At 32.2% G+C, this 44,391-nt stretch carries 45 protein-coding genes (1 of these 45 running past the window's edge); 30 read left to right on the top strand and 15 right to left on the bottom strand.

Going from position 1 to position 44,391, the window contains the following annotated elements; genetic code table 11:
- Positions 1-201 precede the first annotated feature (201 nt).
- Both PHS07_00795 and murJ read left to right on the top strand, forming a co-directional pair.
- On the top strand, positions 202-552 hold the full coding sequence (locus PHS07_00795; GenBank protein MDD4606866.1) for a hypothetical protein: 351 nt from the start codon (positions 202-204) through the stop codon (positions 550-552).
- A gap of 102 nt (positions 553-654) precedes the next feature.
- Positions 655-2,241 carry a murein biosynthesis integral membrane protein MurJ gene (gene murJ, locus PHS07_00790; protein MDD4606865.1) on the top strand — a complete coding sequence of 529 codons (1,587 nt, stop codon included), beginning with the start codon at positions 655-657 and terminating at the stop codon, positions 2,239-2,241.
- Between the two features lie 152 nt (positions 2,242-2,393).
- Here murJ and PHS07_00785 read toward each other — a convergent pair whose 3' ends face one another.
- Complete coding sequence (locus PHS07_00785; GenBank protein ID MDD4606864.1) at positions 2,394-2,675, bottom strand: hypothetical protein; 282 nt, start codon at positions 2,673-2,675, stop codon at positions 2,394-2,396.
- Between the two features lie 282 nt (positions 2,676-2,957).
- Between PHS07_00785 and lepA the strand changes: the two genes are divergently transcribed.
- From lepA to PHS07_00760, 5 genes are all read left to right on the top strand, one after another.
- Positions 2,958-4,790, top strand: coding sequence for a translation elongation factor 4 (gene lepA, locus PHS07_00780; GenBank protein MDD4606863.1), 1,833 nt, complete (start codon positions 2,958-2,960; stop codon positions 4,788-4,790).
- 103 nt (positions 4,791-4,893) lie between these two features.
- A complete protein-coding gene (locus PHS07_00775) occupies positions 4,894-5,544 on the top strand; it encodes a PH domain-containing protein (protein MDD4606862.1) in 651 nt (216 codons plus the stop codon).
- Positions 5,531-5,935, top strand: coding sequence for a septum formation initiator family protein (locus PHS07_00770; GenBank protein MDD4606861.1), 405 nt, complete (start codon positions 5,531-5,533; stop codon positions 5,933-5,935). The genes PHS07_00775 and PHS07_00770 overlap by 14 nt, the downstream gene beginning before the upstream one ends.
- A gap of 38 nt (positions 5,936-5,973) precedes the next feature.
- Positions 5,974-6,939 carry an AAA family ATPase gene (locus PHS07_00765; protein MDD4606860.1) on the top strand — a complete coding sequence of 322 codons (966 nt, stop codon included), beginning with the start codon at positions 5,974-5,976 and terminating at the stop codon, positions 6,937-6,939.
- A 9-nt stretch (positions 6,940-6,948) separates the two neighbouring features.
- Complete coding sequence (locus tag PHS07_00760; protein MDD4606859.1) at positions 6,949-7,113, top strand: hypothetical protein; 165 nt, start codon at positions 6,949-6,951, stop codon at positions 7,111-7,113.
- A gap of 58 nt (positions 7,114-7,171) precedes the next feature.
- Here PHS07_00760 and rpmA read toward each other — a convergent pair whose 3' ends face one another.
- Positions 7,172-7,462 carry a 50S ribosomal protein L27 gene (gene rpmA / locus PHS07_00755; protein ID MDD4606858.1) on the bottom strand — a complete coding sequence of 97 codons (291 nt, stop codon included), beginning with the start codon at positions 7,460-7,462 and terminating at the stop codon, positions 7,172-7,174.
- A gap of 113 nt (positions 7,463-7,575) precedes the next feature.
- On the opposite strand from rpmA, the gene PHS07_00750 reads away from it, so the two are divergent.
- The 15 genes from PHS07_00750 to murC all read left to right on the top strand — a co-directional run bounded on the left by PHS07_00750 (position 7,576) and on the right by murC (position 19,955).
- Complete coding sequence (locus PHS07_00750) at positions 7,576-8,418, top strand: C39 family peptidase (GenBank protein ID MDD4606857.1); 843 nt, start codon at positions 7,576-7,578, stop codon at positions 8,416-8,418.
- Between the two features lie 25 nt (positions 8,419-8,443).
- Complete coding sequence (locus tag PHS07_00745; GenBank protein ID MDD4606856.1) at positions 8,444-8,824, top strand: hypothetical protein; 381 nt, start codon at positions 8,444-8,446, stop codon at positions 8,822-8,824.
- Positions 8,825-8,828: 4 nt separating this feature from the next.
- Positions 8,829-9,875 carry a phospho-N-acetylmuramoyl-pentapeptide-transferase gene (gene mraY, locus PHS07_00740; protein MDD4606855.1) on the top strand — a complete coding sequence of 349 codons (1,047 nt, stop codon included), beginning with the start codon at positions 8,829-8,831 and terminating at the stop codon, positions 9,873-9,875.
- A 51-nt stretch (positions 9,876-9,926) separates the two neighbouring features.
- Positions 9,927-10,961, top strand: a complete 1,035-nt coding sequence (locus PHS07_00735; GenBank protein MDD4606854.1) for a guanosine monophosphate reductase — start codon at positions 9,927-9,929, stop codon at positions 10,959-10,961.
- Positions 10,962-10,988: 27 nt separating this feature from the next.
- Positions 10,989-11,702, top strand: a complete 714-nt coding sequence (locus PHS07_00730; protein ID MDD4606853.1) for a ribonuclease H-like domain-containing protein — start codon at positions 10,989-10,991, stop codon at positions 11,700-11,702.
- Between the two features lie 17 nt (positions 11,703-11,719).
- Complete coding sequence (locus PHS07_00725) at positions 11,720-11,947, top strand: hypothetical protein (GenBank protein MDD4606852.1); 228 nt, start codon at positions 11,720-11,722, stop codon at positions 11,945-11,947.
- 4 nt (positions 11,948-11,951) lie between these two features.
- A complete protein-coding gene (locus tag PHS07_00720; GenBank protein ID MDD4606851.1) occupies positions 11,952-12,281 on the top strand; it encodes a nucleoside triphosphate pyrophosphohydrolase family protein in 330 nt (109 codons plus the stop codon).
- Positions 12,282-12,297: 16 nt separating this feature from the next.
- The gene (locus PHS07_00715; GenBank protein ID MDD4606850.1) at positions 12,298-12,771 is read left to right on the top strand and encodes a tryptophan-rich sensory protein; all 474 of its coding nucleotides are present in this window, start codon (positions 12,298-12,300) and stop codon (positions 12,769-12,771) included.
- A 1-nt stretch (position 12,772) separates the two neighbouring features.
- Complete coding sequence (locus PHS07_00710) at positions 12,773-13,123, top strand: pyrimidine dimer DNA glycosylase/endonuclease V (GenBank protein MDD4606849.1); 351 nt, start codon at positions 12,773-12,775, stop codon at positions 13,121-13,123.
- Entirely contained in the window at positions 13,107-13,793 is a 687-nt protein-coding gene (locus PHS07_00705) for a DNA alkylation repair protein (protein MDD4606848.1), read from the top strand. Before PHS07_00710 ends, PHS07_00705 begins: the two co-directional genes overlap by 17 nt.
- Positions 13,794-14,222: 429 nt before the next feature.
- Entirely contained in the window at positions 14,223-15,041 is an 819-nt protein-coding gene (locus PHS07_00700) for a hypothetical protein (protein MDD4606847.1), read from the top strand.
- Positions 15,042-15,122: 81 nt separating this feature from the next.
- Positions 15,123-16,436 carry a UDP-N-acetylmuramoyl-L-alanine--D-glutamate ligase gene (gene murD, locus PHS07_00695; GenBank protein ID MDD4606846.1) on the top strand — a complete coding sequence of 438 codons (1,314 nt, stop codon included), beginning with the start codon at positions 15,123-15,125 and terminating at the stop codon, positions 16,434-16,436.
- Positions 16,433-17,545: a putative lipid II flippase FtsW gene (ftsW, locus tag PHS07_00690; protein MDD4606845.1), complete on the top strand. Its 1,113-nt coding sequence runs from the start codon at positions 16,433-16,435 to the stop codon at positions 17,543-17,545. Before murD ends, ftsW begins: the two co-directional genes overlap by 4 nt.
- 2 nt (positions 17,546-17,547) lie before the next feature.
- Positions 17,548-18,603: an undecaprenyldiphospho-muramoylpentapeptide beta-N-acetylglucosaminyltransferase gene (gene murG, locus PHS07_00685; protein ID MDD4606844.1), complete on the top strand. Its 1,056-nt coding sequence runs from the start codon at positions 17,548-17,550 to the stop codon at positions 18,601-18,603.
- The gene (murC, locus tag PHS07_00680; GenBank protein MDD4606843.1) at positions 18,600-19,955 is read left to right on the top strand and encodes a UDP-N-acetylmuramate--L-alanine ligase; all 1,356 of its coding nucleotides are present in this window, start codon (positions 18,600-18,602) and stop codon (positions 19,953-19,955) included. Before murG ends, murC begins: the two co-directional genes overlap by 4 nt.
- Before the next feature lie 30 nt (positions 19,956-19,985).
- On the opposite strand, the gene PHS07_00675 is transcribed toward murC, so the two are convergent.
- Positions 19,986-20,249 carry a hypothetical protein gene (locus PHS07_00675; GenBank protein ID MDD4606842.1) on the bottom strand — a complete coding sequence of 88 codons (264 nt, stop codon included), beginning with the start codon at positions 20,247-20,249 and terminating at the stop codon, positions 19,986-19,988.
- Positions 20,250-20,356: 107 nt separating this feature from the next.
- Here PHS07_00675 and PHS07_00670 point away from each other — a divergent pair, with 107 nt between their 5' ends.
- On the top strand, positions 20,357-20,527 hold the full coding sequence (locus PHS07_00670; protein MDD4606841.1) for a hypothetical protein: 171 nt from the start codon (positions 20,357-20,359) through the stop codon (positions 20,525-20,527).
- Between the two features lie 173 nt (positions 20,528-20,700).
- Here the strand turns inward: PHS07_00670 and fmt are convergent, their stop codons facing one another.
- The 6 genes from fmt to PHS07_00640 form a co-directional block, all read right to left on the bottom strand.
- The gene (gene fmt / locus PHS07_00665; protein ID MDD4606840.1) at positions 20,701-21,636 is read right to left on the bottom strand and encodes a methionyl-tRNA formyltransferase; all 936 of its coding nucleotides are present in this window, start codon (positions 21,634-21,636) and stop codon (positions 20,701-20,703) included.
- Between the two features lie 7 nt (positions 21,637-21,643).
- Positions 21,644-22,093 carry a hypothetical protein gene (locus PHS07_00660; GenBank protein ID MDD4606839.1) on the bottom strand — a complete coding sequence of 150 codons (450 nt, stop codon included), beginning with the start codon at positions 22,091-22,093 and terminating at the stop codon, positions 21,644-21,646.
- A 4-nt stretch (positions 22,094-22,097) separates the two neighbouring features.
- Positions 22,098-23,162, bottom strand: coding sequence for a GGDEF domain-containing protein (locus PHS07_00655; GenBank protein MDD4606838.1), 1,065 nt, complete (start codon positions 23,160-23,162; stop codon positions 22,098-22,100).
- 4 nt (positions 23,163-23,166) lie between these two features.
- Entirely contained in the window at positions 23,167-23,394 is a 228-nt protein-coding gene (locus PHS07_00650; protein ID MDD4606837.1) for a hypothetical protein, read from the bottom strand.
- Between the two features lie 65 nt (positions 23,395-23,459).
- On the bottom strand, positions 23,460-24,260 hold the full coding sequence (locus tag PHS07_00645) for a class III extradiol dioxygenase subunit B-like domain-containing protein (protein ID MDD4606836.1): 801 nt from the start codon (positions 24,258-24,260) through the stop codon (positions 23,460-23,462).
- Between the two features lie 26 nt (positions 24,261-24,286).
- Positions 24,287-25,669, bottom strand: coding sequence for a hypothetical protein (locus tag PHS07_00640; protein MDD4606835.1), 1,383 nt, complete (start codon positions 25,667-25,669; stop codon positions 24,287-24,289).
- A 460-nt stretch (positions 25,670-26,129) separates the two neighbouring features.
- Between PHS07_00640 and PHS07_00635 the strand changes: the two genes are divergently transcribed.
- Positions 26,130-31,430, top strand: coding sequence for a carboxypeptidase regulatory-like domain-containing protein (locus PHS07_00635; GenBank protein MDD4606834.1), 5,301 nt, complete (start codon positions 26,130-26,132; stop codon positions 31,428-31,430).
- Positions 31,431-31,514: 84 nt separating this feature from the next.
- The gene (locus tag PHS07_00630) at positions 31,515-32,264 is read left to right on the top strand and encodes a PrsW family glutamic-type intramembrane protease (GenBank protein ID MDD4606833.1); all 750 of its coding nucleotides are present in this window, start codon (positions 31,515-31,517) and stop codon (positions 32,262-32,264) included.
- Between the two features lie 62 nt (positions 32,265-32,326).
- Here PHS07_00630 and clpB read toward each other — a convergent pair whose 3' ends face one another.
- Positions 32,327-34,954, bottom strand: coding sequence for an ATP-dependent chaperone ClpB (clpB, locus tag PHS07_00625; GenBank protein MDD4606832.1), 2,628 nt, complete (start codon positions 34,952-34,954; stop codon positions 32,327-32,329).
- Positions 34,955-35,147: 193 nt separating this feature from the next.
- Here clpB and PHS07_00620 point away from each other — a divergent pair, with 193 nt between their 5' ends.
- Genes PHS07_00620 through PHS07_00605 form a run of 4 tightly spaced genes read left to right on the top strand, consistent with a single transcriptional unit; the run spans position 35,148 to position 39,597 of the window.
- Positions 35,148-36,035, top strand: coding sequence for a glycosyltransferase (locus PHS07_00620; protein ID MDD4606831.1), 888 nt, complete (start codon positions 35,148-35,150; stop codon positions 36,033-36,035).
- 3 nt (positions 36,036-36,038) lie between these two features.
- Positions 36,039-36,812 carry a zinc-ribbon domain-containing protein gene (locus PHS07_00615; protein MDD4606830.1) on the top strand — a complete coding sequence of 258 codons (774 nt, stop codon included), beginning with the start codon at positions 36,039-36,041 and terminating at the stop codon, positions 36,810-36,812.
- A 29-nt stretch (positions 36,813-36,841) separates the two neighbouring features.
- Positions 36,842-38,338: a glutamate--tRNA ligase gene (gene gltX, locus PHS07_00610; GenBank protein MDD4606829.1), complete on the top strand. Its 1,497-nt coding sequence runs from the start codon at positions 36,842-36,844 to the stop codon at positions 38,336-38,338.
- Positions 38,339-38,361: 23 nt separating this feature from the next.
- Positions 38,362-39,597, top strand: coding sequence for a peptidoglycan DD-metalloendopeptidase family protein (locus PHS07_00605; GenBank protein ID MDD4606828.1), 1,236 nt, complete (start codon positions 38,362-38,364; stop codon positions 39,595-39,597).
- Between the two features lie 159 nt (positions 39,598-39,756).
- Here the strand turns inward: PHS07_00605 and PHS07_00600 are convergent, their stop codons facing one another.
- Genes PHS07_00600 through alr form a run of 3 tightly spaced genes read right to left on the bottom strand, consistent with a single transcriptional unit; the run spans position 39,757 to position 42,181 of the window.
- Positions 39,757-39,978 (bottom strand): DUF5652 family protein, encoded by a 222-nt coding sequence (locus PHS07_00600; protein ID MDD4606827.1) that lies wholly within the window; start codon positions 39,976-39,978, stop codon positions 39,757-39,759.
- Positions 39,979-40,005: 27 nt separating this feature from the next.
- Positions 40,006-41,046: a hypothetical protein gene (locus PHS07_00595; GenBank protein ID MDD4606826.1), complete on the bottom strand. Its 1,041-nt coding sequence runs from the start codon at positions 41,044-41,046 to the stop codon at positions 40,006-40,008.
- The gene (alr, locus tag PHS07_00590; protein MDD4606825.1) at positions 41,039-42,181 is read right to left on the bottom strand and encodes an alanine racemase; all 1,143 of its coding nucleotides are present in this window, start codon (positions 42,179-42,181) and stop codon (positions 41,039-41,041) included. The genes PHS07_00595 and alr overlap by 8 nt, the downstream gene beginning before the upstream one ends.
- A 262-nt stretch (positions 42,182-42,443) precedes the next feature.
- On the opposite strand from alr, the gene PHS07_00585 reads away from it, so the two are divergent.
- A complete protein-coding gene (locus PHS07_00585) occupies positions 42,444-42,635 on the top strand; it encodes a hypothetical protein (protein ID MDD4606824.1) in 192 nt (63 codons plus the stop codon).
- Between the two features lie 55 nt (positions 42,636-42,690).
- Here PHS07_00585 and serS read toward each other — a convergent pair whose 3' ends face one another.
- Positions 42,691-43,959, bottom strand: a complete 1,269-nt coding sequence (gene serS, locus PHS07_00580) for a serine--tRNA ligase (GenBank protein ID MDD4606823.1) — start codon at positions 43,957-43,959, stop codon at positions 42,691-42,693.
- Between the two features lie 29 nt (positions 43,960-43,988).
- Positions 43,989-44,391, bottom strand: the 3' portion of a protein-coding gene (locus PHS07_00575) for an HDIG domain-containing protein (GenBank protein ID MDD4606822.1). Its footprint extends 152 nt past the window's final position; 403 of the gene's 555 nt are visible here — the last part of the coding sequence; its start codon lies off the right edge, out of view; it ends in the stop codon at positions 43,989-43,991.

The raw sequence follows: 44,391 nt of genomic DNA, 5'->3' as shown, positions 1-44,391 counted from the left end.
TAAGGTAAAATGTTTGTAGGGCATATTGTTTATCAAGTTAATTATTGATTGCTCAATAATCATTTTACTTGAAAACGTGTGCCCCTTTAAGTTGTCTTGATGTTTCACTTCGGAGTAGAATGCACCCCTTTAATATTGACAAAAATTAAAAAATAGATTAAACTTAAACAAAAAAGTTCTTTTTATATAACAGGAGGGGAGATGCTTGAACTATTAAAATGGTATCCGGTGATTGATGGACCCAAGGAAATAGATTTTAGCCGAGTTAGAATTATTCAGCAGGAAGCCGTAGATATGCAACCAGAAAACGAGCAATATCCGTTTGTAGCTATGAAACACACGGATGTGGCTATAGTATTTAAGATTGAGGTTGATAATCAAAAACATAATTTAACCTTAGAAGAATATATAGTCCAGCTTGATTTTTCAACTCAACATAATCTTTTCGCCCATTGGGCTTTTTGGGGCAGGGTTAAGAATGAAACATATTATTTTATCAAGTATAATCTTGTCGAACAAAAAGGCAAAATTATTTTTTTTACCTTCAATTAACAAACCCCAGTTGGCAACAATCGGGGTTTTAACTTTTAGAATTGATTTTTAAAATAAAAAAGAGTAAAATATAATTATATAATTTAATTTTTTATAAAAGACATGAAGAAATTTTTTGAAGATAGAGTTGGTAAAACAGTCGCCGGCGGAGCGATGATTATTGCTGTTTTTTCTGTTATCAGTAAATTACTCGGTTTATTGCGTGATCGTTTGTTGGCGGTTAATTTTGGAGCTGGTGATGTCTTAGATACTTATTATGCTGCTTTCCGTTTGCCAGATTTAATTTTTAATACATTGGTTTTGGGTGCCTTAGCAGCTGCTTTTATTCCGGTTTTTATCGATTATTGGCAAAAAGATAAGGACGAAGCTTTTAAAATTGCCAATTCGATTATGAATTTAATTTTTGTTTTTTTAACAATTTTAGGAATAATTTTATTTATTTTAGCCCGACCATTAATTGGTTATTTGGTGGCGCCTGGTTTTTCGTCCGACAAGCAGTTGGCCACAGCCGAATTAACGCGTATTATGTTGCTAAGTATTGTTTTTTTTGGATTAAGTAATGTTGTTTCTAGTATTTTAAATTCTTTCAAAAAATTCTTAGCCTATTCCTTGGCTCCAGTGATGTATAATTTAGGTATTATTCTGGGTATTATTTTTTTAGTACCCAAATTTGGACCAATCGGTTTGGCTTGGGGTGTGGTTGTGGGTTCGTTGTTACATTTAATAATTCAATTACCAGCGGTGTTTAAAACTGGTTGGCATTGGCAACCTGTTTTGAATTGGCGTCACTCTGGTGTTAAAAAAATTGCCGTTTTAATGTTGCCACGGACTTTTGGTTTAGCTATTAATCAAGTTAACCAATTAATTATTACTATCATTGCTTCAACTTTAGCCGTGGGGAGTGTGGCGGTTTTCAATTTAGCTAATAACTTGCAACACATGCCAATTGGTATTTTAGCTATTCCTTTGGCTGTAGCCTGTTTTCCATATTTATCAGAAAATATCAGCCAAAATAAAGAGCAAGAATTTGTAATAAATTTTTCCGTAACTTTAAGACGTATTTTATTTTTAATTATTCCCGCTTCAATTTTTATTTTTTTATTACGCGCTCAAGTAGTTAGAATCGTTTTAGGGGCAGGTGAATTTGATTGGCAGGATACAGTTTTGACTTTAAAAACTTTAGGTTGGTTTAGTTTGTCTTTATTTGCTCAATCTTTAATTCCGTTATTGGCGCGCTCGTTTTATGCTTTAAAAGACACCAAAACACCGGTTTTGAGTAGTTTGATTTCAGTCGCCATTAATATTGGTTTAGGTTTATATTTGGGAAAAATTATGGGTGTGCCTGGTTTAGCTTTGGCTTTTTCAATTGGTAGTATTTTAAATATGACAATTTTATTTTTGATTTTAAGAACTAGATTTAAATGGCTAGATGAAAAGAAGATTTGCTGGTCGTTTTTGCGTATTATAGTTATTAGTTTAATTTCAGGTATTTTTTTACAATTAACTAAAAATATTTTAGGTGAGGTAGTTGATATGCAAAGATTTCACGGTGTATTTTTACAATTTTTGATTGCCGGTGGTGTGGGTTGTGGAGTATTTCTTTCTTTAGCTTTAGCTTTTAAAATGGAGGAAGTTGATGCGATTAAAAAGATTTTTAATAGTAGGTTAGGTAGATTTTTGAGGAGATAATTAAGGCTGAGAATTTTTTCTCCCCTCCTTAGTAAGAGCCTGTCCTGGATTTAGTTCAGGAAGGGGAAAGAGGGGTGGTTGGATTGATTCTTGGATTTTTGAAAAATAAAAAAGCTCCACCTGATTTTATGGCGAAGCTTTTGAAAAATTTTTTATTTTTCTGTTGTTTTACCCGTTAGGAAGTATTTGTCGTTGATGGCATCATAAAATCCCTGAAGAGCAAAAAGCCACATGACAATTTTTAATCCTAAGGGAGTACTTGGAATAAAGAAGGGTATGCTTAAACAAATAACACCTGAGTAAAAATCAATAACACCTTTTTTATTTTTTGCGGCATTCTTGGACGTTGAAATAAAATAAGAAATTAAAAAAATAAGATAGAATGTTATTTCAACGGCAACAATGACGATGTTAAAAAAACCAATGTTTTTCATTTTTCCTCCAGATATTAAGATTTTAAAAGAACGTTAAATTATATTTTATCTTAGCACACATTTTAATCCATGTTAAGACCTAGCGTCATTGCGAGGGAGTCAATCCGCCGATTCGGCGGATGACGACCGTGGCAATCCCCTAAATTGGCGCACGAGGTGTTGATTTGCGGGATTGCCACGCCCTTCCTTTGTCGGGGCTCGCAATGACACTCTAGAGACGAAGATTGCCACGTCCGCCGGCTGGCGGATTCGTTCCAGAATAATATTAAAAATTTTTAATCCATGTCAAATACAACTAACCACATTCGCAATTTCTGTATAATTGCGCATATCGATCATGGCAAGTCAACCTTAGCTGATTGTTTTTTGGAATTGACGCAAACTGTTTCACAAAGAGACATGAAAGAGCAGATTTTAGATCAAATGGATTTAGAAAGAGAAAAGGGGATTACCATTAAATTACAGCCAGTCAGGATGAAATATAAATTAGGCGATCAAGAATATGAATTAAATTTAATTGACACGCCCGGACATGTGGATTTTAATTATGAAGTTTCGCGTTCCTTGGCAGCGGTTGAAGGTGCGATTTTATTAGTCGATGCTGTCCAGGGTATTCAGGCTCAAACTTTGTCAAATTTATATTTAGCTTTAGAGCAGGATTTAACTATTATTCCAGTCATTAATAAAATTGATTTACCCAATGCTGACGTGGAAGGTACACAACAAGAAATTATGAACTTATTATCAATTAAAAAAGAAGACATTCTCTTGGTTTCAGCCAAGACTGGTCAGGGGGTAGAACAAATTTTAAAAGAAGTTATTAAGCAGGTTCCACCGCCTCAGGGTGAAATTAATAAGCCATTCAAGGCTTTGATTTTTGATTCACATTTTGACGAATATAAGGGGGTGATGGCTTATATTCGAGTTGTTGATGGACAAATAAAATCAGAAGATAAAATTTTAATGATGGCATCACAACAAGAGGCGGAAGTTTTAGAAACCGGTATTTTTAATCCTAAACTTAAAAAAGTTACAGAATTAAGTGTAGGCGAAATTGGTTATTTAGCAACCGGCTTAAAAATTAGTCAGCATTGTCGAGTTGGTGATACCGTTGTTAATCCTAAAATAAAAGTTGAAGCCTTGCCTGGATATAAAGAAGTCAAGCCGATGGTTTTTGCTGGGATTTATTTAAGTGAAGGAAGTAATTTTAATAAATTGCGTGAAAGTTTAGAAAAATTACAGCTCAATGATGCGGCCTTAACTTTTGAACCGGATTATTCCCAGGCCTTGGGTCATGGTTTTTCGTGTGGTTTTTTAGGCTTATTGCATCTAGAAATTATTCAAGAACGTTTAAAGCGAGAATATAATTTAAAAGTAATTATTACTACGCCTTCAGTCGCTTATCATGTTAAATTAAAAAATGGCCAACAGCTTTTAGTTCATCGGCCACAGGAAATGCCAGAACCAACCAAGGTTGAGTCAGTTCAAGAACCCTGGATGAAAGTGGATATTATTACACCAGAAAAATATTTAGGTCCAATTATGGAATTAGTTACTAATAAAAATGGTGAATATATCTCAACAGAATATTTGGATCATCAAGTTAAAACTACCTACCAACGTCGAGTAATTTTACATTATGATTTGCCCTTAAATTCGCTTATTCGTGATTTTTATGATAAACTAAAAAGTGTCTCGTCGGGTTATGCTTCTTTAAATTATGAATTTAATAATTATCGATCAACTGAAATTATTAAACTTGACATTTTAATTTCTGAAGAAAAAATGCCAGCTTTGTCAGCTTTAATTTATAAAGATTCTAGTTTTCAAGAAGCACGACAAATAGTTCAATCTTTAAAAAATAATATTCCACGCCAGATGTTTGAAATTAAAATTCAGGCAGTTATTAATAGTGACGATAAGGGTGGTGGAAAAATTATTGCTTCTGAGAGAATTGCTCCAATGCGTAAAGATGTCACGGCTAAGTTGTATGGTGGCGACGTGACACGTAAAAGAAAACTTTTAGCTAAACAGAAAAAAGGCAAACAAAAAATGCGCCAAATGGGTAGAGTTAATATTCCGCCAGAAGCTTATTTAGCTATGTTTAAAAGATAATTTCAAGTAAAGGATAAATACCTAATAAAACTAGAATTAAAGCTGAAAAGGCGATTATTAAAATGTAAATAATTTTTAATTTATTTTTCTTAGCCATAAAATTATGTTTAAGCCTAATCATATTTTACGTGAAAATGAAAATATTTTAAAGTCCGCTCATCCACACCCCCTGACTTTTACTTGGTCAATTTTAATTGCCATTTTATTGTTACTGGGGGGATTTTTTTTCATGTATCCACTTTTTCAAAAAGGCACATGGGGAATTGCCCTGTTTGTTGCAATGATTATGATTGGTTTTATTTTAATTCTTAGAATTTACGTGAGTTGGTTTTTTAGTGAGTTAATTATTACTAATTTTAGAGTGATTAATTTAATGCAACAGGGTTTATTCCATCGTCAGGTCGTAGAGGTTGATTATGATAAAATTAGTGACGTGGATTATCAAGTTAAAGGTATTTTTAGAACCCTGTTTCAGTATGGCGATATTAACGTTCAGATTTTACCAAATAAAAAAATTACTATTCAAAACATCGCTAAACCCAAAATTGATCAAAATTTAATTTCGCAAATTTGTCAAGAACAACGTCAAGCTCGTCAAGCTATCGAAAAAAAATTATTAACTGCTGAGGACATTTTAAATAATACACCTTTGCAGGAAATTTATAAAGTCATTCGCAGTTTAAAAATTAGTCTAGGTAAAGATAATTTAGAAAAAATTATTAATCAAACCGATCAAAACGATGAAGAGATTTAAATTTTACAATCGTCAATCGTCTTTTAGATATCTTTGGAGTTCAAAATGGTCACTACTTGTTTTGCTAATTATTTTTTCATTAGTTTTTTATTCAACTATTAAAACCGTTTTTAGAAGTCAGCAAGTCAATCATGAAATTAAAAATTTGGAAAATCAAGCCTTGGCAATCGAACAAGAAAATTTAGAACTAAATAAGCTAATTCAATATTTAGACAGCGATGAATTCGGTGAACGTGAAAGCCGTTTAAAATTGGGTATGCAAAAACCGGGTGAACAAGTGGTTGTTATCTTAGATAATCCCAACACGCCCGATCAATTTGAGAACTCTTCAGAAGATGAACTATCGGTGTCTAAAAATTGTTTGAAATGGTGGCATTATTTTTTTAACTAACATTTTTATTAACATTAATTTTATGTTATAATAAAAATATGGATACTTATATATTAATTTTTGCCCTGGTTTTATTTTTGTCTTTGACGATTTATTATTTAATCAAAAAATCAGGAACAAAAATATTTTCAACCAGCAAAAGTCAAAGTGGTGTTTTGAGTCGTTATTCGGTTGATTTAACTCAGTCGGCTCAACAAGCCAAAATGGATCCAATTATTAATCGCACCGAAGAGATCCGTCGGGTGACTCAAATTTTATCTCGCCGTACCAAAAACAATCCCGTTTTAATTGGTAAAGCTGGTGTCGGTAAGACGGCCATTGTTGAAGGTTTAGCTCAAAAAATTGTTAAGCGTCAAGTACCAATTCAATTAATTGGTAAAAGGGTTATTTCGTTAGATTTGGGGGCTTTAATGTCGGGGACTAAATATCGAGGTGAATTTGAAGAAAGAATTAAGGCAGTTTTAAAAGAAATTGAAGCTTCTCAACGCCAAATTATTTTATTTATTGATGAGTTGCATATTTTAGCTAATACTGGTGGTTCTGAGGGCGGTTTGGGAGCGGCCGATATTTTAAAGCCACTCTTGGCTCGCGGAGATTTACAAGTGATTGGTGCTTCAACTTTTAAAGAATATTTTCGGAGTATTAAAAAAGATTCAGCTTTGGAAAGGCGTTTTCAGCCAGTTTATATTAAAGAACCATCCCCCGAAGAAACTTTAGAAATTTTAAATGGATTAAAATCTAGATATGAAGAATTTCATAAAGTAGAAATTACCGAAGAGGCTATACGAGAAGCCATTGAATTGGGTACTAAGTATTTAAAGAACCGTTATTTTCCTGATAAAGCCATTGATTTAATTGACGAAGCCGCTTCCAAAGTTAAACTTTATAAAGTTGATGCCGAACAGCAAGGCAAAGAAGCCCAAAATTTAAAAGTGACAGCTGAAGAGGTTAGGAGTGTTTTTCGAGAATGGATGGACATTGAACAGGGTTCAGGTGAAATTTAATTTAAAAATATGTCAGAAAAAGAAATCAAAAATCAAACAACAACCGTTACTCAGACAAAAACCAATGCTTTGGTTAAAATTGTGAATGTGGTTTTGTCGATTATTTATGTTATCTCAGGTTTGCTTTTATTGGTAAGTTTTTTAAGGATTGTCATTGCGGCTTTGACGGTTTAATTTATAACAAAAACAAAAAGACAGATTTGAGTCTGTCTTTTTGTTATTAAAAATATAATTATTTTTTATCAGCGACTGGATTAATGTTGACTAGGGTAATTAATTTTAAACTGCCATCGTATTTTTTCTTTTTTCTTTTGATAAATTCAACAATACCTGCCTGAGTAGCAAATAGGGTGTCATCATTACCACGTTTAACGTTTTTACCTGAATGAAATTTGGTGCCGCGTTGACGAATAATAATGGCGCCTTGTTTAGCAAATTGACCACCATAAATTTTTACGCCTAAGCGTTGAGCATTTGAATCGCGACCCAGCCTAGTAGAGCCACCAGCTTTCTTATGTGCCATATGTGTAAAATTAAAAAATAAAAATGAAAAATTTAAATCTTATATTTTAGTTTAAAGTATATTAAAAAACATGTCAAGTTGATTTTTAAATTAAAATAGGGTAGAGTTAATTTATGTCGATTAAAATTAAAATTTTACTTATTTTAGCCATTTTTTTAGTTATAGAGGTGTTGATCTATTTTAAACTACAAAAACCCCAAAATGAGGCTAATTTTAGCTTTACGGAGCCGTTAGAGATTGTAAAGGAACAGAAAAATATGCGAGCAGAAAAACAGATAAATTTAGAAACGGAAAAGCAAGAGAACATAGAAACCGAAAAACAAGAAAATATAGAAATAAAAGAACAAAAAAGTGAAGAGGAATTAAATTTTCCAGAAGATTTTGAATTACCAGTGACTTTTGTTTCGCAAGCGCCAATGGCAGATTGGGATTTACCATATCAAGAAGCTTGTGAAGAAGCGAGTATGATTATGGTTGCTAAGTATTTTAAGCAACAAAATTTAACGCCAGAAATCATGGACGATGAAATAAAAAAAATAGTTAAATGGCAACAAGATTATTTTGGTTATTATCAGCACACTACAGCTCAAGAAGTGGTTGAAACTTTAGAAAAATATTTTAATCTTTCAGCTGAATTAGATTTTAATATTAATGTTGAAAACATTAAGCAACAACTTTATCAAGGAAAATTAATTATTATTCCTAGTTCGGGACGGGACTTATCTAATCCGTATTTTTCGGGTGAAGGGCCGATTTATCATATGTTAGTTATTCGTGGTTGGGATGAAGATGAATTTATTACCAATGATCCTGGAACTCGGCGCGGGGCTGGTTTTAAATATCAATATCAAAATTTAATTTCAAGTGTACACAACGTGCTAAGCGGAGGAGATGGTGATTTAAAAGTTGAAGAAATTAAACAAGGTCAACCAGTTATGATTGTGGTTGGACTTTAATTTTTAAAAAAGATATAATAAACAAATGTCTTGGCTATCTAAATTACAACAAGGCCTTAGGCGCTTTAGACAAAGTTATTTTTGGCACGACCATTTCGCGGTGTGGATTTTTTTTAGTAGTTTATTTTCAAATTTAATTATTTGGATAACGATTTATTTAACTCAGCGTCGAGTAATCGAATTTATTCCTCTGCATTACAATGTTTATTTTGGAGTAGACATTATTGGTTATTGGCAAGAATTATTTAAAATTCCGGGCATTGCTTTATTTTTTTTGGTTATTAATTATATCTTAGCTTATATTTTATTTAAAAAAGAAAAATTAGTTGCTTATTTTTTAGTAGCAACTACAATTCTTATTCAGATTTTAAGTTTAATTATAATTATTTTTATTATTAATTTATAAAAATATGATTAATTGGGAAATTTTAAGAATCTTTATTTTAACCGTTTCAGCTACAATTATCGGAGTGATTTGGGCGCCATTGTTGACTAATTTTTTATATAAAAATCGTTTAGGCAAGAAAATTCGTCAGAGCAAAGATAGCCCCATCTATTCTCAAATGCACGCTGTTAAAGCTGGTACGCCGACGATGGGCGGAATTTTAATTTGGGGGACAACAGCTGGTTTGGCTTTAATTCTGTGGCTATTATCAAAATTTACTCATTGGCAAATATTTGATCAATTAAATTTTATTAATCGTTCGGAAACGTGGTTACCACTAGCTGGTTTAATTTTCGCTGCGATAATTGGTTTAGTGGATGATTTATTAAATATTCGTGGCCAGGGAGCTAATGGTGGTGGCTTACGTATGCGTTATAAATGGATTTTATACGGTTTAATCGGTTTGGTGGGTGCTTTATGGTTTTATTTTAAATTAGACTGGAGTATTGTTCATGTTCCCTTGATTGGTAATTTTGAAATTGGCTGGTGGTTTATACCGTTTTTCATGTTGGTTGTGGCCGCAACTTCGCATTCAGTTAATTTAACTGATGGTTTGGATGGTTTGGCTGGTGGTATATTATTAACTTCTTTCGGCGCTTATGGAGTAATCAGTTTTATGCAAGGAAGATTTGATTTAGCGGTTTTGTGTGGAATTATTATCGGTGCGTTGTTGGCTTTTTTATGGTTTAATATTTATCCGGCTAGGTTTTTTATGGGCGATACCGGTTCTATGTCCTTAGGAACAACTTTAGCTTTAATTGCTTTATTTACAAATGAATCTTTGTTATTAGTTATTATTGGGATGATTTTTGTGAGTGAATCTTTATCTGTTATTATTCAAATCATTTCTCGCAAAATTCGACATAAAAAAATTTTTATTTCTGCACCAGTCCATCATCATTTTGAAGCTAAGGGTTGGCCAGAACCAAAAGTTGTAATGCGGTTTTGGTTAATTTCGGGTGTGGGTGCGGTTTTAGGTATTATTCTGTTTTTAATTGATAAAACGTTTTAATTTATAAAATATTTAAAGTTTTTTTTAATCAATATTTAAATTCAAAACAATATGGATGCTTGGAGCTTTTCTGACGTTTTAATTCAGCCGAATTATTCAGAGATTAAATCACGTTCACTCTGTGATCCGACTTCTGATTTGGGTAAATTTAAATTATCTTTGCCCTTGATTTCCGCCAACATGAAACACGTCACCGGACCTAAAATGGTAGCTATTATGGCTAAATATGGCGGATTAGGAATTTTACATCGTTTTAATTCAATTGAAGAGGGGGTGGAAGAATTTAAAGAAAGTTTAGAATTAATTCAACGGGAGCAACAAATTTTGCCAGCCGAATTAATATATAAAATTGGCGTTTCAATTGGAGTCAATGAAGAAAGCCGAGAAAGATTTGAAAAACTTTATCAAGTTGGCGCGCGTTTATTTTGTATTGACGTTGCTCATGGTCATCATATTTTAGTCAAAGAAATGATTGAGTTTGTAAAAAATAAATATGCGGATGTGATTTTAATCGCTGGCAATATAGCTACGCTTCAGGGTGCTTTAGATTTACATAATTGGGGAGCAGACATTATTAAAGTTGGAATTGGGCCTGGTTCGATGTGTCAAACTCGTCGCAATGTCGGCGTGGGTGTACCGCAAATTCAGGCTTTAAAAGAAATTCGTGAAGTGAGCGATGAACAAAATTTAAATTTAAAATTAATTGGCGACGGCGGAATTAAATATACTGGTGACATTAGTAAATGCTTAGTTTATGCCGATGCGGTTATGATTGGTTGGATAATCGCTGGGACTTCAGAAACGCCAGGCAATGTTTATCAAGATCCAGATGGTAAATTTTATAAAGTTTATGCTGGCTCGGCGAGTGGTGAATCAAAAAATTCTAACGGTCAAAAGGTTAAATTTATTGAAGGCATGACACAAACTGTACCATTTCGAGGCAAAGTAAAATATATTTTAATTAAAATTAAAGAAAATTTACAATCAGCCATGTCTTATGCTGGCGCGCAAAATATGGAGGAATTTAAAAACAAGGCTCAACTTAAAGCTATTACCTTTGCTGGTCAAATAGAAAGTAAAATTTAAATTTTATTAAATTTTTAAGTCCATTTTATGTCAACATTAATTTTTGATATTGAAACCATAGGAGAAAATTTTAACGATTTAGATGAGACTACTCAACATGCTTTAACGCGTTGGATTGAGCGCGAATCAATTACTCATGATGAATATGAAAAGCGTTTGGAAGATATTAAAAATGGTTTAGGCTTTTCGCCATTTACTGGGGAAATTGTAGCAATTGGCGTATTGGATCATGGAAAAAATAAAGGAGTGGTTTATTATCAAAATCCAGACAATTCAAATTCAAGTTTTGAAGAAGGGGGGATGAGTTTTAAAAGTATGAGCGAGGCTGAAATGTTAGAACATTTTTGGCAAGGGGTAAAAAAATATGACAATTTCGTGTCTTTTAATGGTCGTGGTTTTGATGTGCCCTTTCTGATGATTCGTTCGGCTATTCATAAAATTAAAGCTAGTAAAGATTTGATGTATAATCGTTATTTAAATTATCAAAAAAACAATGCCAAACATATAGATTTGATGGATCAATTAATTTTTTACAGCGCAGTTCATAAAAAACCCAACTTGCATATTGTTTGTCGGGCTTTTGGTATTCCTAGTCCCAAAGCTCAAGGGGTGACTGGCGATGATGTCAAAGAATTGTTTGATCAAAAGCAATACTTAGATATTGCTAAATATAATGTTGGAGATTTAAAAGCTACCCAAGCTTTATATAATTATTGGCAAGAATATTTAAATTTAGATTAAAATAATTTTTAAAATATATGAACCCTAAAAAAATTGAAGTCATGTTTGAATTTTTAATTTTTGGTATCGTAGTTGGTGTGATTGAAGATTTATTAGCCGTTAAATTGGTAACTGGCGAAACTATTGATTGTCGAGCAATTTGGATTGTAGTTGTGATTGCCATTCCTTTTGCAGTTATCGGTGAAATTTTCGCCGACAAAATTGATTTTGTAAAATTATATAATAAAATTTTTAAAAAAAAATAAAAATATGGATTTTAAAGAATATCAAGAAAAAAGCCGTAAAACAGCGCTTTATCCCAATTTAAACAATAATTTTGTTTACCCAACTTTAGGTTTAGTCGGTGAGGCTGGCGAGGTAGCTGAAAAGATTAAAAAAGTCATTCGCGATGACGATAGTAAAATTACTTTAGAAAAAAGAGAAGAAATCAAAAAAGAATTAGGTGATGTTTTGTGGTATATAGCTCAAGTTTGTACTGAATTAAATTTATCAATGCAAGAGGTGGCTGAGTTAAATTTAAAAAAACTTTTTTCACGCCTAGAAAGAAATAAAATTAAAGGTAGTGGAGACAATCGTTAAAAATAATTTTAAAAATATGAAAAAAATAAAACTAAATTACATTTTAATTCCATTAGTTGTCGTCTTGGTTTCGGTTGTGGGGAGTTATTTTACTAGTTCTGGTATGGACTGGTATAACACTTTAAAATTACCGAGCTTTACGCCACCAGGCAGTTTTATTGGTATGGTTTGGACAATCATTTTTATTTTAAGTGCTATAGCTACATTATTAATTTGGAATAAAACCGTCCACGACAAAAAGTTTAAAATCATAATTATCGTTTTAATTTTAAATGCAGTTTTAAATGTTTTATGGTCATGGTTGTTTTTCTATCAGGGCTTAATTTTTGTGGCGATTATAGAAATGATAATTTTAGAAATTAGCACTTTGTTGATAATTATTTTAAATTGGCGCAAACAGATTTTATCTTCGATTTTGTTAATGCCCTATGCTGGTTGGGTTATTTTTGCGACATATTTAGCTTATATGATTTGGAGCTTAAATAAATAATATGCGCATTTGGGATATTTCTCCTAAAAAATTATGTCGTCAACATTTATTGGGAGAGCACAGAGAATTGCATGCAATTTGGTCAATTATTAATAATAAAAAAATAGGTTATAGTCAGCACCCAGAAACAAAAAGATGGGAAGGAAAATTAAAAGCGCTTTATTTAAGACATGCCGAATTAGTTAAAGAGATAGAAAACAGGGGATATAAGCATTATTCATTTTTAGATAAAAAATTGGCCAAAGGAAAATCAATTCAAGATAAAAAAATAGATAGTCTTACCAAGCAAAAAAATATTTTAAAAAATAAACCTTGTCCGTGTTTTATTTATAAAAATGAAAAATCAGACTGATAAAATTATTGCTAAATTAAAAAAAGTTTCTAGTCAAAAAAATCGTCAAGGCATGGCCAGATTTGGAATTAATGTAAAATATGCTCTAGGCGTAAGTATGCCCGAGGTTAGGAAAATTGCTAAAGAAATTGGACGAGATCATAATCTGGCTCAAAAACTTTGGCAAACAAAAATTCATGAAGCCCGTATTTTAGCTTCAATTATTGATGACCCGAGTATGGTTAATTCTAAACAAATGGATACGTGGATTAATGGTTTTAATTCTTGGGATATTTGTGATCAGTGTTGTATGAATCTTTTTAGTAAAACTTCAATAGCCTTTCAAAAAGCAAATGAGTGGTCGAAATTAGAAACAGAGTTTGAGAAACGAGCCGGCTTTGCTTTGATGGCGAGCTTGGCTGTGCATGACAAAAAAGCTGAAAATAAAAAGTTTTTACCATTTTTAAAAATTATTCAACAAGAAGCTAAAGATGAGCGCAATTTTGTTAAAAAAGCAGTTAATTGGGCTTTACGTCAAACCGGTAAGCGTAATTTAGAACTGAATTATTTAGCTATTCAGACAGCAGAAAAAATTTTAAAACAACCCTATAAAAGTAGTCAATGGATTGCCAAAGACGCTTTGAGAGAATTAAGAAGTTCGCAAATTCAAGCTAGGTTGAAAAGGGGATAACTATTCTTGACATTAAATTAAACTTATGTTAATATATAATTAGTATTATTGTACATTATAAATTTATTTTAAGAATGGAGGAAAGACATGAATGCCAAATTTTTCGACTATTTCCTGTTTGTGTGCCTTTTGGGAGCCATATTTGGGGTTATTAGCTTCGGAGCTCTTTTCCTGTGGCTTCTGGCTGCCTCAATAACGGAAAGTTCTTGGTCGGTTGTTCCAATAATTTGGAAGATTGGAATTTTCGGTCTTTGGGGATACATCCCGTTCTTTTTTAAGAAGAATCGAATTCGGTTCTTCGGCTACGATTTTAAGTAGTCATCATGGGGGAGTTCTTAATTGAGCTCCTTTTTCTTTACAAAATAAAACATTTAAGATAGGATAGAAATAGAAGTTAATTAATGCACTTTAAAATTTAGGAGGATAATAATGAAATGTTTAATCTGGTTAATCGGTCTCGTTGGTGTAATTCTAGCTTATGAGCCAACCGTTCATCGTGAAATATTTGATGGTACTGAAGGGCATCTAGAATACAACATTTTAAACTTAGAGAAGGGTAGAGATCAATATCGATTAAACGCTGGTTTAACCTTGGTTGCTTATGGTCAGGCCGGTTTAATTGAGGTTAACTTTGTTAATTTCGTCGATAGTCGTCATAACGGAGAAAATATTTCCAACGAAACGCCGATCGAAGAATTACAGATCGCAACACGGTTTATTTCACCAATAATGTTAGTTGACACCTCGGACATAGAATCAGCTAGAATTTATTGGATGATTGAAGCGCGTGGAGATATTAAGTTTGTACCAGTTGATATTCCCACGGTACCCTTCGTGGACTTAAGTTCTTTCGAAGGATTACGAGAAAGCCAACGTCGATTTTATTTGAGTAGTGCCACTAGTTACAAAATAAACAAATTTGTAGCCGTAGGCTTCAAATCAACTACTATTATGGATGAGTATGAAATTCCCGATAGTGGCACGATTGTGCATTATTCGTGGCGTCACACTTTGAGTAGTGATTTTTTTACTCAGTATAAAACTGGTTGGAGTCTGGGCTTAGACTGGACAATTATTTCATCAAAACATTACAAACCGCAGTATGAGTTTGTTGTCCACGCCAGAACCAGAATTATTTCTCCATCAGTGCCGATTTGTCTAGGCATCAACTATAAAGCTGTTCATTATAATTATAATGGTCAAAATTATCCAGAGGTCAGCTTGGTCTTAATGGCCATTAATCTTTAGGGGGTTTTAAGCCCCCTTTTTTATTTGTCTTTTAATTTAAAAAAAGTTAAAATATAATTAATCCATATTTAAAATAAATAAATGTTAGATTATAAAAATAAAAAGGTTTTAATTGTTGGTTTAGGTTTGTTGGGGCGAGGTTGGAGAGATGCTCGTTTTTTTGCACAACAAGGTGCGCAAGTTACGGTAACTGATTTAAAAACAAAAAAAGAATTACAACCTTCAATTGATAAATTAAAAAAATATAAAATTAAATATGTCCTAGGGAAACACAATCCCGAAGACTTTAAAAAACAAGATTTAATTATACGAGGTCCGAGTGTGCCGTTAAATTCTTTTTATTTTAAAATAGCTCAAAAACATAAAATTCCAATTGAAATGGACGAATCCTTGTTTGCTAAAAATTTTCAAGGATTGATCATCGGCGTAACTGGTACGCGCGGAAAAACAACAACTTCGACTTTGATCTATGAAATTCTTAAAAAATATTTTAAAAAAAATATTTATTTAGCTGGTAATATTGTTGATACGGCTACTTTGCCTTTGATTAATAAAATTTCTCAACATTCGATTGTGGTTATGGAATTATCTTCGTGGCAATTACAGGGTTGGCATACCTCAAAAATTAGTCCGCACTTAAGTGTAATAACCAATATTTATCCAGATCATTTAAATTATTATCAAGGTAGTATGGAAAAATACGTTGCTGATAAAAAAGCAATTTATCAATATCAAGGCGCTCAAGATTTTTTATTTTTAAATCAAGACAATAATTATACTAAAAAATTTCAAAAAGAAACCAAAAGTCGAATTAAATTTTTTAGTTATAAAAATGTACCAAAAAGTTGGTCTTTTAAAATTCAAGGTCAACATAATTTAGAAAATATCGCTGTAGCCATACAGGTAGCTCAAAATATGCACATTCCTTTAAAAATTATTAAACAAGTTGTAACAAATTTTAAGGGTGTACCGGATAGACTAGAAAAAATAAGAACTTTTAAAAAAGTAGATTATTATAACGATACTACCGCGACAACTCCTGAAGCTTTAATTTCAGGATTGCAAGCTTTGGGTAAAAATAAAAATATCGTTTTAATTACCGGCGGGGCTGATAAACAATTATCTTTTAGTAAAATCACACCAATGATTAAAAAACACGTAAAAAAAATTATATTACTTGAAGGAACCGGCACAGATAGAATGAAAAAATTTTTACCTAAAAATCTTATTAATAATCAATATACTAATTTAAAATCAGCTGTTTTAAAGGCTCAAGAATTAAGTCAAGTCGGAAATATAATTTTATTTTCACCTGCCTGTGCTAGTTTTGGTATGTTTATAAATGAATTTGATCGTGGTCGACAATTTAAAAAAATAGTTAAAAATTTAAAATGATAGCTAAAAAATATCAACATAATCCCGATTATACTTTAATTATTATTAGCGCTATTTTAGTGATAGTTGGAATTGTGATGTTATGTTCAGCTAGCACTGTTATCGCTTACCAAAAATTTGGTGATGGTTATTTTTATCTAAAACATCAAATTTTAAACGGTCTTTTGCCGGGCTTAATTTTATTTTTTATCTGTTATAAAATTAAATACGATTTTTTTCGCAAAAATTCATTTTTGTTTTTAATGTTTACTTTGGTTTTATTATTATTAATACTTTTTGTACCCAGTTTAAGACCAGAAAACGTGAATGCTAAAAGTTGGTTAAGTTTGGGCGAATTATCTTTTCAACCATCGGAATTGTTAAAATTAACTTTAATTTTATATTTATCTGCTTGGTTTGAAAAAATTGGCAAGGGTATTAGTAACTTTAAACAAGGATTTTTGCCTTTTATAATTATTCTAGTTTTAGTTTCTGGATTAATTATCGCTCAACCAGATATTGGTACTTTGAGTATTATAATTTTAATTGCTTTAAGCCTTTATTTCACTGCTGGAGCTAAAATAAGTCACGTAATAGGAATTGTTTCGGCAGGAATAGTTTCTTTGGGCAGTTTAATTTTAATAGCTCCATATCGAATACAGCGCTTTTTGGTTTTTTTAAATCCATCTTTAGATCCCCAGGGCATTGGTTATCACATTAATCAAGCCCTCATTGGAATTGGTTCTGGTGGTATTTTGGGCGTGGGCTTGGGACATTCAAGGCAAAAATTTATTTATCTTCCAGAAGTGATTGGTGATTCAATTTTTGCAATTATTGGAGAAGAGTTGGGTTTCATTTTAACAATTTTAATTGTAGTTTTATTTATTTTTTTAACTTTACGTATTTTAAAAATAGCCCAATATGCTCCTGATAAATTTTGTCAGTTAACAGCTATTGGCGTTGCTAGCTGGATTATTTTTCAAGCTTTTGCTAATATAATGGCAATGTTAAGTTTAATGCCCCTAACTGGTTTACCTTTGCCATTTATAAGCCATGGCGGTTCGGCTTTAATGGTTTTATTGGCAAGTTTAGGCTTATTATTTAATATGTCGCGTTATACAACTCGTTAAATATGCGTATTTTATTAAGTGGTGGGGGAACGGCTGGTTCTGTTTCGCCATTAATTTCAATTAAAGAAGAATTGCAAAGCAGAAATTTACAGGCTGAATTTTTATTTATTGGGACATTAAAAGGTCAACCAGAAAAGGATATGCTAAGCGATATAAAATACCAGGGCATGATAAGTGCCAAGTGGCGTCGTTATTTTAGTTGGCAAAATTTATTAGCGCCTTTTTTATTTTTAATCGCTATTTGCCAAAGCGTTTTTATTATAGCTAAATTTAAACCAGATATAGTTTTGTCGGCCGGGTCTTTTGTAAGTGTACCATTAATTTGGACAGCTAAGCTAATGGGAGTACCAAGCTTAATTCATCAGCAAGATGTGCGTCCGGGTTTAGCTAATAAATTGATGTCGCCATGGGCAGATAAAATTACAGTTACTTTTAAAAAATCTTTGCTGGATTTTCCAAATAAAAGCGTCTGGACTGGCAATCCAGTAAGACAAGCTTTATTAAATGTTGATAAAAATAAAGCTTTAGAAACTTTAAAATTAAATAAGAATTTACCAGTTTTATTAATAATGGGCGGGGGAACAGGCGCTTTAGATTTGAATAAAATTATTGTTCAGTCTTTACCAGAATTAACTCAGTTTTGTCAGGTAATTCATTTAACTGGCAAAGATAAAAAAATAGATTTTAAAAATAAATTTAACAACTATCAGAGTTATGAATTTTTAAAAGAAAAAATGGGCGATGCCTATGCGGTAGCTGATATAGTAATTAGTCGGGCAGGTTTATCAAGCTTAACAGAATTATCGGTTTTACAAAAAATTACTATTATGATTCCAATGCCACAATCTCATCAAGAAGATAATGCACAAATTTTAGCTGACAACCAGGCTGGTTTAATTTTAAATCAAAATAATTTAACTCCGCAGATTTTAATTAATGAAATTAAAAATTTATTACAAGATAAAAATCGTCAGTTAAAATATAAAAAAAATATTAGTCAGCTCATTAAGCCCCAAGCTGAAAAATTAATTGTAAATGAAATTTTAAAATTAATATGAATCTAAACCAAATTAAAAAAATTTACTTAATTGGGATCGGCGGTATTGGCATGAGCGCTGTCGCTAGATTAATGTTGAAACAGAATAAACAAATTAGCGGTTCGGATCGAGAAAAATCTTTAATTACAGATGGATTAAAAAAATTGGGCGCTAAAATTTATATTGGGCACAAAGACTCAAATTTATCTATCAAAACAGATTTGGTTGTTTATACCACTGCCATTGATAAAAATAATTCTGAATTGAAAAAAGCCAAAAAATTAAACATTCCGACTTTGAGATATTCTCAATTTTTGGGTTTGTTAAGTCGAGATAAAATAACTATTGCGATATCGGGAACTCACGGAAAAACCACCACCACGGCTTTAATTGGTTTGATTTTTGCTCAAGCTGGTTTTGATCCAACTGTGATTGTGGGTAGTCAAGTTAAAGAATTTAAAGGCAATGCCCGTTTGGGTCAGAGTGATTATTTAATAGTTGAGGCTTGTGAACATCGTCAGGCTTTTTTAGATTTAGAGCCAGATATTATTGTTTTAACTAATCTAGAAGCCGATCATTTAGATTTTTATAAAACTTTAACTAATCTTAAACAAACATTTAAAAAATATTTAAATAAATTACCTCGAGGCGGGTTGATTGTTGCTAATCAGGATGATAAAAATTTAAGTTTAATTCTTAAAAATATTTCGCGCCATCAAATTAGTTATGGTTTAAAAAAATCAGCCGATTATTCAGCGTCAGAAATCAATTTAAAATCACAATATAGTCAATTTAAGGTTATTAAAAATAAAAAAAGTCTTGGTCAATTTAAAACTCATTTATCTGGTCAACACAATATTTATAATATTTTAGCAGCTATTAGTTTTGCTAAGGGAGTGGGCGTGACCAATAAGGAAATTCAAACCGTTTTAAATAGTTTTAAGGGCACCTGGCGACGCTTTGATATTCGAACAAAAAATAAAAAACAGGGGATAGTGGTTATTGATGATTATGCTCATCATCCAACTGAAATTAAAGCGACCTTATCGGCAGTTAAAGTTAAATATCCTAATAGAAAAATTTGGACAGTTTTTCAACCGCATTTAAATAGTCGTACGCAATATTTATTTAAAGAATTTAGCCAAGCCTTTAATTTGGCTGATGAAATAATTTTAGCGCCAATTTATGAAGCACGTGGTCATGAAAAAAAAGTTAATCCTCAAAATTTAGTTAAGGCTATTTATAAATATAATCCGCATGTTCAATACATTGATTCGTTTAAAAAGATTGAGGATTTTTTACAGCAACAAGTTGAAAAAAATGATGTAGTTTTAATTATTGGTGCCGGTGATATTTATAAATTAAAAATTTGAACGTCCGGGTTTTAAACCGGACGTCTTGCGTTAGAACTTGGTATTAATGAAATCAGCTATTTGTTGGGCATGATCTGGCTGGTTGTCGAAATAATCAGAACCCAGAATTATTGATTCGGGATTTGCTAACTTTAAGCCATCAACATCGCTTAATGAATAAACGATAATTTCAACCATTAACTCAAGTTTTATTTTGGGAATAATTTTTCCCAAGACTTGATCTTTGTCGATATTATTAAGCACAACATAATACCAACCTTGTTTATCTTGTCTGACTTCAGCAGGGGTTGTCAAATTTCCTCCTTTAAATTTAACGATTGATAAACTTTGATTTTATTATTAATATATGATAAACTTAAATTAATTATTTGTCAAGACTAACAATTAAATTATTTAAAAATATGGATTTAGAAAGAAGAGATTTTTCTCCTCAAAATTTACATCAAGAAATTCAAGAAGAAATTAATAATCGCCAGTACAGACTTGAACATGGTCAGGTAGAGGCTGGAGAGATAGTTCTGATTAAAGAAGAAATTAGAAAATTGGAAGAAAAACTTAAAAATTTAAAATAGAAATTAAATCAAAATTTAAAACCGCAGACTAAGAGCTGCGATTTTTAAGGTAAAAGAGAACAATCAGCGCCGAAACGCCAATTACGTCGAAAATTAAAAGAACAATGAAAATATTTTTGATTTTTGACGGCATGGTTTTGATAGTGTGAATGAGCTGAGAAATTTTTTTCATTTTAACCTCTTTCGAATTGTTGGTTGAGAATATCTTGATGGCCAGCTAAAAAAGCTGAACCAGAGTTTGATTTCTTACCCTCCAGTTGAATTTGATGAACAATTAAACTATTTTTTTGACAGGCTACGCAGAGGTAGCTATTTTTTTTGAAAATTAAACCTGGCGTTGAAAATTGATCCGGCGTGATTTCGGTGGCTAAAATTTTTAAAGTTGATTGATTCCATTTTGTCCAAGTGCCAGGCCAGGGATTTAAGGCCTTAATTTGTTGGTGAATTTGTTGAGCTGAATTACACCAATCTATTTGTCCATCTTGCTTGGTTAAAATCTGAGTATAGGTAGCTTGAGAATGATTTTGTAATTGAGGCTGAATTTTGTTTTCTAAATAATTTGGTAATGTTTCTATTAATAATTCAGCTCCTAAATTAGCCAATTTGTCGGATAAAATTAAATAATTGTCTGATTCTAAAACTTGGTATTTTTTTTGACTTAAAATTGGACCATGATCCATTTGTGCATCCATTAACATTAAAGTCACACCGGTTTGTTTTTCGTTATTTAAAATGGCCGTTTGAATAGGGGATGCACCTCGATATTTAGGCAATAAAGAAGGATGAATATTTAAGCAACCAAACTTAGGAATATCTAAAATGGTTTGAGGAATAATTTGACCATAAGAAACCAAAATAATTAAATCTGGTTTGATGTTTTTAATTTCGTTTAAGCAATCTTTAATTTTTATTGGTTGTAAAATAGATAAATGATTTTTTTCAGCTAAAACTTTAACTGGCGGAGGAGTTATAATTTTTTTACGACCCACTGGCTTGTCAGGTTGAGTAATAACTAATTTTAAATCAATAAAATCGGTTTGAATTAATTTTTCTAAACTTGGTAAACTAAATTCCGATGTGCCAATAAAAATGGTTGAATATTTTTTCATAAAAAAACTATTTATCGAGTTGCCATTCAATTTCTTCTTCTTTACCTGCAAATTCCTTCCAATCACCATCAGGCATAATCACAAACCATTTTAATTTGGTTTGGCTCCAAACTAGGGGATAACCATCATAAAATGGTTTTTTAACTCTTTCTTTAGGTTTGAGTTGATCTAATTCTAGCCATTTTTTAAAAACAGTTTCAATACTATAATCTAAATTGCGTGATTTAGCCCAAGCGGCTACCTTGGTAATCGCTTGTTTAGCTTGGTTGATTGATCCAGCTAGTGCAATTAATTCTTTGGCTGGACGAACATGGCGCGAATAGATTATTTTTTTTTGCCTGGCATCTTGTTTTATTTTTTCCAAACTTAAACCCTTACTCATAAAATAATGATTCACCACTTGTTGAATGTCAGTTTCTTGCTCTTGTTTTTGTTCTGGAGTTAATTTAGTTGGCATAGATTTAAGCGGCTTGAGTATTTATTTTTGACTCATCAGAGACAAAATTATTATCGTAATAAAGGATGTTTCTGTGGGGAATACCCTGCTCGACTTCTCGGTTTTTTATCGTCTTAGCCTCATACATTTGTTGGTCTGCTCTTTTAATTATAGTTTCTTGAGTGTCTGTGGGATGGAATTCGGCCAAACCACACGAAATGGTTGGTTGATAAGTTTTGTCGCCCGGGGTTGTCAATTCTGTTTTTTCCATATCTGCGAATAAATCTTCCATTCTTTTTTTAGCATCTTCTATAGTCATGTCATGAAAAATTATCAAAAATTCATCTCCGCCATAACGAATGACCGTATCTGATGATCGGGTATTTTTTATAAAAAGATTGGCCTGGGTGGTCAAAACCATATCACCAAAATCATGTCCATAAGTATTATTAACCTTGCCGAAATCATTACTGTCAATAAAAGTAATGACAAAGGTTTCATTTTTGCGTTTGGCATCTTCGATTTCACGTTCCATTATTTCTTCACAGCCTTGCCGATTCCGCAAACCAGTTAAAGGATCTTTATCTTTAAATAATTTTAAAATTTCATTTTTTTGATCACTCAATAAGGCTAGTATTTTTATTGATTCCATTTTACGCTCCGGAGAAAAAAAATTTACTTTAACAATTTTGTCCATTAAAGTAGAAAATTCTAAACCCCGTTCAATGTTTTGTATTTCATCTTTATCTAAAAAATCCTCGGGTAATAAATCGGTCACCTTGCTTTCAGAAAGATTTAATTCAGATTTAATTTTATATCTAATTTCTGTATTAGTAGAAATATCAAAATATTCAATAAATGGTTCTAAAAATCTTTTTTCTTCGGGTTCTAATTTTGCTAAAGCTTCTTTAATTTTTTCCTGCATCCTTTTTTCAATAGCCATTCTTTTTTCTAATAAAGCTTTACCTATATGATCTTTAACACTATCTTGTTCTATTTCATTCTCCGGTTTTCGCTCTGATGAATTTTTTGAGTTATCCAATAAACCCATATCCTCAGGAGATAATGAATGAAAGTTTTCTTGATCCATATATTTATTGTTTAAATTCTAAAATTAATTTAATTCCCTCCAATGTATATTGTGATTTAGATTGTTGTTGTTCTTGTAAATAATTTTCAAATTCTATTTGTAAATTTGAATTTTTGATTAATTGCCATAAAGCTTCTATGATTTTAATTTTGTCAGAATAGTTTAGAGTCGTGCTCATAACCGTTGATGATAAAATATCATCAAAAATTTGATTGGCTTGTTGTTGTTCCATATTTTTTAAAGTTAATATTTAATTTTATTTATTATAGCAAAAACTTTTATTTTAGTCAAATATTTTTATTCTAGTTTAAAATTCATCATTAAATAACCAACCCCCAATGGTCCTTCGTAAGATAAAACTTCTGGTTGGTAATTGATACCATCTAAAATTCCCAAAAGAATTAAAAATGGTTTTAAACCACACTGATTAGCTTCCTCAACCAGGGTAGTATCTAAATTAATTATTTTATCAACTTCTTTCTTTTTTAAATACTTAATTAGTTTATCATCAAAAATTTGTCCCTTTTCGTTGTAACCGGCCGGAGAATCTTGGGTCAAAGTATGGGCTAGTTCACCAGAAGCAATTACAGCTATTTTGAGAGTTGATAAATTAATTTGTCGACCCATGGCTTGGCCAAATTTAAAATGCATAGCATGATTCAACAAAGATATATTTATAGGTAAAATAGAAAAGTTTTTTATTTTTAAAGTTAAATAATAGAGTGGGATGCTAGTGCCATAATCAAGTTGCGATTGATAATTTAAAATCAAGGGCAAATCTTTACTTGAATCAACTAGGCTATTTTTAATTTGATGAATAAATTCAAAATTACCATCAAATTCAAGTTGAGTTACGAAATCGCCAAATTCTTGAAAATTTACAAAATATTTTTGAGCTAAACTCAAATTAAAAGCTTTTTCGCAAATCAAGCCATGAGGTGAAATGGTTAAAATAATTTCTGGCTGTAAATCAATTAATTGGCGGTTTAATTTTTTAAACGCTTCGATGGTAGATTTAATCTGATTAATATTATCTTTACCAATCTCTGGGATTGAAATTGGGGGATGGGGGGTAACGGCTGAAAAAACTAGAGCCATGAATTTATATTTAATTTATAAATTATTTAATTAACGGTTTTAATTATTTCGCCATTGTCGTGTAAGTCTAAAACCTTTTGTGGCACCGTTGAAATATTTTCCCATTTATAACCCATTTCTTTAAAAACTTGGCCTGATAAAATTGGGTTTTTACGACCACGGGCAATTACATAAACCGCTGAACTGTCTGTTGATTTAACCAATTCACCATCATTAATTTTTAATAAACCGCCATATTTATATTTGTCTAATTCACCTTCGCTAGCGGAAATAACTTTACGGTTGGGAAAATTAATATCTAAAATTGATCGATCAATAATGGGATATTTGATAGCGTCTTTAACATAATAAACGCCACCGGTTTGTCGATCTTGCAATAAAGTTCCATTGGGGTAAACGCTTTTAATGGTAATCGGTTTGCCTTGTGAATATAAAGCTAGATCTTCTTCGGTGACATCAATAATTTCCTCGGGGTGAAAACCCATCATTCTGAAAGATTCTTGAGAGTCAAAACCACGAAGAATGTTTTCATCAGTGATTAAATAAACCGTGCCTTGAGGTGATCGTAAAAGTGAATAGCGCGGAAATTTAATCGGATAACCGATGTCATATTTTTCAATATCACTTGATGAAACACTTAAAATTTTGCCTGAACTGTAACTAGCATAGAAAGCTGTACGTGACAAAAAGGCATGGCGTTGACCATTGCGAATTAACCATACACCCGGTTCACCTACAACTTGTAAGAGTGATCCGTCGGGATAATTTTTAACATACCAGCGTTGCCAAATTTTCCAAAAATTATAATTGCCGTGATAGTGGGGAGTGTAATTATACAAACAGACAGTGGCTAAATTTGAAGGGGTAATTGTATAACCGTCAATGTTATAACTTTGACCAATTATTTTCAACCAAGAGGTTGGATAATTATCAATATACCAACGCAATAAACCCGCTGCACCATCAACTTGATTGGCAAAACCTTTGTATTTTTGTAAAGCAGGATCATTAGGGTTTGAACCATCGGGTCTGTGCCAGCCCATTGCCCAATCATAATTGTATTGGGTTGGGTTGGGATTTTCAACTAGGCTTTGTTCTTTTTGTAATAAAACCAACAAAGCTTTTGGATTAATAGCATTTAATTGACTCGCATTATAAATAATTTCAGAAGCTAATTTTATTTTGCCGTCAACGTCTTGAGTATAATAATTTTGTAAACTACTATTTTTATTTTCTAAAAATTTTTGAATATTTTCTGATGACATGGTGTCAAAGTCAATCAAGTCTAAATCTGAAATAATATAATCGGGATTAAAATCGCTTGCTTGAGTTAAGGATGGAATTAAAAAAGCAACAATTTGAATTGTGATTAGAGTTAAAATTAAAATGCGTTTTGATATTTTTTGCATGTTGTTTTGTTGTAATAAATTATATTTTATTAGTATAACATTTTATTTGATGATTCACAATTTTTTGCGTGTCATTGCGAGGGAGTCCGCCGACTCGGCGGACGACCGTGGCAATCTCGTAGATTAAAGCACTATACGAGATTGCTTCGCTACGCTCGCAATGACGCTATACTGTACGAGATTGTTTTCAAGCCAAATCGGCGGGTCGCAATGACACTAAAAATTAAGAATATTCATTTTAAAAAACTTATCCACACATTCAGGTTTGGAGAATTATAATTTTTGTTGTATAATTTTATAATACTAAAAATAATCAAAATAAATTTCATAAACTCAAAATGCCTCGATTTAATTTTTTTAAAATTAATTGAATAATTTTTTTGAGTTTTTATTTTTTTAAAAAATATAAAAATAAATATAAAATATAATTTAAAAAACTATGTTAATAAAAAGTGAACCTATGTCTAAAAAAACATTCTTTTTTACCCTGGGCGTGGTCTGTCTAGCGGTAATAGTTTTAATTATTGGATACCAAGTTTTATGGCATCCTCAGGCCGGACCTGAAATTCCACCGACTCATCAAATTCCGGTTTCTACACCAGTTGAAGCAACTGTAAGTAGTAATGCCTTTACTGTCGATTTAGGGGCAGATAGTGCGACGACTGGGACATACACGGTCACGGCAACTTATGGTGACACAACCACCACAACTGAGTTTGATATTGTAGATGTTTGTACCGCTGATTCAACGATTATTGCGAAGTGTGGTTGTGGAAGTGATGTTTTTTCTGAGGGATATTGTTGTTTGGGTGGAGGTAACGTACCAGTAGAGAGTGCTTGTGGCTATGGTAGTATTGAAGGACTAGTTATTGACAACAATGGTAATCCAATCAGTGGAGTAATCGTTAATTTAAATGATAAAAATGCAAATTTTATTTCTCAAGCCACCACCGACGACAGTGGTAATTTTTCTTTTACCAAGGCGTGTGATTCATTTGGTTTAACTTTTTCAAAAGATGGTTATGATAAAAAAGGAGCAGTACCTAAAATTATAGTTGGCGCTACGGCAACTGTTTTAGTTGAATTAACCGAATCTGCTTCAACCGGTTCATTATCTGGCACAGTAACAAATAGTGAAACGGGTGAACCGATTGCTGGGGCTTTAATACAATATAGGAATATAGCAAATGGAGAAGGCAGTACAACAGTAACGACTCCCGTTGGCAGTTATTCTGCATCTCTGCCCGAGGGTGATTATATGTTAACTGCTTCAGCAGATGGCTTTGATAAAAGCGCCAAAGTACCCGTAACTATTAGCAAAAAAACTCCTGTTGTTCAAGATTTTAGTTTAACGCCAATAGTCTATGGTTCATTATCTGGCACAGTCACAAATGGCGCCACGGGTAAGCCAATTGCTGGGGCTTCAATACTATATGCCAATCCAGTAACTGGAGAGGGAGGTACAACAGCAACGACTACCGTTGGCAGTTATTCTGCATCTCTGCCTGAGGGTGATTATATGTTAAGTGCTTCAGCAGATGGTTTTGATAGAAGCGCCGAAGTGCCAGTAACTATTAGCGAAAAAACTCCCGTTGTTCAGGATTTCAACTTAACACCTACGGCTCCGAAGGGGACATTAACAGGTTCGGTTTATGATTCTGTGACTCTCGCGCCAATTGATGGAGCACAAATTACAGAAACATTAACGGCTGAGAGTGCTAGAATAAAGGTTGACACGTACAGTCTCTTATTAACGGTCGGTGATCATTTGCTACAAGCAAGTGCCAATGGTTATACCACTAGCGATCCAGTTCAAGTTACTATTACTAAAGGCGGAACCACAACCCAAGATTTTAGTTTAGTGCCAGTAGAAGTCGTTCCTACGGACACTGGGACACTATCTGGCACAGTGACTGATATAAATACCGGCGCACTAATTGGAGGGGCACCTATTAGTTATACCAATGTTTTAACTGGTATGTCTAATTTAGCTTCTACGGATGCAACGGGTAAATATGCAATAAAATTGGAACTTGGCACGTATGATGTATCTGCTAGTGCTTCTGGTTATGCGACTAGTGATCCCGTGTCAATAAATATAACTGAAAAAGGTCAACTTAAAACTTGGAATTTTACTTTGAGTCCAGCGGAGGCGCCTAAAAAGGGTAGTTTGATTTTTGCGACAATTGATAATTTATTTAATAATTTAATAAATAAATTTTTAAATATTTATTCAGTTCAAGCAGCCGACAAGAACGCATGGGAAGTAATGGTTAAAGAGAAGGAAGTCGGAAATCCAATCATGGGCGCAAAATTTTATATTAATGGATCATTAAATCCCGATCTTACTACCGATGCAAATGGTTCTTTAATTCTTCCAACTGCTCCGGTTGGAACTTATTCTGTTTATGTTACTGCTACTGGTTACAAGGATTCCGATCCAGTTTCAGTTAAAATTGTTGATGGAGGAACTGCTACCAATATTTTTCTTCTAGAAAAATCAGCTCAAATTTTAACTCCCACCATTACCATTCCAACTGTTAGTGATATTATTAAGGGTGGTAATGTAACTATTTCTGGCACAACTGAAAATATTGCTGACGGTGAAATTATTCAAATTACCGTAACTAAAAAAGTTACGCCGATTACCTTAAGTGGACAAGTGACTTGTTTTGACGCCTATGACAGACCAGTTGATAGCGCGAAAGTTGAAATTTGGTCACCCGATGTGGCAACTGGCGATTATATAGGTGCTACCAAGACCGATAGCCAGGGTTTTTATACAATTACAGTTAATACAGGAACAACTTATCAAGCTAGGGTGATTGGACCAACAGAAGCCTATCAACACCAATTAAGCGATCAATTTTCCTTGCTAGGTGATTTTACGGGGGCAGATATTGTTACCTATTTAAAACCCTTTCCATTGAAAGCTGAATCTGTTCAGCAATCAGTACCATTAGCTATTACCAAAGAGAGTGATGGAATTAATACTTTATATCATTTTTCATTTAAGATTCAGACCTATAATAATGATAAAATCTATGGAACCACACCGATTGTGCCTTATGAGTTAAAAGCTCAAATTTTAGACCCAAATGGTGATGGAACCACATATCTCAAATCTCGTAGTCAGTTGAATGTGATAGCTCCAGTCAGTTCAAACGTTTTAGAAAAACTTAAAAATGGTTTGCAGGTTAAATTTCAAGAACTAGCTGAAAATCAAACACCCAAAGCTTTGGCTAAAGATCTCGCTAGCGCTTCTACAGATTTAACCCAAATGGGGGGTATGATATTTAATATTGTTGATGAGAATGGTTCTACTGTTTTTTCCAATGTTACAATTTTAAATAAACGTATTGGTCAAATTTCATTACCTATATATCAAGCTGGTCAACTCTTGGATTATTGGCCAGCCGGAGAATACAAGATAATAGTTGACGCTAAGGGTTATGCAACTCAAAGCCAAAGCATAAATGTGACTGCCGGAGAAAATACAGCGGTTAATATTGGATTAACGGCTTACACTTTTGATCAAGTGGCTATGGAACCGTTCTTAAAAATGCAAGGTTTTAACGAAGTATCATTGGGTGAAGCAGTTATTTTTGAGGGCGCAACAAATATTAATCCTTACGAATATCCATTAACCTTAGAAGCAACACCTCAGCCACCTAAAATCTCTATTAACCAAGCATTAACCAATCAATTCCAAAAATTTGATGACGAATTTAAATTGAAATTTGAAGCTCAGGGTTCTCAAAATATTCAAAAAATGAAATTCAAAATGCAGACAGAAGATGGAAGTATGCTAGATTGGGTAGATTATGAATTAAATAATGGAATTAGTACAAGCGTTGAAAAGGAGATTGATGTTAAAGAAGTTTTAGGATTAGATAATGCAGACAAACCTGATGGTAAATACATTATTTATGTGGCTGCCGAAGATACTCTAGGTCAATCAACAGATAGTGATGAATATACGCAATTAACGGTTTATAAAGATACGCGTCCACCCAAACCGCCACAAGGGTTTAATAAGCCATTCAAAATTTATCGTAAAGAAGTAGATGAAAAATTCTATCAAGAAGATGCTATTGATAGTTTGCGTATTCCAATTGGCGAAAAGGTTGATTTGTACTCCAACTTAGAGGATGATACTGCTTTGACTGACAATGTTTCTGATATGGAAAAGGTTGTGTGGTATGTTGATGATGTTCAAATTTGTGAAGACACAACCGCGCCTTTCACTTGTGAATGGGATACCACAGAATTACATTCAACTGTAACTACTGAAGGTTATGATGGCGCTGGGAATGTTTATTCTAGCTCATATACAGTTGAAACTTATTCAGCGACCGGTAGACGATCATTAGTAGCCGATGAAACTGCGCCAGAAGCTGTCACTCAGGTTGAAATTATTAATCCAGACAACAATGACGGCACTAGCTTGTTATTAACCTGGACGAATCCAACTGACGATGATTTAAAGGGCGTTGAAATTTATCGTAGCACTACTTTAGCTCAAATTCCCGCAACTCCAATTATTAAAGTTGAAGGTGCTGAATCATATACTGATGTTGATTTAACAGCTGATACAATTTACTATTACACCTTTAGGCCCTATGATATTACTGGCAATGTTTCAACTGATACTAATCAATATTCTGGCACACCAATTGTTCAAACAGAAGAAATTGGTGGTGACGATACCGATGTTGTTTTAGAAGAAGCAACCGGACCAACTCAATTAGAATTTATTCCAGCCAAAGAAACTGGTCTAGCTAAAATTTCTTTGGAATTAAAATCTAACAGTTTCGACACGTCTAACTTGATTGCTTCAGAAACTCAAAAACCAGCCGAAATTGAATCAGTCGCTAAAGATAATGAAGTAGTTTATAAATATTTCAATATCACCTTAAACGATTTAAATGATGAAAATATTGAAGAAGCTGTTTTAGAGTTTAGTGTAGCCAAATCTTGGTTAAGTGAAAATGATATTAATCCCGAAAGTGTTAAATTCTATCATTATGTTTATCATTCACCGGGAAGTTGGGAAAAAATCACTACCGTTAAAAGCTCAGAAGATGATGCGTATTATTACTACCAAGGTTGGACAGCTGAAGTTGATGGACTCTATGGCATTGTTGGCCGTAAAAATGATGCTCCAGCCGAAGAAACTCCCTTGGGTAGAATTGGAGGAATGATTTTCATGGATACTAATCAAGATGGAAAATTCAATTCAGAAGAAACAGGAATTAAGGATATTACGGTTAAATTATATGTTGATTTAGATCGTGACACTAACTTGAATTTTAGTAAAGATGAATTATTGTTAACTCAAACAGTCAACCAAGATGGTGTTTATTCCTTTGATGAATTGCCAAGTGCTTATTATATTATCTACATTGATAGGGGATCATTGCCAGAAAATTATGCCTTAACTACCAATAACGAACCTTTATTTGTCCCATTAGGCGAAGGCGAAATCATGGAAAATTTTGATATTGGTTATCGCATTGTACCAGCTGAAAATGTAGAAGAATTAGCCTTAATTCAAGAACAACGTCAAAAAGAAAACGATGAAACTAACAATATAATTGTTACGCGTAAGGCTCGGCGTGTTATTTCTTCTATTTTACCAGCAGTCGAAGCTAAAGAAGAAGTTGAAATTACGCGCGCTATTGCTTGGGCATCTGCAATTATCGTAGTGATGGTTTTCTTGGTTTGGCAATTAACTAAAAAACCCAAGGAAGCTATTTAATCAACCGATAGTCCTGTTAAAAATCAAACTTAAAATAAAAAGATAAACGTCGGGCTATCTCAGTCCGACGTTTATCAAATGTGCATGTTTAACATTGAAACACAAACAATCAATCAAATTGCGTATTATGTTGTTTTCGTGGGAGCAGTTTTAGTCCCGCCATTATTTTGGTTATGGTATTTTCGCTACCACGATCGTCGCAAACCCGAACCGCTAAGTTTATTATTTTTTTCTTTTATCTTGGGAGCTATCTGGTGTGTAGTTATTTTTCATGTTAATTTGGTTTTTGGTCGTCAACTACTCAATGTTGATTTAAAAGTTTTTATTTTAAGTTTTGCCTTTTTGGAAGAATTAGGTAAATTTTTAGTGTTAAAATATTATGTTTATGAGCGTGAAGACTTCGACGAAACTATTGATGGTATAATTTATGGTATTACAATTGGTTTGGGATTTGCTACAGCCGAAAATATCTTTAATTTAATTTATCAGGGGACAGACGTTATTTTTACTCGTTTTGCTAGCGCAACTTTATTGCACGCTTTATTGACTGGCATAATTGGTTATTATTTAGGTTTAAAGAAATTTAAATTTTTAACCAAAAGATTTTTGGAACTTAAGGCACTGTTAGTTGTCATTTTGCTTCATACTGTTTATAATTTTTTTTCCTATCAAGAAAAAACCTTTTATTCTTTCAGTGGTGTTCTTATTTTAGCTATGGGCTTGTTTATAATATTGTTTTTTATGATTCAAAAATTGAAAGGTATTGAAAAATATCGTCAATTATTGGCTGATTCTCGAGAGTGGGTTATGCAAAAAAAACAACGTCCAACTTAAATTTTTCTAAAATTAAAAAAGACTGGTCGCAAACGATTAGTCTTTTTTATTTTATATTATTTTTAAATTTTAAATTTAATATTATCTCTATCAAAATCAATAAACACGCTACTACCGGTTTTAATTTTTCCCTCAATAATTTCCATGGCTAAAGGATTTAAAATTAAACTTTGGATAATTCGTTTTAAGGGTCGGGCGCCATAAAGCGGATCAAAGCCTTTTTCAACTAGATGGTCTTTAGCTTTTTTACTAATTTTAATTTTAATCTCGTTATCTTTCAATCTTTCTTCAACCTGTTTTAATTGAAAATCAACGATTTGTCGAATAGAATCTTTTAGTAAAGGTTTAAAAACGATTATTTCATCAATACGATTTAAAAATTCAGGCTTAAAATTATCTCGCAGTTCTTTTAATATTTTTTCTTTAATGCTTTCTTCTTGACTTTTTAGGTTTTTATCTAAATCAAAACCCAAGCTGGCTTTTTGAGCTAAATCTTTAAAATATTCACTACCGATATTTGACGTCATGATAATGATAGTGTTTTTAAAATTAACCTTGCGTCCCTTGGCATCGGTTAATTGACCATCATCTAAAATTTGCAATAGAACATTAAAAACATCTGGATGAGCCTTTTCGATTTCATCAAGTAAAATAACTGCATAGGGCCGGCGACGAATTTTTTCTGTTAATTGACCACCTTCGTCGTAGCCAATATAACCCGGAGGCGAACCGATAATTTTAGAAACCGTATGGCGTTCCATGTATTCAGACATATCTAGACGGACTAAAGCGCCATCATCATTAAAAATAAATTCAGCCAGAACCTTGGCTAATTCTGTTTTACCGACACCAGTTGGTCCCATAAAGATAAATGAACCAATCGGTTTGTTGTGCTCGGCAATACCGGCTCGAGAACGTCGAATAGCGTTAGAAATTGCCGTCACAGCTTCATTTTGATCAACTATGCGTTGATGTAATTCATCTTCCATGTGGGCTAATTTTTTGGTTTCATCTTCAAGCATTCTGGCCACTGGAATGCCGGTCCAACGCGAAACTACTTCGGCAATATTTTCTTCAGTCACTTTTTCACGAATAATACGATCCTGAATTTTATTTAATTTACGTTCGTTGGTTTTAGTTTTATCTTCCAACTTAGGAATACGATCATATTTAATTTCAGCAACTTTTTCCAAATCTGCCTGGCGTTCGGCAATCTCGGCCTCATCGCTTAATTTTTCCAACTCTTTTTTATCGGCCTTAATCTCTTCAATAATTTGTTTCTCTTTTTGCCAACGCAATTCCAATTCTTTCATGATTTCTTTTTTATTGGCTAATTCACGACTAATTTTTTTAAAACGCGTATCCATTTTTTTAACTTTTTCTTTTTTTAAAGCTTCGATGGCAATTTTTAATTGTCTAATCTCACGACTTAATTTATCTAATTCTTCAGGTTCGCTTTCAATTTCTAATCTCAAAGCTGAGGCGGCTTCATCAATTAAATCTACAGCTTTGTCTGGTAAAAATCTGTCAGTAATGTAACGTGTAGCTAATTTAACGGCGCTAATTAAAGCATCGTCGGTAATTTGAACACCATGGTGTAATTCGTATTTTTCTTTAATACCACGTAAAATAGCAATGCTTTCTTCGGTAGTGGGTTCACTCACATAAACTGGCATAAAACGTCTTTCTAGGGCTTGATCTTTTTCAATATACTTTTGATATTCTTTTAACGTCGTAGCACCAACACAATGAAGTTCTCCGCGCGCTAAGGCTGGTTTGATCATATTTGAAGCGTCTAAAGCGCCTTCAATTGATCCAGCGCCAACTAGGGTATGCATTTCATCGATAAATAAAATTATTTTTCCGTCAGATTTTTTAATAGTTTTTAAAATAGCTTTAAAACGATTTTCAAACTCGCCACGGAATTTAGTTCCAGCAATAATAGCTCCCAAATCTAAAGTAATAACTTCTTTATTTTTTAAAGTTTCGGGTACATCACCATCAACAATTCTTTGAGCTAAGCCTTCGACAATGGCGGTTTTACCTGTCCCAGCCTCACCAATTAAAACTGGATTATTTTTAGTCCGGCGTGATAAAACTTGAATTACGCGACGAATTTCTTCGCCTCGCCCAATGACTGGATCTAATTTTTTTTCACGAGCCTTTTGAGTTAAATTTTGAGTATATTTTTCAAGTACTTGATATTTTTGTTCTGGTTCGTCATCGGTAATTTTTTCCGAACCCCGTACTGATGCTAAAACTTGTAAAACCTTTTCGCGTTCAACTTGATAATCATTTAGAGTCTTTTTTAAAAAAGTATTAATTTCTAAAATTGCCAGTAGAAAATGTTCTGTGCTAACATATTCGTCTTTGAGTTGATCAGCTTCTTTTTCAGCCTGAATTAAAACCTGTCTTAATTCATTAGTCACGTAAATTCCACCCATTGGCCCAGGCGCTGGCTTATCGATTTGAGGTAATTTATTAATTTCATTTTCGATATCTTTTTTTAATTTTAAAACATCGACTTCTAATTTTTTTAAAACAGCTAAAACCACTCCATCGTTTTGTTCAAGTAAGGCGTAGAGTAGGTGAGAGGCATCAACCGCGGGTTGTTTTTTGTTTAAAGCCAATTCTTGGGCATTTTGCAACGCCTCTTGAGATTTTAAAGTAAAATTACCAAAATTAGGCATATATTTTTAAGTTTAAATTATAAATTATTATTTAGCAGTCTCTATAATAGAGTGCTAATTTTATTGTAGCATAGCTAAAAAAAGTGTCAACCAGTTGACAAGTTAATTTATTTTGGGCAGTTTTGGCAGGTGCGACCTGCCAAAATTTATTCTTTATTTTTCAAAAGCGTGATATAATAAAAATAATCCTAATATGATCTCAATTATTATTACAACCTATCGAGAGTCAAAAACCTTAGAACAAACCCTACGGGTTATTTTAAATAAAAAAATTAATCAGGCATTTGAAATTTTAGTAGTTGCACCAGATGAAGAGAGTAGAGAAGTGGTGAATAAATTTAGTATTAAATATCCGCAAGTTAAATTTATTCAAGATCAGGGTTTAGGTAAACCTTCAGCTTTGAATTTAGCTTTTGGAAAAGTCCAGGGCGACATTTTAATTTTGACAGATGGCGATGTGGTAGTTGAATCAAACGGTTTAGAAAAATTAGTTCAAGAATTTAATAATCCCAAAATAGGCGCAGTTTGTGGTCAACCGACTTCAATTTCTGATCGTAAAACTATGTTAGGTTATTGGTCGCACTGGTTAGTTAATGCTGCTCATCAAAGACGTTTAAAATTATCACAACAAAATAAATATTTAGATTGTTCAGGATATCTTTATGCAATTAGAAATAAAGTTGTTAATGAAATTCCAGAAAATGTTTTATCCGATGATATTTATATTTCACAAAAAATTTGGCAAGCTGGTTATCAAATAGTTTATCGGCCCGAAGCTAAAGTTAGGGTAAAATATCCAAATACTTTTTCTGATTGGGTTAAACAAAAAAAACGCAGTGCTGGCGGTGCCAAACAAAAAATTAATCAAGAAAAATTTAAGAGCAATATGCGTGGATTTTTTAATGAAGCCTGGCACGGTTTTAAATTGTTATTTTCTTTCCCTAAAAATTTAAAAGAATTTAGTTGGACTCTTTTGCTATTTTTAGCTAGAATATACTTATGGATTTTAATTCTTGTTGATTTAAAAATAAAAAAGAAAAACTTTGCTGAAATTTGGCAAAGAATTGAAAGTTCAAAATAGTATATGAATAAAAAATTAGAAGAAAAAATAGCTTTTTATGGTTTAATCTTATTTTGCTCTATTTTCATTTTTGTTCTTTTATTGTTAATAAAAAATCCTGAAAAAATAAAAATTATTATAATTTTCTCAGAAGAAAATGCTAAAACAATAGAAACCATTCTTTATTTCTTTCTTGGTTTTACTGTAATAGCCTATATTTATGATCATAAAAAACATACCCAACGTTTTTGCCCTAGATGTAATAAATTAGTAAGAATAAAAATCAATTCGAAAGAAATAGAAACTTGTCCCTATTGTGGTTCAAGTTTGATAAAAATAAATGAAAAAGAAAAGTCTATTTTAAATAAAATCCAAGAAGAAAAACAAAACATTGAAACAAATCAATTTATCTTAGCTTTTTATCTAATAGGTAGTGTAGTAGCTATATTTTGGTTTAAATTATGGAAAGGTAATATATATTTTTTACTAGAATTATTAATATTTGTTATTGCCTTAGGTTACGGTTTTTATCGTTTTAAAAATAAAGGAGTAGAGATTAAAAAAATTGAAGACAGACAACATCTTTCTCTTGGAGAAAAAATTGATAATTTAGAATCATTTATAAAAGAGGAACAACAAAATAAAAAAATAGAAATAAAAAAAATGACCATTAAATTATCTATTCTTTTTTTATTTATTTTAGTTGGTTGTATTGTAATTATTTTTAATATTATCCCAGTAGAAACTTTAGATAAACTAGTTGATAAATTTAATTGGATTAATTTACTTATATTTTAAATTAAAAATTTGATTTTTCATAAAAAATTATGCCATCCCAACCTAAAATCCGAACTCGTTTTGCACCCAGTCCGACTGGTTATCTTCATGTTGGAGGATTAAGAACAGCTTTGTATTCTTATTTAATTGCTAAACAAAATAACGGTGATTTTATTTTACGCATTGAAGATACCGATCAAGAACGTTTAGTTAAAGACGGCACAGTTAATATTTTACAATCTTTATATTGGGCTGGTATAATTCCCGACGAGGGCGTTAAATTAGATAAAAATAATAAAATCGTTCAAGCTGGCGACAATGGTCCCTATATTCAATCAGAACGATTAGAAATTTATCAAAAATACGTTCAAGAATTAATTGACAAAGGTTGTGCTTATTATTGTTTTTGTACCCAAGAAAGATTAGATAAACTCAGACAAGAGCAACAAAAAAACAAAATTCCAACCGGTTATGACGGTTGTTGCTTGAATATTAGCCCTGAGGAAGCCAAAAAACGGGTTCTAAACGGCGAAAAGCATGTTATACGCCTCAAGATGCCCAAAGCAGGAGAAACGTCATTTTTGGACTTAATTCGTGGAAAGGTTAGCTTTAAGAATGAGCTAGTTGATGATCAAGTTTTAATTAAATCTGATGGCTTTCCGACCTATCATTTAGCCGTAGTGGTTGATGATCATTTAATGAAAATAACTCATATTGTGCGCGGTGAAGAATGGATTTCTAGCACACCCAAACATATCCAACTTTATAAATATTTTGACTGGGAAATTCCTCAATTTGCTCATCTACCTTTATTATTAAATTCTGATAAATCAAAACTTAGTAAACGCCAAGGAGATGTGGCGGTCAATGATTATCAAAATAAAGGATATTTACCTGAAGCTTTAATTAATTTTGTAGCTTTGTTAGGTTGGAATCCGGGCGATGATCAAGAAATTTTTTCTTTGAAAGAATTAATTCAAGAATTTAAAATTGAAAAAATCAATAAATCTGGAGCAATTTTTAATCTAGATAAATTAAACTGGCTAAATGGTTCTTATCTTCGCCAAATGGACATCAAGGATTTAACTCAAAAATGTTTGCCATATTTAATTCAGTCAAAATTAATTAAATCAGAAAAAGATGTTAATTTAAATTATCTTCAAAAAATTGTTAAACTCGAACAAGAAAGATTAAAACATCTAGATGAGATAATTGACTTAACTCATTTCTTTTTTAAAGATAAGTTGAATTATCAATCAGATTTGTTAATTTGGAAAAAATCAGATAGAGAGCATACTTTAAATAATTTGTCAATAATAAAAGATTCTGTAGAAAAAATTGATTCAACTAATTTTAATAAAGAAAATTTAGAAAAAATTCTCATGCCCATGGCTCAAGATAGGGGAGTCGGTGATGTTTTGTGGCCAATGCGTGTCGCCCTGAGTGGAGAGCAAAATTCACCGGGGCCATTTGAAATAGCGGAAGTGTTGGGCAAAAAAGAATCTTTAAAGAGAATAGTATCAGCTATAAAATTGCTTGAAAAATAGGTAAGTAGTATAATAGATTTATTATGCAAAATTTAAACAAAAATAAAAAATATTTTTTAATTTTAACTTTGATTTTTTGTCTCACGGCTTTTTGTAGTCGTGATTTGCTTTTTGTTCAAGCCGCTTATGAAGGTTATACGGTGGACGATTTAAACCAAGAAATAGCTGAAAGACAAAAAGAAATTCAAGCAATTGAAAAACAACGTGAAGAATATCAAAAAAAGGTTAAAGCTGAGCAACAAAAAGCCTTGTCACTAAGAAGTCAAATTTCTATTTTAGAGAATCAAATTAGTGATCGACAATTAAAAATTCAACAGCTAAGAATCGAAATTGAAGAAGCTAACCTGCAAATTCAAAATATCACCTTACAAATAGAAAAAAAAGAGCAAGAAATAACCGATCATCAACAAAAAATAGCTGAACTTATCCGTTTTATTTATCAAAAAAGCCAAAAAAATCCTTTAGAAATCTTATTATTAAACCAATCTTTGGCTGATTTTTTTAATCAGTTAAAATATACCGAAGATATTCAGCGCGAATTACAAAAAACTTTATCTAAAATGAAAATTATCCAACAGGGTTTGCAAGTCCAAAAAAGTGAGCTGGAAAATAAAAAACAAGAATTAAGTAAACTTAAAGAAGAAAACGAAGATGAAAAATCAGCCCTAAACGGTCAACAAAATTATCAACAAGTTTTATTAACCGAAACTCAAAGTTCAGAAAAAAAATTCCAATCCATGTTAGCTGAGTTACAAAGAGAAAGACAGGCTGCTGAAAGTAATATTGCTAATATTGAAAGTGCTATTCGTGACAAACTTTCTCGTCAAGAAAGTTGGCAAGGTGATAAAGATGTTTTTTTAGATTGGCCAATTCCATTGAAAAAAATTACTTGTTATTTTCATGATACTGATTATCCATTTAGAAAGTGGATAGGGGAACATTCGGGCGTTGATTTAAGAGCTTCGCAAGGCACGGCTATTCATGCACCAGCTTCTGGCTATATTGCTCGGGCTAAAGACGCTGGTATGGGTTATTCTTATATTATGGTTGTACACAATGATCAAATTTCAACCGTCTATGGCCATGTCAGTAAAATATTTGTAACCGAAGACACTTATGTCACTAAGGGACAAATTATTGGTTTAACTGGTGGTATGCCGGGTACACCTGGCGCAGGTAGTATGTCAACTGGACCACATTTACATTTTGAAGTGCGCTTAAATGGCATTCCGGTTAATCCTTTGGATTATTTGCCATAGTTTTTATACCATCAAGATATAATTTTAAAAGACGGAAGCTTAATCCGTCTTTTTGTATCTTTGTATAGATAAATCAGAAGAGAAGTAGTAATTTTAAAATATACTATGCGTCGCACAATATTTCTTTTACGACACTATATTATACTTAAATATAAACTTTTAAGCCTGCTCGATAACCTTAGCGTGCTGTTTATCTATTAAAATTAAATAAATAATCTCTAAAATACCAACTGTATTCACCAATAATAAAATCACAAACCAAACTTGATGATTATTTCTAGCTGAGCGCCACAAAGCCAAACCTTTCCAGACCATTGACCACATTAAAATCAATAATAAAATTATCAACTGCGCTGGTGTTAAAACTGATAATGTTTCCATATTTTAAAAATTGTTAATTGTTAATTATTATTTATAATAAACTCGATCTCCGAACCGTAAATCAATATATTCTAATTTTAAACGTTCATCTGAATTAATTTTATTGTCTAGAACCAGACTTAGATTTCTTAATTGTAAATTTGGATTCAATTGTGGATCTGTGTAGATTTGCCAACCTTCCGAAACCGCTAGAGTTAAAGTTGTCGGATTGGGTTGATTAATTTGCCAAGAATCTATCTGACAACATATAATCTGTTGATCAAATGATTGACTAAATTCGTAAATGAATTTAATAATTTGAGAATCAATCACAATTTCTTCCATATTAACCGTTTCAAACGTTTGAATTTGATTTTCCGTCTCTACGTTACTTAAATCTTCATTTTGGGGCTCATTTTGGCCCGCCAAGACCCCTGTTTCGTCTAACATGATCTCTACCCCATCTGAATTATTTTCTTCAAGCAGAGGCTCTTCCTTAAGTGGTTCATTAATTTCTGGTTGATAATAAACTTGAGGTAAATTTAAATTAATTTGCGTCATGTCAATTTCTTGAATCACGTGACCATCATTAGAAAATAAATAATATTTACCCTGGCAAATTAAATTAATAGCGGGTTGTTTTTCGTGAATAACTATTTTTAAATGTCGTGAAAAAAATTTCTTACTTATTTTTACTTGATTTATTTCTATTGAACTCGCTATATTTTGAATCAATTTTTTCTTAGATAAAACTAATAAATTTCTTTGTGAAAAAAATAACCAACGAAATTTATAAGTTTGCATTTCAATTAAATGATAAATTTCTTCATCACTAGAATTATATTCAACTTGCTCTGGTCGTTCAATCTGAATTTTTTTAATTTTAAAAATAGGTGAAAAAAATAAAATATAAATTAAAAAAATAATGCCCAAAATAATGCTAATTTGAATAAATTTACGACGACGCAAATGACGCTGTTTTTGAGTTAAACGATCTGAGGCTCGAGCTTCTGGATCTGGCCGACTAACTGGCGATGGCGTATATTTTAATTTTTTAACATATTTAATTGAATGTTTTTTTTTAAACATAAATCCGTGGTAAATTTGGATTAATACGAGTTACAACCTCATAATTAATTGTCCCTATTTTTTTTGCCCAATCATCAGCCGTAATGCGTTTATCGCCTTGTCGGCCAATTAATATCGCCCGCTCCCCTGCTTTTAAATTTTTAATACCGGTTACGTCAACCATAATTAAATTCATACATACGCGACCCAATACTTGACAAAACTTATCTTTTATGATTACTCTATTTTTGTTAGATAAGTGTCGATCAAACCCCTCCCAATAACCAATTGGTAAAATCGCTACTTGGATTGATTTGGCAGTTTTGTAAGTACAACCATAACCGATACGAGTACCTTTTGGAACAGTTTTAATTTGAATAATACGCGTACATAATGACAAAGCTGGCTTTAAATTAAAATTAGGATATTTTTTTTGAACAATTTTTTGGGTTAATTCTGACGGCCACAAACCATACATACCGATTCCTAAGCGCATTAAATCAAAATTACTTTCTGTTTTAACTAAAGCGGCCGCACTGCAAGAAAAATGCTTCAGAGAAATATCTAAATTTAATTTTTCGATTTGTTGAATTAAATTTTTAAATTTATCTAATTGTTGTTGTGTAAATTGCTGATTTTCTTCCGAAGCCGCAAAGTGTGAAAACAAACCTTGAATTTTTAAATTTTTAAATTTAAACGCTTGTTTAATAAAGTCTAAACCATGATCAACTAAAATTCCTAAACGCGTAGTGCCGGTATCTATTTTTAAATGTACCTGGGCTGATTTTTTTAATTCCAGACTAACTTGATTTAAAAATTTTAATTGCTCGACAGAATAAACCACTAAACTAATATTTTGTTGAATAGCTTGTTTAATCAATTTTTTATCTAATTGATAATAGCTCAAAACTAAAACCGGACTTTTAATTCCAGCTTGGCGTAATTCTAAAGCTTCATCTAAATTAACCGTGGCTAACCATTTGGCTCCATATTTAATGGCTAATTTGGCTGTTTCAACCATTCCATGACCATAGGCATTACTTTTAACTACGGCCATAATTTGGGTTGATTTAGATAAGACTTTTTTATATTGTTGAATATTGTGTTTTAGGGCAGATTTAGAAATTTCTACCCAAGTGAAATGTTGGTTTGACATAATAAAAATTTTAATCGTCATTTCTGGCCTGACCAGGAATCTAGGGTTTAAATGAAATAATTGTTTATTGAATATAATTCCTGGATCCCCGCTTTCGCAGGGATGACGATTTTAATATTGACTTGACATGTTTTAAAATAAGCACTAAGATAATACTAATTGATCTTTTTTAACATAAACCCAAGGAAAAAAAATGAAAAAAAATCCCGAACAGAGTGTAGACAAAAAAATCAACGACCTAGTAATTAAACTAGCTCATCTTATGTCTGTGGACGCAGGCAAAGAAAAAATAGCAAAGGCGGAAAAGGCTATTAAAAAACGAGCATACAGACTTTATTATCGGGGACGCAGATCCATTAAGGATCCTCATCCTGCCGTACATGTAGGTTATTATGGAGTACATGGCGATTTAGTTATGATCGACAAAGAAATAGTTGTCCAATATACTTCCTAATCGCTTACGAATTAAAGCCTCAGACTGTTTTAAGCCGGAAGAAATCCCGGCTTTTTTATTTTCTCTTTATTATTTCCATTCCGCCCATATATTTTCGAAGAACTTCGGGGACTTTAATTTCCCCATCAGCGGTCTGATAGTTTTCCATAATGGCAATCAAAATTCGGCCAATGGCCAAAGCTGTCCCGTTTAAAGTATGTACAAATTGCGTATTGCCATCTTCTTTTGATCTAAAACGCACGTTTAAACGTCGAGCTTGAAAATCAGTACAATTGCTGGTCGAATGTGTTTCGCGATATTCATTCTGACCGGGCAACCAAGTTTCAATGTCATATTTATCGGCAGCCGGATCACCCAAATCAGCTGTACACATATGAATAACACGATATGGTAATTTTAATTTTTGCATCAATTTTTCTTCCATGCTTAACAAAAATTTATGTTCGCTTCTGGACTTTTCTGGCGTAGTAAAAGAAAACATTTCAGCTTTATCAAACTGATGAACCCGTAAAATCCCACGCACATCTTTACCATAACTCCCAGCTTCACGACGAAAACACGGTGAAAAACCTAAATAACGTTTGGGTAATGCTTCTTGATCTAAAATTTGATCTAAATGCAACGGTCCCAGGGCCTGTTCTGAAGTACCAATTAAATACAAGTCATCTTTAGTTAAATGAAAAATCTCGTCAGCGCCACGAGTATAATAACCCATAGCTTGCATAATATCTTTTTTAACCATCACTGGCGGAATAATAGGCACAAAACCCTCTGGAATTAAAATTTCTAAAATTAATTGATACAAGGCCATTTCTAAAAGTACAGCTTCGTTTTTCAAATAACTAAATCTAGCGCCAGACACATGACTAGCTTGGATAGTATCAATTAAATCTAAGTCTTCATTTAAGTCTAAATAATCTTTGGGTTTAAAATCAAATTTAGGCATATCGCCTTCATGTTTGATAATCTGATTATCTTTTTCACTCGTACCGATTTTAACATCATCTAGTGGCGAATTTGGAATTAAATCTATTAATTTATCATATTCAGGTTCAATCCAGTCTAATTCTTTTTTATAGCTATTAATTTCTTCAACCAATTTTTTCATTTCAGCTATTTTAATTTCTTTTTCTTCTGAAGTTAATTTAATAATATCTTTAGAAAATTGGTTTTGTTGAGCTTTACGTTGTTCAATCTCTTGAATCACTTCACGTCTTTTTTTATCTAGTTCCAATAAACGATCAATATCAACTTTAACGCGCTTGTTTTGACAAGCTGTTTTAATTTCATCCGGATTTTCTCGGATGTATTTTATGTCTAACATAAAAAATTAATTTAAAATTATAAATAAAATTATAAACCCAAATCTTGATTAATTTTTTGCATGGCTTTTAAGCTAATATCAACAAATTTTTCCAAATCTAAATCTAATAATTCTTTACATTTACCTATAATTTGACGATTAGCGCCAGCCGCAAAACGTGGCTCATTAAAACGTTTAATAACTGAAGAAGTATTTAAATTACCAATTTTTTTATCAGGCAAAACTAGAGCCGAAGCAACAATTAGGCCCGTAATTGGATCGGAACAATATAAAGCCTTAGCCATTAAGCTTTGTGGTTCAATGCCGTGCATCTCATTGTGGGTTTTAACTGCTTGAATAATTTCTGGGTCTATCCCCTGCTCATCTAACATTTCAGCTCCAATCAAACTATGCTGTGCTGGGTTATCTTTGGTTTGCTCATAATCAATGTCA

The organism is Patescibacteria group bacterium, from assembly GCA_028707495.1.
Lineage (GTDB): Bacteria > Patescibacteriota > Patescibacteriia > UBA2591 > JAQWAS01 > JAQWAS01.
This window is presented reverse-complemented; position numbering and strand designations above follow the sequence as displayed.

What these genes read in the sequence shown, in the direction of transcription:
- PHS07_00795 (MDD4606866.1), top strand. Translation starts at nt 202, where the DNA reads ATGCTTGAACTATTAAAATGGTATCCGGTGATTGATGGACCCAAGGAA.
- murJ (MDD4606865.1), top strand. Translation starts at nt 655, where the DNA reads ATGAAGAAATTTTTTGAAGATAGAGTTGGTAAAACAGTCGCCGGCGGA.
- PHS07_00785 (MDD4606864.1), bottom strand. Translation starts at nt 2,675, where the DNA reads ATGAAAAACATTGGTTTTTTTAACATCGTCATTGTTGCCGTTGAAATA.
- lepA (MDD4606863.1), top strand. Translation starts at nt 2,958, where the DNA reads ATGTCAAATACAACTAACCACATTCGCAATTTCTGTATAATTGCGCAT.
- PHS07_00775 (MDD4606862.1), top strand. Translation starts at nt 4,894, where the DNA reads ATGTTTAAGCCTAATCATATTTTACGTGAAAATGAAAATATTTTAAAG.
- PHS07_00770 (MDD4606861.1), top strand. Translation starts at nt 5,531, where the DNA reads ATGAAGAGATTTAAATTTTACAATCGTCAATCGTCTTTTAGATATCTT.
- PHS07_00765 (MDD4606860.1), top strand. Translation starts at nt 5,974, where the DNA reads ATGGATACTTATATATTAATTTTTGCCCTGGTTTTATTTTTGTCTTTG.
- PHS07_00760 (MDD4606859.1), top strand. Translation starts at nt 6,949, where the DNA reads ATGTCAGAAAAAGAAATCAAAAATCAAACAACAACCGTTACTCAGACA.
- rpmA (MDD4606858.1), bottom strand. Translation starts at nt 7,462, where the DNA reads ATGGCACATAAGAAAGCTGGTGGCTCTACTAGGCTGGGTCGCGATTCA.
- PHS07_00750 (MDD4606857.1), top strand. Translation starts at nt 7,576, where the DNA reads ATGTCGATTAAAATTAAAATTTTACTTATTTTAGCCATTTTTTTAGTT.
- PHS07_00745 (MDD4606856.1), top strand. Translation starts at nt 8,444, where the DNA reads ATGTCTTGGCTATCTAAATTACAACAAGGCCTTAGGCGCTTTAGACAA.
- mraY (MDD4606855.1), top strand. Translation starts at nt 8,829, where the DNA reads ATGATTAATTGGGAAATTTTAAGAATCTTTATTTTAACCGTTTCAGCT.
- PHS07_00735 (MDD4606854.1), top strand. Translation starts at nt 9,927, where the DNA reads ATGGATGCTTGGAGCTTTTCTGACGTTTTAATTCAGCCGAATTATTCA.
- PHS07_00730 (MDD4606853.1), top strand. Translation starts at nt 10,989, where the DNA reads ATGTCAACATTAATTTTTGATATTGAAACCATAGGAGAAAATTTTAAC.
- PHS07_00725 (MDD4606852.1), top strand. Translation starts at nt 11,720, where the DNA reads ATGAACCCTAAAAAAATTGAAGTCATGTTTGAATTTTTAATTTTTGGT.
- PHS07_00720 (MDD4606851.1), top strand. Translation starts at nt 11,952, where the DNA reads ATGGATTTTAAAGAATATCAAGAAAAAAGCCGTAAAACAGCGCTTTAT.
- PHS07_00715 (MDD4606850.1), top strand. Translation starts at nt 12,298, where the DNA reads ATGAAAAAAATAAAACTAAATTACATTTTAATTCCATTAGTTGTCGTC.
- PHS07_00710 (MDD4606849.1), top strand. Translation starts at nt 12,773, where the DNA reads ATGCGCATTTGGGATATTTCTCCTAAAAAATTATGTCGTCAACATTTA.
- PHS07_00705 (MDD4606848.1), top strand. Translation starts at nt 13,107, where the DNA reads ATGAAAAATCAGACTGATAAAATTATTGCTAAATTAAAAAAAGTTTCT.
- PHS07_00700 (MDD4606847.1), top strand. Translation starts at nt 14,223, where the DNA reads ATGAAATGTTTAATCTGGTTAATCGGTCTCGTTGGTGTAATTCTAGCT.
- murD (MDD4606846.1), top strand. Translation starts at nt 15,123, where the DNA reads ATGTTAGATTATAAAAATAAAAAGGTTTTAATTGTTGGTTTAGGTTTG.
- ftsW (MDD4606845.1), top strand. Translation starts at nt 16,433, where the DNA reads ATGATAGCTAAAAAATATCAACATAATCCCGATTATACTTTAATTATT.
- murG (MDD4606844.1), top strand. Translation starts at nt 17,548, where the DNA reads ATGCGTATTTTATTAAGTGGTGGGGGAACGGCTGGTTCTGTTTCGCCA.
- murC (MDD4606843.1), top strand. Translation starts at nt 18,600, where the DNA reads ATGAATCTAAACCAAATTAAAAAAATTTACTTAATTGGGATCGGCGGT.
- PHS07_00670 (MDD4606841.1), top strand. Translation starts at nt 20,357, where the DNA reads ATGGATTTAGAAAGAAGAGATTTTTCTCCTCAAAATTTACATCAAGAA.
- fmt (MDD4606840.1), bottom strand. Translation starts at nt 21,636, where the DNA reads ATGAAAAAATATTCAACCATTTTTATTGGCACATCGGAATTTAGTTTA.
- PHS07_00660 (MDD4606839.1), bottom strand. Translation starts at nt 22,093, where the DNA reads ATGCCAACTAAATTAACTCCAGAACAAAAACAAGAGCAAGAAACTGAC.
- PHS07_00655 (MDD4606838.1), bottom strand. Translation starts at nt 23,162, where the DNA reads ATGGATCAAGAAAACTTTCATTCATTATCTCCTGAGGATATGGGTTTA.
- PHS07_00650 (MDD4606837.1), bottom strand. Translation starts at nt 23,394, where the DNA reads ATGGAACAACAACAAGCCAATCAAATTTTTGATGATATTTTATCATCA.
- PHS07_00645 (MDD4606836.1), bottom strand. Translation starts at nt 24,260, where the DNA reads ATGGCTCTAGTTTTTTCAGCCGTTACCCCCCATCCCCCAATTTCAATC.
- PHS07_00640 (MDD4606835.1), bottom strand. Translation starts at nt 25,669, where the DNA reads ATGCAAAAAATATCAAAACGCATTTTAATTTTAACTCTAATCACAATT.
- PHS07_00635 (MDD4606834.1), top strand. Translation starts at nt 26,130, where the DNA reads ATGTCTAAAAAAACATTCTTTTTTACCCTGGGCGTGGTCTGTCTAGCG.
- PHS07_00630 (MDD4606833.1), top strand. Translation starts at nt 31,515, where the DNA reads ATGTTTAACATTGAAACACAAACAATCAATCAAATTGCGTATTATGTT.
- clpB (MDD4606832.1), bottom strand. Translation starts at nt 34,954, where the DNA reads ATGCCTAATTTTGGTAATTTTACTTTAAAATCTCAAGAGGCGTTGCAA.
- PHS07_00620 (MDD4606831.1), top strand. Translation starts at nt 35,148, where the DNA reads ATGATCTCAATTATTATTACAACCTATCGAGAGTCAAAAACCTTAGAA.
- PHS07_00615 (MDD4606830.1), top strand. Translation starts at nt 36,039, where the DNA reads ATGAATAAAAAATTAGAAGAAAAAATAGCTTTTTATGGTTTAATCTTA.
- gltX (MDD4606829.1), top strand. Translation starts at nt 36,842, where the DNA reads ATGCCATCCCAACCTAAAATCCGAACTCGTTTTGCACCCAGTCCGACT.
- PHS07_00605 (MDD4606828.1), top strand. Translation starts at nt 38,362, where the DNA reads ATGCAAAATTTAAACAAAAATAAAAAATATTTTTTAATTTTAACTTTG.
- PHS07_00600 (MDD4606827.1), bottom strand. Translation starts at nt 39,978, where the DNA reads ATGGAAACATTATCAGTTTTAACACCAGCGCAGTTGATAATTTTATTA.
- PHS07_00595 (MDD4606826.1), bottom strand. Translation starts at nt 41,046, where the DNA reads ATGTTTAAAAAAAAACATTCAATTAAATATGTTAAAAAATTAAAATAT.
- alr (MDD4606825.1), bottom strand. Translation starts at nt 42,181, where the DNA reads ATGTCAAACCAACATTTCACTTGGGTAGAAATTTCTAAATCTGCCCTA.
- PHS07_00585 (MDD4606824.1), top strand. Translation starts at nt 42,444, where the DNA reads ATGTCTGTGGACGCAGGCAAAGAAAAAATAGCAAAGGCGGAAAAGGCT.
- serS (MDD4606823.1), bottom strand. Translation starts at nt 43,959, where the DNA reads ATGTTAGACATAAAATACATCCGAGAAAATCCGGATGAAATTAAAACA.